This window comes from Roseiflexus sp., assembly GCF_057785375.1.
Window position 1 is genome coordinate 1 of record NZ_JBYNRX010000054.1, and the last position, 57,671, is coordinate 57,671.

Sequence of the window (57,671 nt, forward strand, 5' to 3'; positions counted from 1 at the left end):
GAGAGGTGAGAGGTGAGAGGTGAGAGGTGAGAGGTGAGAGGTGAGAGGTGAGAGGCGAGAGGTGTGAGGCGAGAGGCGAACGTTGAACGTGGGGAGGCGGAGAGGTTGTAGGGGAGCGCCCACGCGCACAGCAGGCAGCGACGTTGCGATGCAACGTCGCTGCCGGGATGCGCAGGGTGCAGGTTGACTGTGGGAAGGTTGAAGGGAGTTCAAAACGCGCGCCGTTTCAAAAAGCGCGCAATTTGAAGCAGGGTGCAGGTTGACCGTGGGAAGGTTGAAGGGAGGGGCGCGCTGGCGGTGCGCCCGTGGAAAGGTTGCAGGTTACGGCACGCGATCAAACCCTTATCCCCTGACCTCCAGTTCCCGGTTCTCAGTTCCCGGTTCCCGGTTCTTGAACCCGAGGCGACATATGTATCACGATCTCATTATTAGTGGATCAGGCGGTCAAGGCGCCCTGTTTGCCGGGCAGTTACTGGCGTATGCCGCAATGGACGCCGGGTTTCAGGTGACCTGGATGCCGTCGTATGGTCCTGAGATGCGGGGAGGAACGGCGCACTGCACGGTGATCGTGTCTGATGCGCCGATCGGCGCGCCGCTGGTGCGCAACCCGCAGACGGTGATTGCGCTGAATCGTCCTTCGCTCGATAAATACGAACCGTTGGTTGCAACCGGCGGTCTCCTGATCTACAACAGTTCACTCGCCGGGCGTGAACCGACGCGCCCCAACATCACGCTGGTCGGTGTGCCGGGCAATGATCTGGCGCGTGAGATCGGCGACGAGCGCGTCCTTAATATGGTGATGCTGGGGGCGTTCCTGCGCCTGCAACCGATCCTGCCGCTCGAAGAGATCTGCCGGGCGCTGGAACGCCATATGGCGAAGCGCCGCGAACTGTTGGCGTTGAACATTGCGGCGCTCCAGCGCGGGTTTGAGGTCTATCCAGAAAAGATAGCCGGGTAGGCGAAGGCGATGCCTTCGCCTATCCGGCTCACTTCACGTGGCGCTCGTTTGGATAGCCTCTTATAGAGCGATCAACCAGAACCTGGACAATTAAGGACGTGGAGCGGCAGGCGTTAGATTCGACGGCGAAACGCAGACGATTCATGTCCTATCCGCTGATCAATCAAGGACATGGAGCGGCGGACGTTGGCTGAACCTGTCGAAGCCAACGTCCGCCGCAGGAAGGTCAACACGGGCAGTTATGGTGCAACATTTGGTTAATCGCTCTATGAGCGGGTCAACCGTTCCCGCACTGCGCTGATGATCGTTTCGGGCGCCGGGAATCCGCCGTCGCGATACATCGAGTGGACGAGTTCGCCATCCACGGCGACATCGAAGGCGCCGTCCTGCCATGGAATGATTTCGATGCCGGCGATGTCGTAGTGGAAGGCGTGCATCAATGCCGAGACGAGCTGCAGCGTCTGCGGTTCATACCCGCACGATGCACAGTAGACGATTTTGATCTTGGGCGGATGTCGCCCGCTGTCGATGTCCATTCCTATGCCTCCTGGCGAGTTGCCAACCACTGGCTGAGCAGTGCACGCAGTTCGCGTACTACCTCACGGTCGGCGAGCAGGCGGGTTTCGGCGCGAAACGCGGCGAATGCCTGCATCAGCCGCGCACGCGCGGCATCGGGCAGCACCGCGATCGATGTTCCCGGCGCCACGCCAGCAAACGCCGGATCGGTCGCATAGAGGTTTGCCATCATCTTCTCCTGCATCTCGGTGATAACGGCGGGACGCTCGATCCAGTGACCGATCGGGCGGAACTGCTGATCAAAGAATGCAAACACCGGAATTGAACGGTGAATGCCCTGGTTCAGATACTGGTCCATCAGGTCAGGATTCTGGTCACGCAGAAAGATGCGCAGATTGAGTTTGTCGCTCTCGGCGGCGAGTCGCCCCTGGATCGGAACATTGGCGATGGCATCGCCGCACCAGTCCTCGGTGATCACCAGCACGTGCAGCGGTTCGGGGAGACCGGCGAAGAACTCAATATCATTGATCGACAACTCAACGGTGCGCTCGTTCTCTTCCAGGCGCTCACGGTTGCGGGTCATCTGCGCTTTGTACTCATCGTAGGTCATGCCCTGCTCGAAACGTTCGCGTGTGACGGTCATAGATTGCTGGTTCTCCTTTGCTTTTTGCCGATTTCATCCAGGACGCCAAATGTGAGACAACCCCTTTGCCAACCGACGTGCGCGCGGCGCCGGGCGCATATTGGTTCACAGGCATGCGGGAGGGTACAGCGTCATCTCCAGCGTCGCCACCCCCCACAGGCGGCATACCCGGAGTGGGTATATCTTACCTTGTCTTCAGTACGAACAGACTCAGCGAAGGGATGGCTGTGACGCCGGTCCATCCAGACGCACAGCGGCGCCCGCTTCGGCGCTGCGGTAGATCGCATCCACAATCTCGGTGACCTGCAACGCCTGGTATGCCTGCGAGACCGGTTGCCGTCCTTCGAGGATCGCGCCGACGAAATCGGCGGTCTGTACATCACCGGGATTGTCGCGCTCAGCCGGCATCCAGTCGGGTTTCCAGCTCACGAGCATATCGAGATGCGCCTTGTTGACTTTTAGCGGGAAGACTTCCATGCCGGCGGCGGTTCCCGAAAGCGAGACATTTTCGTAGTTCTCAGGGATGTTCAGCGCCCAGGAGCATTCGAGGAGCATGCTGGCGCCATTGGCGAAACGGATGAACGCGGCTGCCTGATCCTCGACCGTGAATTCGCGGTAGTTCCACTGCCCCCACGGGTTGACGTTCGGCGCTTTGCCGAGGTGCTGCGAGATGCTGGCACACACTTCGACCGGCTGCGGGTTGCCCATCAACCAGAGCGCGGTGTCGAGCAGGTGGACGCCAAAATCGATCATAGCGCCGCCGCCCTGGATATGCTTTTGCACGAATGTGCCCCAAGATGGGACGCCGCGACGGCGGAGGGCGTACACCCGCGCCATATACACGTTGCCCAGTTCGCCCGAATCGACAACGCGACGAGCGGCGCGCACCGGCGCCATATGGCGGTAGTGGAAGGCAATGCTGAGGATCTTTTCGTTCCGCTCGGCGGCGGCGACCATAGCGCGCGCTTCGAGCGGGTCGAGCGCCATTGGTTTCTCACAGAGCACGTGCAGTCCAGCATCGAGTGCAGCAATCGATGCCGGAGCGTGGAACTTGTTCGGCGTGCAGATCACCGCTGCGTCGAGCTGCTCTTTCTCGAACATCTCGCGGTAGTCGGTGTAGACGCCGGGGATCTCATACTCCTGTGCCGCGGATTCCGCCAGATCGACGACAACATCGGAGATGGCGGCGAGGCGGGCATTTGGATGCTTCTTGAAACAGGGAAGATGGCGCCCGCGCGCGATATTGCCGGCGCCGACGATACCGACGTTGATGATGGTTGAGGTGGTCATGACGAACTGGCACTCCGTAAACAACGTGGTCTGCGGATATCAGGATTGAAGTGAATCGAGGCGCACCTGCCGCCCGGTTGCTGCTGACAGGTTTGCCGCTTCCATGAGCATGGTCAGAGCGAGCGCCGCCTGGACGTTGGCAGTATGGCGTGCGCCACGCTGAATATGGTCCACCCACTGGGCAAATGGGAGCGGCGACGATTCCGGGATCTCCGGTTCGACCCAGCCATCGGCGCCACGCACGCGCAATACCGGCGGCGGCGCAGTGTAGACCAGACTGGTGCGTGTGCCATGCACCTCGATGGTGAATGGCGATGCGGGCGTGACAAACCCCGCCTCGACGACCGCGATCGCGCCGCTGGCGTAGCCGAGCGTCACGACGGCGTTGTCTTCCACCGCTCGCCCGGTGACGTACCCGTAGTGCGCATTGACCGTCTCCGGCATTCCGAGGAAATGGTGCGCCAGGTACATCGGGTGGCATCCCAGGTCGATCATCGCGCCGCCGCGGCACTGGTCGGGGTCGTAGAAATGAGGCGGCAGCCAGCCGTCGGGGTTCTGTTCGGTGCGCAGAGCGCCATTGTGCGCCAGGCGGGTGCGCACCAGCGTCGGTTCTCCAAGTGCGCCCTGAGCGATCAGGCTGGCAATCGCCGCCGTGTACCCTTCTGAAAGGCGTGGCAACGACACGGTCAGCGTCACGTGCGCCTGATCGGCGGCGGCGATGATCTGATTGGCTTCGGCGAGGGTCGGCGCGAGCACCTTTTCGGTAAAGATATGCTTGCCGGCGCGCGCTGCGGCCACCATTACATCGCAGTGCATGGAGGTCGGCGCATCCACGATCACCGCATCGATCTCCGGCGACGCCAGGAGGTCGTCGAGCGATTCGTAGAACGGCATGCCCAGTTTTTCAGCGGCGGCGACGCCGCGCGCGGGCAACTCGTCCCAGACGGCGCCAATCGTGACATCAGGGTGACTCTGCGCCTGGCGCGTGTAGTCCCAGGCATGGACATGCCAGTAACTCAGCATAGCGACACGGATCATGGTCGCGTGCGTCCTTTCTTGTAAGTCGCAGGGTCGTGCGGGGAAGAGGAGCAGACTCCCAGGGGCGATGCTGTATCTCCGCGCGAACCAGAACGAGTGCGTATCGCCCGCTGCGATTATACCACCGGTAGCGGCGCTGCCCTACCTCACCATGAACTCATCCCTGGGAAAGAGATCGCGGTTGATATCACTCGATGGCGTTGGAGGAACAGACGGATCAGAAACCCGCGGTTGCCGTTTGACGAAGTACTCATCGAGCCATTGCATGATGTCTACGCCGGATTGTTGATAGTACGCACGGGTAAACGGATCTTCAAGCCGCCGGTAGATCGTCTGAAGATCCAGTTGAATGGGTTGGTTGCTGCCGATCAGAATATCGCCAAAATCGACATAATGCGGAAAGACCTGCACGAACGTCGTGCGGACGCGCTCAGTCGGAACCCAGGTCACCGCCAGACCGCCGGGGTTCAGATGGTTGAGCACCAGGCGGAAGTATTCTTCCGAGTAGAGATTACCGGCGTAGGCGCTGGTTGGGCGCAACGCATCGGCCTCGATCATATCGTAGGTGCGTCCGCGCTGCATAATGTAGGAGCGCCCGTCCGTGATCTCGTAGGTGATGCGTGGATCGTTCAGAATGGATCGCAGCGCCGGGTAGTCGCGCCGTTGCGCCATGTCGCGCAGCATGTCCATCTGCGAACCGACGATTTCGATACAGATCAGTTCCTTTGTTTCGCCGCGTCCGCCGGCGTGGAACAGCGTATCTCCCGATCCCAGTCCGATAATCGCAATGGTTTGCGGGTTGGGATGGATCAGCACCGGCAGGAAACCGAGGACGCTACGCGTCCAGCCATAGGGAATGGCGCTCTGCCCGATGCCATTGGACATCACAAACGCACGCCGGGAAAAGTCGCTGGCGCTGCTCTTGATCAGGGCAAGCCCGGTATTGTCTTCTGCAACAATCGCGTTCTCCGGCGGGACGCCGTGCAGGGTCGCCCAGAAGGTCTGTGCGTCTGGAACGGTAAGCGCCAGACCGGATGCAAGCGCCACGCTGCCGGCATACGCGGCGCGGCGCACCCATACGCGCACCAGGCATCCCCACGCAAACAACGCCAGGAAGAGCCCCGACAACACCGCAATGACTCTCAGGCTGCCAGGTGTTCCCAGCCATGAGAGCGCAACCAGTCCGGTCAACAGTGTGCCGAGCATGCTGCCGATGATATTCGATGTTTGCAGCCAGCCGACGCGCCTGCCTAGCGTCTCCGGGTCACGCTGAACGATTTTCTGGAGCAACGGGAAACTCATTCCCATAAAAACCGTCGGCAATCCGATAAGGATCACTGGCAGGATCACGTAGAGCAGAAGGAAGAAACGGGCATGCTGCGACGCTTCTGGCGTCAGTGCGCCTGGATTGAACAGAAAATCAGGCAAGGCAGCCGTAGCGTCGCCCACATTCAGCGGTTCATAGCCGCCAAAATAGAGCCAGAACGGCGCCAGCAGCGACGCATGGTTCACCTGCCCAACAAACACGGTGATCGTGACCAGCGCGCAGACAATAACGCCAGTTTGCAGCAACAAGAAGGAGTTCATCGGACGACGATCATGGGGCGCGCGTCGAATGCCAAGGAATGTGCCGAGCGCCAGACCGCCGAGAAAAATGGTCAACAGCGTGCCAAACGTAAACGCCGTCGATTTGAGCATGACTCCCAGCATGCGGAACCACAGAATCTCCAGTGACAGCGCGATGAATCCGGAAACACCGTAGAGTGCAATCCAGACCGGCACAGGCAGCCGTTGGATGGATGTTCCCTCTGCATGCGCAGCCGTCGCCTGTGCGCGTTCAGGCGCCTGCGCGCCTGACTTCATCAGAAACCACGCCAGCGGAAATGCGGTGAATGCGACCAGCGCGTTGATCGCAGCGCCCATGTGCAAAATGGTCTCGAAACTGTTCTGCCGTAGCAACACCCAGGTCGTCACGCCGGCGCCGACGGCGGCGCCGAGGGTGTTGATACCGTAGAGCGAACCGATGGTGCCAGCCGCCATTTCAATCGATCGGGTGAGCGCTCGTGACAGTGTTGGCAGTGAGACGCCCATGCAAAAGGTCGGGATCAACAGGCTGACAAACAACACCACCGCCATCAGCAGCGGCGACGAGGCAAGATGCGCATTGTGCTGGTAGAGCCAGTCGTAGTAGAACCCTTTGCTGCCCAGCGCAAACAGGGCGATGCCCAGCTCCACCCCGGCGAACAACGCCAGGTTGCCCCAGCGCGACAGACGATCCGCCAGATACCCGCCCGTGAGACTGCCGACTCCCATGCCAGCCATATACGCTGCGACAATAATGGTGACTGAATAGACGTCAGCGCCTGAGAAGAAGCCAAGCACGCGCTGCCAGATGACCTGATAGAGCAGAGCTGAAAAGCCAGACGCGAAAAAGATGGCGAGTGCAATGAACGATACCAGTTGCCCGGTGCGCAGGAAAACGCGCAGTCTGGGGCGCGGGATCGCGCGATCTGACTCCAAATGATGCCTCCTCTCCAAAAAACCGTCGTTGACTCATATGATTCAGGGCGACTCAGCCAGATGCAGGCGGTCGCACCGCCTTCACGCGGCTGGTTTATGTTCAGAAACAAAGAACCCGCCAGTCGCCCAAAACGGGGGTTCGGGGGAGGTTCTCGAAATGCAGAAGCGGCGGCGCACGATCTGCAACCCGCGCCAGCGTATGGCGCTGCGCCGACCCACAGCATCCGTCGTGCGAGCGAGACGCTCGCACTCCCAGGACAACTATACCATATCCCGGTCAGAATCAAAATGTGATCGACAGCCCGCCATCCGCAACGAGTGTGTGCCCGGTGATGTAGGTGCAGCGCGGCGAGATGAGGAACGCCACGGCTTCGGCGATCTCTTCGGGCATTGCAGGGCGTGCCAGGGGAATGCGGCGTCTGCGCACGTAGAACTCCTGGAACTCCAGCGTTTCGTGTTCGTTGACGCCATTAACGATCGCCATCGGCGTTTCGACGAAGCCTGGCGCCACCCCGTTCACCAGGATGCCATGCGGCGCCAGTTCGACCGCCAGGCAGCGCGTGAGTTGGTCGATCGCGCCTTTTGCCGAGTTGTAGTGGCTGGATTGCGGCATGCCGAGGAATCCGTTGACTGAAGAAATATTGACGATGCGCCCGCCGTTTCCCTGGCGGACCATCTGCCGCGCCGCCGCCTGGCTGCACCGGAATGCGCCGAAGTACATCACATCGACGGCGCGCACCCATTCGTCGAAAGTCACGTCGAGCAGATCGGCGGTGTAGAAGATGCCTGCATTATTCACAAGAATATCGAGATGCCCGAACGCCTGCACTGCTGTATCGACCATGCGCTCTGCATCGCGCGTCACATCCGCCTGAACGAAGATCGCCCGTCCGCCAGCCGTGGTGATCGTATCAACCGTCGCTGCACCACCCGATGCGTCCAGGTCCGCCACCACAATTGCAGCGCCATCACGGGCTAACGTCAGCGCTGTCGCCCGCCCGATACCGCTGGCAGCGCCGGTGATCAGGGCGACTTTGCCTTCGAGCAAACCGCTCATCGTACTGCTCCATCACGATCAATGCGTTCAACGGCGCTCATGCCGCGGTAGAGCACGGCTGTCACTTCGGTATCGAGTTCCGCCCCTGGCGCCAGGCGACTTGCGGTCCCCTGCGCAATCGCCTCTTCGAGCCGGCACGGGTAACCGGTGCACGGTTCGAGAATGGCGGTGTACAGTCCACGCCAGCCGCCATAGGCGCCAAAGACCCATACGGAACTGAACACTGCCGGATCGAATGCCAGACCGAAGCCCGCAGCGCGCGCGGTGTCGGTGAGAGCGCACCAACCGGCGTCGAGTTCGATGGCGTAGAAGAAATCGCAGAGCGCCGCGCTCTGTGGCGGAATCTGGCGCATATCGACCGTGGCGCCAGCGGCGGAGTGCGCCAGGGGCCAGGTGAACTGCTCGATCGTCACGCCGAGCCGTTGGCGAAACCCTTCGTCAACCAGCACCGTGCGCGCCGGAAGATCGATCCGGCAGCCGGGATCAATTGCCAGCGCCGGGTGGAGTTTGAGCAGAAAATCGAGCGGCGTTACTCCATCGTTGCGAATCCGGATCACCGGCTCGTCGGCGCGCAGCGTGATTGACTTTTCAACGAAGGTCGGTGTGACCACGCCGCTGCGACTCAGGCGCAGCCGTATTTCGTGAGCATCGACATCCGCCTGCCAGTCATACGGCATCGACCACAACTCGCCGTGGTCGGGGTAGGCATCGCCGCCGATGACAGCAGGCGCGTCGTTGGGAAACAGTTCGTCCCACCCGCCGCAGAACCAGTCATCGTAGGCGGCGCCATAGATCGCCGGACGCGGCGGCACGCGCGGGTTGTGCCAGAGGGTTTCGCGGTCCGCCAGTTTATCGACCAGCGACCAGATTTTCGCGCCTAGTTCTGGCAGAATCACCGCGCGCAGATAGCGGTTTTCGAGCAGCAGCGCCCGAAAACCGCGATAGGTCCAGTGAGGATCGAAATGAACAGTGCTCATCGGTCAGTGAATACGCAAATGCGACAACGAATAAAAGAATGCACCCGCCCGGTGTCCAACGTGCAACGTCAACCTCCGTGTCCTCTGTGGCTCTGTGTTTCTGTTGGCGGGCACACAAAGGCAATTTGGCATAGTAACGTTCAAAATTCGTCGCCGGGCGCCCACGGGGACGCCCTGACGACCACCATCGTCACATTTGCAGGGGCAGGCTCCCGTGCCTGCCCACGCCGGGCGCCGACAAGGGGGCGCCCCTACTGCCACAACCGCCGTATTGGTAGGGGCAGGCCCCCCTGCCCGCCCACGCCGGGCGCCCCACCGCCACAACCGCCGTATTGGTAGGGGCAGGCCCCCGTGCCTGCCCACGCCGGGCGCCGACAGGGGGAGCGCCCCTACCTTCAACCTTCAACTTCGATCAGGACAATCTCCGACCCGAACTCTTCCAGCGCCACTGTGATCCCATCGCGTTCCAGGTCGGCGCCGGTGCGTTGCAGGGTGCGTTCGCCATCGACGAATCGTACGGTGTACGCCGCATCGGGCAGCAGACCGCGCGGCTTGAAGGTGCGTTCGGCGACATCACCCTGCGCGCGGTAGACCATCACCACGCTGCGCGACCGGTCGGACGAAACCGCCTGGATAGCGTCCCATCCCCAGCCCAGGCCGTCGATGTTGTGGAGCGGCGCTTTCAGGTGGATGATCTTCGCCGAACGGATGAGATGGCGCAACGCCTTGTACTCCTCGATGGCGCGCCGGGTGTCTGCCATCTGCGCGTCGTTCCATTCGGTGACGCGCTGCATCAGGATGAGCGGTCCGCCAAAGATGGAACTGCGCAGGGTATAGGGCGAAGGGTCGTCCTGCATGTAGCGCACGCTGTAGCGCGGCGAGAAGGGGTAGGACGCGCCGTACACCCCCTGCCGCGTCGCATACGATGATGTGTTGTCCACCGTGATGCTCGTGTGGTATAGCCACGCCATTTTGTAGGTCATCATACAGCCGCCGTCCTCACAGTTTTCGAGCGTCAAATGCGGGCGGGCGCGGCGCAACGATCCGATGACGATGTCCAGCCCGTACTGCGAGTTGGCGTAGTTGCTGTCACCCGGCGCATGCGTGTGATCGCTGCGCTCACACCGTTTCACCATGTCCTCGCCGTCCTGAATGATGTAATCGATCCCTTCTTCGTCCACCAGCCGGATCAACTGCTCGATCAGCCAGGCGCGGCATGGTTCGTGCCCCAGGCAGAGCGGACCTGCGCCATAGTAATCGTTGTCGGTGTGGATGAGCCAGTCGGGGTGCTCTCTGGCGATCGGCGCCTCCGGGTTGCACTGCGCCAGCGCGATGTGCACGCCGAAGCGCATCCCGTAGGAGTGCGCCCGTTCGACGAGCGGCTTCAGTCCGCGCGGAAACTTGACCGGATCGGGGCGCCAGTCGCCGATCATGCGCGCCCACCCCAGGTCCATTACCGCAAGTTCGACGCCAAGTTCCGCGCAGCGGTCAATGGCTGCCAGTTGCTGCTCTTCGTTGATGTTCTGCTCGTAGCGCCAGGAGTTGTACTGCACCCACGGGTAGCGGTCGTCGGGCAGCGGGGGATGGACGTGCGTCTCGGCGAAACGCTGCGTCACATACCCTGCCTCGTCCCAGTCGCCCTCGAAGCGCCCGACAAAAAACGCCGGGATCTCGAAGATCGCGCCTGGCGCCAGGCGGTGCGCCAGGTCATCGATCCGGCTCACGAGGTGCGCCCGTTCTGTCGTTGCCCATGCGTGCAGCCGGCTCTTGCCGTTGAACTCGATGCCGCACGCCACGCCACGCCCGCGCTTCGGCGGATCCTCATTCCAGTCGGGCAGACCGTCGCGCAGGGCGAACCAGGCGCAACTGGAGGGACCCCAGTGGTGGGCAGGATACGATCCCATGCGGATCTCGTGGGAAGTGTATCCCACCCGCAACCAGACCTCATGCTGGCTGAAGAAGTCGCGCCGGTAGTTCCAGCTGAATTGATCGACGTGGAACAGGTAGAGTGGCGGCGCAGCGTGCGGCGTCAGCGTCAGAATGTCGCACTGATCGATCAGCGCCGCCGTGCTGCCGCGATTCTCCAGTGTCGCCCAGGTGCGCACAAACGGATGATCGGCGAACAGGTGGAAGCAGCGGGTCAATCGCAGGTTGCCGTCCGCAGTATCGAGCGTCAGCGTCAGCAGGCGACCGCCATCATCAGTCGTCTGATCGTCTGCCTGGACGACCTGCGCCCACAGCGGCGTTCGTCCATCGACGCGCAGGGCGCTCCCTGTCGCTGACGACAGATCGAGTCCTTCAGTTGCGCCGCCGAGAGTCCAGGTCAGGCGCCCGTCTGTCAGTGACACGGTGATGGTCACGAGGTCAGTTGAGAGCGACCATGTCTCAGGCGTGGCGCCTGATCCAGAGCGGGTCATGCTGTTTATCCTTTCGCAAGAAGCGCATTGGCTTCTTCATCGATCTTCTTCGCCGCCTCTTCCGGCGTCATATTGCCAAGAAACAACTGATCGAACGTCGGCAGCAGCACCTCGCCGAAAATCTGCTGATTATTGCGTGAGTAGAAGTCGCCGAGCCGCGCGCCTTCGATCGTGCCGAGGACTTTGCGCAGCCCCGCTGGTTGCCCGACGTACATCTCCTCGGACTCGCGCGCCGAGCGCGCAATCGGTATCCAGTCGTGGTTGCTTGCCATCGTCTTCTGATAGGTTGTTGTTGACCAGCGCGAAAAAGCGAACGAAGCGTCGATGACCTTCGAGTCCTTGGGGATGACCTGCCCGCCGAGCCAGTAGGCGGAGACGCGTGTATCCTTCCACTTGGGCAGCGGCGCCATATCCCATTTGAACGGCACGTCCTGGAACCCGCTGATTGCCCAGCTGCCATCGAAGAACATCGCCACCTTGCCGGTCTGAAAGATGCCAATGTCCTGGGCCGTCGCCGAACGCTGGGTTTTGGTGGGAGCAACTTTATGCTCGAAGATCAGATCGCGGAGAAAGGTGAGCGCCTCCACATTGACGGGATCGCTCACCTGGAACTTCGTCGGCTCGACGATTTTATCGAAGAATCCGCCACCCATCGCCCACGCCAGCGTCTGCGCGCCCCACCAGATGTCCATCACGCCGACATCCATTCCCCACTGTGTGGTCTCATCGCCGCTGCGCTTCGTCAGTTTCGTGGCTGCATCGAGCACATCGTCCCACGTCCAGGTTTCATCGGGATACGCCAGACCCTCGGCATCGAAGAGGTCGCGGTTGTAGTAGAGCGCCAGCACCTGGATGTTTTCGGGCAATCCGTAGAGATTGCTGCCATCGAAGCGCCAGGCGTCGAAGAGTTTGACCGGATACTCCTCAGCGTTCATCAGTTCCGGCGCCAGATCGACATATGGCTGGAGGTTGGCGAGCAATCCTGCCCGGTAATGCCCATACGCCTGCACATCGAAGAAGTAGAGGTCATACGGGTTCTTCGAGCCATACGCCAGATCGATGCGGGGCCAGTACTGATCGTAGGGCAGGAGTTGCAGGTCGAGATCGTACTGGCCCTTGAACGCTTCGTTGAACATCTGCGCACGGACTTTGAAGTTTTCGTCGATCACCGGTCCGTTGCTCCACATCAGAGCGCGGATCTTCGTCGGTTCGCTGGAGACCTGGGCTGGCGCCGTTGTTGGCGCCTGACCGGTGGGCGTGGTCGGCGAGGCGCCACAGGCAGCCAGCATGCCGGAGGCAAACGCCGCTCCCCCCAACGCTGCGCTACGCAGGAACTGTCTTCTACTCAGACGAATGCGGTGTGTCATAATAGTGTCCTCCTCTGCATTGCTTACTGCCACAAACGTTCGATGGTCGATGGGTGTCTGGAAGCAGCGTGCGGCGCTTCTATCCCTTAATCCCCGTCATCACAATGCCGCGCACAAAATAGCGTTGCGCCAGAACGAACAGAATAAGCGGCGGTACAATCGAGATGGTCACCGCTGCCATCAACAGGTGCATCTGCGGCCCGATGCGCGGTGATCCCTGAAAATAGGAGAGCGCCACAGCAATCGTGCGTTTGCTCTCATCAGTGAGGTAGATCAGCGGCGTGAAAAAGTCGTTGTACGTTCCCACGAATGTAAAGACCACCACCGTCGCCAGCACGGGATAACTGAGCGGCATCATAATGCTCCACCAGATCTGGTAGACATTGGCGCCATCGATGGTGGCGGCCTCTTCGAGTTCGCGCGGGATTGTCAGGTAGAACTGTCGCATCAGGAAGATAAAAAACGCACTGCCGAAGTACGCAGGCACGATAAGCGGCAGAAACGACCCCACCCACCCCAGTGCATTGAACAGCAGGTACGTTGGCACGAGCGTCACTGCGCCGGGCAGCATCAGCGTCGAGAGCAACAGCATGAAGATCGTGTTCTTCCCCGGCGCCGACAGGCGCGCAAATCCGTAAGCGCTGAGCGAACAGGAGAGGAGCGTGCCAACCGTCACCAACCCGACGATAATGGTGGTGTTCCAGGCATACAGGTGAAACGGCACACGTGTCACTGCCTGCATGTAGTTCCCCCACTGCGGCGGGTTGGGAAACCAGATCGGCGGCGAGAGGTACACCTGGCTCGCTTGCTTCAGCGATGTCGAAATCATCCAGAAGAACGGGATCAGCACCAGCGTGGATCCCGCCAGCAGGATAATCACCACTGCCAGAGATGCCAGGCGCGCCTGTCCGCGGCGGGTGCGCCAGAAGACATGCGGCGCAGTATGCACACGCATCAGTTCCTCCCCGGCCGCTCACTCTCGTAGTAGACCCAGAGCGGCGACGATTTAAAGACCAGCAACGTCAGCGCCAGAACGATCAGGAACAGCACCCATGCCACTGCTGCGGCATAGCCGAAATTCAGGTACTGAAAGGCGTGGCGGTAGAGATAAACCGAAAGGAAAAGAGTGGCATTATTCGGACCGCCGCCGGTGATCACATAAGCCTCGGTAAAGACCTGCAACGCGCCAATGACCCCCAGCACCAGGTTGAAGAAGGTCACGTGCGAGATCATCGGCAGTGTGATGCTGGTAAACTGCCGCCACCGTCCGGCGCCGTCGATCTCGGCGGCTTCGTACAATTCCTGCGGAATGCCCTGCAAACCCGCCAGGAAAATCAACATTGTTCCGCCAACGCCCCACAGGCTGGCGATGATCAGCGCCACGAGCGCCCACGTTTCATCGAACAGCCAGTTGGGACCGCGAACGCCGACGCCGCGCAGCAGGATATTGATGATCCCGTAATCGCCATTGAAGAGCCAGCGCCAGAGCATCGCCACGCCAACGCCAGAAATGACCGTCGGCAGGTAGTAGACCGAGCGGAAGAACAGAATCCCGCGCATTTTGTGGTTCAGGAGCAACGCCAGCCCCAGTGCGACGACCAGCCCCAACGGGACACTGACGATTGAATAGGTGGCGCTGACTCTGAGCGACTGCCAGAAGAGTTTGTCGTTGAAGAGTCTGTCGTAGTTCGCCAGACCATTCCAGCGCGGATCGGTCAGAATATTGTAGTCGGTGAAACTGAGCAAAAACGAGGCGACCATCGGTCCCAGCGTGAAGAACAGCAACCCGAGGATTGCCGGCGCCATAAAGATGTAGGCATGGATTGCTTCGATGCGCCGTCGGCGACTCGCCCGTCGTGCACTTTGTCGCACTGCGATCTGTGGCTGAGGATGAGGTGTATCCACTGCGCTGCTCTCCAGTGAGACGAATGACAGCTTCGTCTGTTATCTATTCGTGGATCAACACGATTGCCGATCCTTCTTCTGGCAGAGTGTCGAACTGGAGACCGACACACATCAGGTCGGCGCCGCTGATCTGCGCCTGACGCCCGGTGTCGATCCACGAAAGGGTGTATGTCCGATCAGGGTTCAGGTGTTTCAACCGCAGCGCCCGCGACGGCTCTCCGCCCGGCAGGCGAAAAGCGGCAATCAGATGCTCGCGACCATCGGGCATGCGGTACTGAAATCCAGCCCAGCGATCGCCGCGCCCCTCGCCGAGCGGTTGCCCGGTCAGGCGGTACAGGTCTGCTTCACGCACAAAGCGCCGCATGACGGTTTTGTAGAACTGAATGTGTTCCGTGTACCGCTGTGCGACCCATTCCGGCAGATCGGGGAGACGCTGTGAAAAGCCGAAGCGTCGCAGCATCGAAATGCGGGTGTAAAAATCGACCTGATGCGGCTGAAGCGTCGGATCGCGCGGATTGAACCTCTGGCTCGGATGCTCTGCGAATGCCCACTCGCAATAGCCCCAGTGCAGGCAGGCGTCTGGCGCGAGCATACAGGTCGCGCCCCAGAACACCTGCAAACTATGTTCGGGCCAGTCCGGATCGCTCAAAAACGCCATGTGAGTGCGGCGCGCAATACCCGCATCGATGCGCAACCCGCCCGACGAGCAATTTTCCAGCACCACCTCGGGATGCGCGGCGCGCAACCGGTCGAGCAGCGCGTAATACCCGCGATAGTGAGCATATAACCCGTCTCCGGCGCCATGCCCGTGATCGGTGCGGTTGCACCCGGCGCCGGGATTGAGATTGAAATCCAGTTTGATCCAGTTGCATCCATACTCGCGCACAAGGCGGTCGAGCGTCTCGAATGCCCACTGCTGCGCCGCCGGATTTCCCAGGCAGACATACCCGAGGCGTTCGCCGTCGCGCATGGCGACAAACGCCGGGCGCCGCTCCGCCAGCCGCGCGTGGGCGCCGAGGCCCTCGATTTCGCACCAGATACCGAAACGCATGCCATGCGTATGAACATAATCCGCGAGTGTGCGAATACCAGACGGGAAGCGCACGCTATTGACCATATCCCAGTCGCCGCGCTGTTCGTACCAGTGCGTCCCAGCATCCGCAGCGCCGAACCATCCGGCGTCAAGGGTGCACACCTCGATGCCCAGGCGCGCCGCGACATCAACGTTGGCGCGGAACGTCGCCTCATCGAGCGCGCGGTCTTCGTATGCCCACCAGTGATTCCACTCGACCGGCAACGCATCCGCCAGTGCGTTGTGCGGATACCAGAACTTCCGTCCCAGACGCGCAAACTGAACAGCGGTCTCGTCGAGATCATCGCCCTTTGCGAACGCCAGAACCACCGGCGGCGCTTCGACCGCTGTTCCTGGCGCGAGATCGACGGCGAACTCCCAATTGTGCAGCCCGCCCGACAGGACAACAGCGCCATCCAGCCGCGGCGTCAGCCGCACGACCCAGTTGCCCGACCACGCAACCATGCCGGACGTCAATGAGCGACCGTTGCGTATCAGCGTGAACCAGGGATGATGGCCGTGCGATGATCGTCCAGAACGACTTTCGAGCAGTGTGGCGCTGCTGAGGGGGGCGCACTGCGGTCCGAACTCTGCGCCCCACGCACCGGTGAAGGTGCAGAGTTCATAGATGCCGGGCGGAAGATCGAGCGCCAGCGAGTCCAGTCGGGTCACGCGATGCGGCGCTTCGCTCTCATTCCGCACAACAATCCACGTCTCCAGCACTTGAGCGTCGGCATACATCGCCACGTGATACTCAACGACAATCCCGGAAGCGGCATACGCCAGTTCGAGACAGACATGCCGCATGCCAGACGGCGCCTCATACTCCGACACGCGCCGTACCTGTGCGCCTGGCGTCTGTGCATCGAGCAACTGTCCATCAACCACCGCCGCAAAAAGCGCCGACGAATCCAGCGCCCATGGTGTATCCGCCAGTCCAAGCCTGACCAGCGCGATGCGCGGAACGAGGCGCAGCAGGCAGGACATTCCGGCAGCGGAGAGATCGAGCGTGGCAGGAATGATCACGAGACGTTCCTTTGAGATCGCGCCGCCGTCCTCTCATGACGGGTGACACGAATGCGATCTTTCAAATACTCGATAGACTGATCATCGATGCGGAACTCGATCACCACGTCAGGTCGCCGACTGGTCAGTTCCGCCAGAGCAGGGACACAGTTGTGCGTCACCACCAGATGATCACAGATGCGCGCCACACGGCGGACATCATCGTGTGCGTCGATCCGCGCAGTTATGACCTGCGCTGTTGGTTGATAAATCAGAATGGTGTATTCCAGCGAACGAGCGGTATCTGGCAGCGTGCACACCAGCCCGATCCGCGGTTTTGTCAGCCGTGCAATACGGAGCAGGGACTCAGGCGAAGGGCGCGTATCGACGCCGATCACCCGATCCCGATAGGGCGCCAACGCTTGCAATACCTCCGCGAGATGGTGGAAGGTCGTCACAATCAGATCGTATTTTTGAGCGAATGCGTCAACGTCCTGGCGCAATTCATCGAGCAAGCCGGCGCCGATTGGCACACCGGTCAGGCACGACAGATCGTGGCTCAGCGTGGTGCTATCGTAGGAGTTGCATTCGAGGAAGCGGATCGTCAGATCGCTTTCGCCATACACCTCTTCGATCAGCGCCGTGATGTCGGCGAGCAGTTGCTGGCGCGTCATCCCTGCCGACATTGCCTGCCACACAACGTCGCGCGCCTGCTGCCGCACGTACTCCAGCGGCGCGGCAGTGGTTGCGATGCGGGTGACGATCGGTGATCGCCGGTCGGCGCGCATCTCGAGCATACCGAGTTTGCGCAATTCCTGGCAGGCTTTGTTCACCGTGTTGCGGTTTGCGCCGAATTCTTCAGCCAGTTTCCGCACCGGCGGCAACGTTTCGCCAGGGTGATACACGCCATGACTGATACGCCAGATCAGCGCGCGCTGAATGTCTTTGGTGGAGATGCGCTCCTTTGTCACTGTTCGACTACTCCGTCGGTTTGTCTTATGGCATAGGATATGAGACATATGCATAGTACGCGAGAATAGCAGTCGTGTCAAGACGTCGAGATGTCGAGGGGGCAGTCATGCATTGCCAGGAACCATCGCGTTCCTGGCAGACGGCGCCGCGCGGACGTGAACGCCCGCGCTGAGCGCACGAAGCCCGGCGTCAGCGGGGCTGGCTCAGGATCTGCGTCCCCGCCGGGGCGAGGGCGCGGCAGCGCCCTTCGTGCGCTCAGCCCGACGGTTTAGCGTCGGGCGGTACGGCGGGCTGCCGCCTGACACATCATGCCTGCATCCAGATGTCGAGCGCACCGGTTGACACGCGGCACATTTCGTTCTACTGTATTAGGAACGCCGCTCCCTATGTTATGAATCTTGCGAACGAGGCTATGACAGGCGCTTTGCTGAACCGGTTGGCATTCGTTGCCGCCAATGTCGTGGTGATGATCATCCTTCACGGCAATTCACGTCAGTGGTGGCCCAAAATCCCTTACCTCAGCCTGCGCGACGAGAGCGTTGGCGAGCATACCCGGCTGCTCTTCAACACCCTGGCGGTGGTCACTGTCGGGCAGGCGTTGATCGGGCGGCTGCCGCGCACCCGCTGGTTGCCGCGTGCTCTGACCCTCGGCGTGATACCGGCGCTGCTGCCGGGATTGATCTGGCTGGGGCAGCATGGATTGCGACTGAAGGGCGCGATCGCCGAGCGCTACAATCTCGCGCTTGTGCCGATTCTGCCTATTGCTGCCGTTGTGGTGGAAGATTGCCTTGCCGCTGTGTTGAACGATGCAGATGAGGCGGTGTCCGCAGCAGTGGATCGGTAGACCACGCGATGGATCCGGCAGGAAAAGTTGTGATTATCACGGGTGCGTCGAGTGGGATTGGCGCAGCAACCGCGCACGCCCTCGTCGCTGCGGGTGCGCACGTTGTGCTGACCGCGCGCGACACTGCGCGCCTTGATGACCTTGCCCGCCGGTTGAATGGGCGCGCGCGCGCCATTCCGGCAAACGTCGCCGATCCGATGGAAGTGCAGCGTCTCGTGGCAAAAGTCATCACCACCTATCAGCGCATCGATGTGGTGATCAACAATGCCGGCGTCGGTCTGGCAGCGCCGGTGGCGCGCCTGCAACCCGCCGATCTGCGCGCTGCGCTGGATGTCAACCTGTTCGGTCCGCTGTATCTGACACAGGCGGCGCTTCCGTATATGCGGCGCGCCCGGCGCGGGCAGATCATCTTCGTCTCCTCGGTTGTCGGCTTGCGGGCGCTGCCCTATGCCGGCGGCTATGCGGCAACCAAAGCGGCGCTCGACCGGTTGAGCGAGGCATTGCGGGTCGAACTGCGCGGCAGCGGCATTACTGTGACACTGGTGCGACCGGGAACGACGCGCACGGCATTCAACACGCGCCGCCTCGGCGTCCACGGCGACCTGCGACGCTTCAATCCGCCCGGCATTGCGCCGGAACGGGTGGCAGAAACGATGGTGCGCGCCATCCGCCATGAGCCGTGTGTTGCGTATGCCACGTGGAGCGACCGCCTGACGGTGGGGATGGCGTTGCTGCTTCCCCGGCTGGCGGACTGGCTGCTGGCGCATCTGTTTGTGTGGCGAGACTCTGAAGGGAAAGGCGTTTCGTATGCGAATCCTGAGCGCTGACGATGTGCGGCGTGCAGTGACGATGCCCGCTGCAATCGATGCGGTTGCTTCTGCGTTTGTCCAACTCTCAACCGGACGTGCTGTCGTGCCGCTACGCGCACATCTCCAGCAACGCGCCCACGAGTCGCACACGTTTGTGATGCCGGCGGTGCTGGAAGAAAGCAGCGGGTTGGGCTTGAAGGTGGTGTCGGTCTTTCCGCACAATGCAGCCCGTCACGGGTTGCCGCGCATTCACGCAATCGTAACCATGCTCGATGCCACAACCGGACGACCGGCGGCGGTGCTCGAAGGATCGTATCTGACGGCATTGCGCACCGGTGCAGCATCGGGCGCAGCCACTCGCGCGCTTGCCCGCGCAGACTCACGGGTGCTGGCGGTGATTGGCGCCGGGGCGCAGGCGCCCCATCAGGTCGAAGCGGTGTGCGCCGTGCGCCCGATCGAGCGGGTGATCATTGTGAACCGCAACCGTGAGCGTGCCGAACGTATGGTGGCATGGCTGCGCGAACGCTCGATCACGCCTGACATCGACATCGTTTCGTCCGCTTCGGCGGCTATCCCGCATGCGGATGTCATCTGTTGCGCAACCTCCTCGCCGACGCCGGTCTTCGACGATGCCGACCTGCGCCCTGGAACCCACATCAACGGCATTGGCTCCTTCACGCCGCGCATGGTCGAAGTGCCGCCGGAAACCGTTGGGCGGGCATACATCGTGGTGGATCAGCAGACTGCGGCGTGGGCTGAAGCGGGCGATCTCCAGCATGCGCGCAATCTGGGTTTGCTCGATGAGACGCAGACCGTCGAATTAGGCGCGGTGCTCGCCGGTCGGTCGCCGGCGCGCACGAGCGATGAGCAGATCACGTTCTTCAAATCGGTCGGCAATGCCGTACAGGATATTGCCGTTGCGCAACTGGCGCTGCGCGAGGCGGAACGACTCGGTCTGGGAGTCGAGGTGACGCTGTAAAGGCGGGAATGCTTTGCCTGTTGCGTTGCGGGGTTCGCTGCTCACTCGCGCGCGCGCTTGCCGAGTTCATCGCCGCGCCAGCGGATGTTGCCGCGCAACAGGAGGTTGGAAGCGTTGAGTTTGTACGCCAGATCGCGCGCCAGGTTGCGCATGACCACAAACCCGATCCGCGGGTTGTGTTCTGCCAGCGCATCGAAATCCAGCGCCCGCATCACGATGAGCACCGTCGGCTCATTGGCGGAGACGGCTGCCGTGCGCGCCGCACCGCCGAGCAATGCCTGCTCGCCGAAGCATTGACCAGGATAGAGGGTGTTGATCGTCGAGGGTGCAGTTGTTCCGTCCGACAGACGGGTGGTGATCATGACCCGCACCGTTCCTTCGTGAACGATATACAACTCATCTCCGGTATCGCCTTCATTGAAGATCGTTTGACCGGCAGGCGCACGCAGCGCCTTGCACAACCTGGCGACCTGCACCAACTCATCGTCACTCAACCCGGCAAAGATCTCGACTTTGCGCAGATTGTCGATCACGCGCGCACTCATCTGCATCTCCCGGTATCGATGCCGCCTGCATTCAAGTTTCGGGTACAATAAGTATAGCACGAAAGCAAGCGTCGTTACAGATCCGGGGAGACACTGCATCTATGGGCAGGCAATCACGTGCGAAACGCGCACGTCGCGAACATGCAACATACCTGGCAACCGTCAGCAATTGTGAAGGAACGTGGCTCGAACGTCCGCCGGATGCCGAGGAGCAGGCGAAGATCGACTCAGCCGGCAAAATTTTGCGCCGTTTTCGCATGCAGGCGCTGCAGCTCGGCGCCGATCAGGAAGCGTTCAACCAGTTCAGCCTCGAACTCTTCCGCGACGAGCGCTTCACGCCGCTGCATTTCAGTGATGACCTGATCGACATGATCCTCGATGAAATCGGCGAGCCGCCGGTTGTCGAAGACGAAAACGATCCGTCATTCACCAACTACCTGTTGCGCGCGTTGGGGGTTGTCGCCTCATCGCGGGTGCGTCGCGCCATGGCGGAACAGGCGCGTCGCTTCCTGCCGCAGTACGTGGCTGCCGGGCAGTATAAAGAGGCATTGACGATTGAGCACAATTGCTACATGACGGTTATGAGCGACGCGGCGACGCCGCTGCTGGTGCAGATGCTCGTTAGCGGCCTGGCGCGCTACTACGAGGAGCACGAAGGTGACAGTCATATGGGATGAGCCGGGATGGCGAGCGCTGCCAGTGTTTCTGGCGCTGCCAGCGCCGTTGGCACAGGTGACAGTCACACGGGATGAGCCGGGATGGCGAGCGCTGCCAGCGCCGTTGGCGTAGTAATGGACGTGACTGTCACCGGTGAGTCGCTGTTGGCGCTAATACGACGGCGGCTCATCGGTAATTGCAGTGATGCGCCACCCATCCGGCGTGTTGACCACGACCACATACAGCTGATTGGGACCGGATTTCCAGCGTGTGGGAAGATCGGGAACCGGCGACGCCTCGACGGTAATGCCGTAGATCAGGCGCTGGTCAGCGGCGATCACTGAGTCGATGTTCGTCACGTTGAGCGACTCCACTGCCAGCGTTGTGCTCTCGAACATCTCGAACGTTGTATTCGCCTGCATTGCCGGCGCGAGCAGCGCCCATGCGTCCGCCGCACGGCGTTCACCGAATGCTGCGAAGTAGGAACGAAGCGTCTGCTCGGCGGCAGTCACATTCGCTGCCGCCGGCGCCCCAGAGGAGACGCCAGCAACCGGCTCAGGAGTCACCGTCGCACCGGACAGTTGAGCGGCTGTTGCCGGTTCGACTTGCGCCTCACGGCCTTCTGCAACTGCTGTCAAAACGACGGCTGCCGTCGCATACGCTGGAGAGACCGGCGTGTTCGTCGGCGCAATGCTGAGCCGCGTCGCCTGCCCGCATCCAATCAGCGCGCCAACGAGCAACACTCCTGCAATCCAGTTGCATCGATACGGCATATGCGCCTCCATCACTGGATGGTGTTGTGATGATGGTAGTATACCACGCTCATCAAGGAATGACTCGTATCCGACGTTTACGCCCGAATCATTCATCACAGAAGCGCAGAGGGCGCAGCGTTCCCACTTCAATGTTCAACATTCTTAGGGGCGCCCACACGGGGCGCCCCTACTGGCAACGCTCAACACACCTTCCGGCGCGTCGTGCTGCTGCTGGCGTGACTGACGCCCCCACAAGGGGCGTCTCTACTGGCAACGCTCAACACGCAACGTTCAACGTTCGCACGGGTGTATGGACGTGCATCGATGCCTGTAACCTGCTAACCTTCAACCTTCCCGCCTGCAACCTTCAACGCCCATACCGCCACCAGTAGTAGTGCTGCCCGACATTCCCCATCTCAACGCGGAAGGCGGGCGGGTTCGCCGGGTTGTAGGTCAGCACGCGCCGCTCAAAGACCTGGAACAGGATCGGTCGCTCGACGCCGCCAACCTTCACCTTGACCCAGTACGCGCCCGTCACCGGCAGTCCGAAGACATAGAGCGGATCGTACACCTTCGCAACGACATAGCGCCCATTCTCGTAGACCAGACCGCTCTGGTTCATGAAGTCCAGGAATGCGCGGGCCACGCCATGGTTGTTGGGTCCGAGCAACAACATCGTCGCCGGGTCGTTGACATAGTCATTGAAACCGGTGATGCTGCCATCCGGGTTGATGAAGCCAGTCGCTGGGCGATTCAGATCGTTCGGGTTGACGGCGCCAGGGTTCTGATAGAAGCGGATCAGATCGGCGTAGGTCGGGAATTGATCTGGATCGCCAATTGCCGTAATCCGCGCGGGCAGACGCCATTCGAACAGGTTGTACCCCACTTGCATCCGTCCGGTCATCATCTCAATCGGCAATAACCCATTTGTGACATACCAGGGCGAGAAGGGGTTGGCCGTTGGATCGTTGATCTCCATGCGGCTCTTGTCGAAGTACTGCACCACGCGCATGCCCTCGAAACCTTCAACCAGCGGTTCACGCATTGCCGCAGTGTTTGGCGCGGGTCCCCATGTCCATGATCGCCCGCTGATCTGCTCGGCGACGGGTCGATCCTGGCGCTCCCAGACCCGGCGGAACGCATCATTGCCAAAGGGTGGCGCCGAGGCGGATGCGGGCATTGCCGCCGCCAGCATCGTGATGATCAGGAGGGGAACCAGAAAAACCATGCGTCGCATCGTAGCGTCCTTTCTGCGCATCATCGCGCCGGGCGCCGGTTGATACGATGGAGGGGAAAGCAGGAGAAATGCAGCTCAAACCGGCGCCGCTCTTTTCAGGCTGGCGCACTGAGGATCGCCAGCCATGCCAGGATGGGGCGAACCCCCCATCTAATTGCACAGTATAGCGCGTGTACGTGCAACAGGAAGAGAAGAAATCATCACACCAGGGGAACGGACAGACTCCAACACATTGTGTTCATACGCCGCTCCAGGCAGAGAACCCGCCGTCCACCGGCACAACAACGCCGTTGACGAAGGCGGCGCCTGGTCCGCAGAGCCAGATCAACGTCGCCGCCAGATCATCCGGAGCGCCAAAACGCCCGGCGGGCGTATGCGCAATGACGCTCGCGCCACGCGCCGTCAATGACCCATCGGGGTTGAGCAGCAACGAACGGTTCTGCTCGCCGATGAAGAACCCCGGTGCAATCGCATTGACCCGCAACCCTGAACCATACCGCCGTGCCAGTTCGACCGCCATCCAGCGTGTCAGGTTTTCAACGGCCGCCTTGGCGACGCCGTAGCCGGCGACGCGGGTCAGCGGGCGGTGCGCCGCCATCGAGGAGATGTTGATAATGATCCCCTGCCCGCCAGCCGCAATCATGGCTGCGCCAAAGATGAGCGATGGCAGCAGGGCGCCGATCAGGTTCAGATCAACGACGGCGCGAAAGGCTTCGGGATCGAGGTCAAGGAGCGCCGCATCGGGGGCAAGCGTTGCACCCGGCATGTTGCCGCCTGCGGCATTCACCAGAATATCGACCTGTCTCCAGCGTTCCAGAATGGTTGCGCAGGCATGTTCGACCTGCGCCCGGTCGCGCACATCGGCGCTGAGTGCCAGTGCATTGCCGCCGGCGGCTTCGAGAGCGGCGGCGACGGCGTGTGCCGGTTCAAGGCGACGGGCGAGAATGGCGACCCGCGCGCCAACGCGCGCCAACGCCTGCGCCATAGCAGCGCCCAAAGCGCCGCTGCCGCCGGTCACCACTGCCACCTTCCCCTCCAGACCAAACAGGGAGCGAAGAAATGGTTCGGACATCACGCACTCTCCAGAGAGTTGCCGGGCATGGTACCATAGGTGGGGGGCAAGAGGTGAGAGGCGAGAGGTGAGAGGTGAGAGGCGAGAGGCGAGAGGCGAGAGGTGAGAGGCGAGAGGCGAGAGGCGAGAGGTGAGAGGCGAGAGGTGAGAGGTGAGAGGTGAGAGGTGAGAGGTGAGAGGTGAGAGACGAGAGGTGAGAGGCGAGAGGTGAGAGGTGAGAGGTGAGAGGCGAGAGGCGAGAGGCGAGAGGTGAGAGGCAGGAGGTGAGAGGCAGGAGGTGAGAGGCAGGAGGTGAGAGGTTTACAGGCGGGAAGGTGGCAGGTGGAATTGCCCCTTGGTGCGCCTTCGTGTCCCTGGTGGATAACCGGGGCAGGCATAGGAAGCGGGAAGGTGGAAGGTGGAATTGCCCCTTGGTGCGCCTTCGTGTCCTTGGTGGATAACAGGAGCAGGCATAGGAAGCGGGAAGGTGGAAGGTGGGGCGGAGGAAACGTTAAGGGTCGCAGATGGCGGCACGAAGGAGCGTTGCATCGCCGCGTTCCTGGGCGCGTTGAACAGAGGGCGCGGGAGGTTTGCAGATGCGAAGGCGGGAACGTTGAGGGTAAAGACATACCCGACCCTTGAGGTCTTTGCCGTCGACCGCGCGTTGCGATGGACTATCGCAAGCCGAACATACCCCGCCTGTGGCAGGTGCGTCGCATGACCTCAAGGGTCTTGGCGGTGATTGTAATAATGAAGGACACGCCATGAACTTCATCCGTGACACCCTGAGCCGCCCACGCCCGCCGAGCGTCAGGCGCTCAATGCAACTGCCGCGTCGCGTGGCGTACTACCCCTCGCCAGTCGATTGGCGCGACGAGGTGATCTACTTTCTCCTCGTCGACCGGTTCAGCGATGGTCAGGAAGAGACCAGACCACTGCTCGACCGACGCTACCTGGCGGCGTCGCGACCAGCGTCGCCCAACGGCGAGCCGTGGCGCTGGGACCGCTGGGCAGAGTCAGGCGGCGAACGGTTTCAGGGCGGCACTCTGCGCGGCGTGATCTCGAAACTCGGCTACCTGCAACGGCTCGGCATCACTACCCTGTGGCTCAGCCCGGTCTGCAAGCAACGCGGTCACCTGAACACCTACCACGGCTATGCCATCCAGGATTTTCTCGATGTCGATCCGCGTTTTGGCACGCGCCAGGACCTGGTCGATCTCGTGAGCGCCGCGCACGAACGTGGGATGCGCGTGTTGCTCGACATTGTGTTCCAGCACTCCGGTCCCAACTGGCGTTATCCGCCGGATGTCCCTGGCGGCGCGGAGATGCCGCGCTACACGACCGGACGCTATCCGTTCGGCAGTTGGGTTGATGCCACGGGTGCGCCGCTCCTCGGCGTGCCCGATGTCGATGATGCCGCGTGGCCCGATGAGGTGCGCAATGTCGAGTATTACACGCGGGCCGGCGCTGGCGACCTGGGCGCCGGTGACCTCGATGATCCGGCGGCAGAGCACAAGCGCTCCGATTTCTTTACACTGCGCGACATCAATCTCGATGCGCCGGGCGCACTGACCGACCTGGCGCTCTGCTACAAATACTGGATTGCGCTCACCGATTGCGATGGTTTTCGTATCGATACGCTCAAACATGTCTCGTTCGAGCAGGCGCGCAACTTTTGCGGCACGATCAAGGAGTTCGCCGCCAACCTGGGCAAAACCAACTTCTTCCTGATCGGCGAGGTGGCAGGCGGCGATTTTGCGGCGACGCGCTACCTGGAGGCGCTGGAACGCAACCTGAACGCTGCGCTCGACATTGGCGACATGCGGCTGGCGCTGGGGAATGTGGCGAAGGGTCTGGCGCCGGCGCGCGCCTATTTCGACGGGTTTGTGCCCGGATTGGCTGTCATGGGGTCGCATCGCAACCTCGGCAGCCGACACGTCTCGATCATCGATGACCATGATCACGTCGTCGGCGCAAAACTTCGCTTCTCGACGGATGTGATGTCACAGCATCAGGCGGCGGCAGCAACCGCGCTGCAACTCTTCACGCTTGGCATTCCGTGCATCTACTACGGCACCGAACAGGCGTTTGGCGGTCCTGAGCCGTCGGAACGGCAGTGGCTGCCGGAGTGGGGCCGCGCCGACCGTTACCTGCGCGAGGCAATGTTTGGTCCATTGCACCCACGCGCCCCGGGCCGCGCCGGGCTTGACCCGCAGGCGCGCGATACGGCGCTGCCGGGGTTCGGACCTTTCGGCACCGCCGGACGCCACTGTTTCGACGAGCGGTTTCCGGTCTATGTGCGGATCGCGGCGCTGACCGCATTGCGCGCTGCCTATCCGGTGTTGCGCCACGGGCGACAATACCTGCGCCCGATCTCGAATTTCAACCAGCCGTTCGCTTTTCCGTCAGCCGGAGAGATTGTCGCCTGGTCGCGCATCCTCGACGACGAAGAGGCGTTGTGCGTCATCAATCCGCACGGCGTATTCGCGCGCGGCGGTGATGTCGTGGTCGATGCCGCGCTGAACCGTCCCGGCGACACGCTGACCGTCATCCTCAATACAGCGCAGGCTGCCGATCCGCTGGGATACGCCGGACCGCACCCGGTCGGCGAGCGCCTGCCGGTGCGGCAACGCAATGGTGCGTCGTATGTGGAAATCCGCAACCTGCCGCCAGCCGAAACGCTGGTGCTGACCAATCGACCATAACCCAGGAGAGGCGCCGCTGTGCAGTTCTACTGCCCGGTCTGTTTCGCGGAGATCACCGCGGATCAACAGGATGCGCCGTGCCCCGTGTGCGGCGCGACGCCTGCTGAATGGCGCCAGCGCGATTACACCGATCGCCTCATCCATGCGCTGCGGCATCCCAACCCCGAAGTGCGCATGGGCGCCATCATCTCGCTCGGCAACCGGCGCGAACCGCGGGCAGCCATTCCGCTTGCCGAATGCGCGCTGGCGCACCCGATTGACGTCGTTCAGGGGCTTGCAATTGTAGAAGCGCTCCGTACCATCAAGCCATCGCCGGAGCGCAACCGGGCGCTGGAGATGCTCGCCGGGCATCCCGCGCGCGCCGTGCGGCGGGCGGTGGCGCGGGAGAAGGTGGGAGGCACGAGGTGAGAGGCACGAGGTGAGAGGCGCGAGGTGAGAGGCACGAGGCGGCGCATTCCTGCGCACCCCGCGTCCAAGCACGATTTGTCAGGCGACAACTGGACGCTCAGCCCGGCGCTGAACCGTCGGGCTGAGCGTACGAAGGGCGCTGCCGCGCCCTCGCCCCGGTGTGGACGCATGCCCGGAGCCAGCCCCGCGTCAGCGGGGCTTCGTTCGCTCAGCGCGGACGTTCACGTCCGCGCGTATGCTGACAATGCATGCCTGCACCCGCGCACCCGGGTCCAGGCATGCATTGTCAGGCGGCAAGAAAACGCGTCCCTGCTGCGCTGCGCCTGGGCTGGCGACTGAAGTCGCGCCGGGCAGGCGTTCCGCCGGGCGTTCACCTGCGTGGACGCCGCCGTTCCCGTCCGCGGAGGCGGACGGTCGGCCGCAGGACCACCAGGTGCGATTTCAATCGCTGGCAGCCGCAGCGTCGTTTCCTGACACATCATGCCTGCACCCCGCGCACCCCCGCCGATTTGCCCGCCCCCTGCTTGTATGCTATACTACCAGACGGCGCGCTGCGGCGCGCTTCATTACACACATTGCTCTATCGCCGCCTCTCCTGCCGGCACAAGTCGGTTGTGCGGCGCATTCAGGAGTAATGGAGGCATTCGTCGGGCAGGTGAGCGCCTGTCTGTCTGAAGCACAAGGAGGAGTTCTGGCATGACGCAGGGAGCGCAGCGGCTCGTGTCGATGCGAGCGTTGCTCGAATCAGGAGCGCATTTCGGGCATCAGACCAAGCGCTGGAACCCGAAAATGCGGCCGTACATCTTTACAGCGCGCAACGGCATTCACATCATCGATCTGCAAAAGACGATCACCGGTCTGGCGGCAGCGTATCAGTTTATTGTGGACACCGTCGCGGCAGGTAACAAAGTGCTGTTCGTCGGCACCAAGAAACAGGCGCAGGAAACGATTGCCGAAGAGGCGACGCGCGCCGGGCAGTTCTACGTCACCCAGCGCTGGCTGGGGGGGACGCTGACCAACTTCGTGACCATTCGGAAGCGGTTGCGCTACCTGAATGACCTCGAAGAACAACGCGCGCGCGGCGAGTTCAACAAACTGACAAAGGCTGAAGCGCTCAAGCGCGACGCGGAGATCGAAAAACTCAACAAGATCTTCGGCGGCATCAAAACGATGGATCGACTGCCAGGCGCACTGTTCATTATCGACCCGCATAAAGAAGATCTTGCGGTCAAAGAAGCCAACAAGGTCGACATTCCAATTGTGGCGATGGTTGATACCAACTGTGATCCTGACTTGATCGATTATGTCATTCCATGCAACGATGATGCAATCCGCAGCATCCGTCTGATCGCCACGAAAATCGCCGATGCCGCCATCGAGGGGCAGAACCGGCGTGAGTCGCTCCAGGCTGATATGGCGCCCTCCGGGCCGTATGAGCAAGATGAAACGGAACACGTGATCGCCGGGGAATCCGAGGCGGTCGAGTAACACAGTGGTGAAAGAGACGCAAGGAAGACTGAAGGCAGCAACGCCGCCTTTGATCTTCCCTGTTTTTATGTCAGAGAGAAGGAGTCATCGTGGCTGAGATTACCGCTCAAATGGTGAAGGAACTGCGCGAGCGCACCGGTGCAGGCGTGAAGGAGTGCAAAGATATTCTCGAACAAACCAACGGCGACTTCGAGAAGGCGATCGAGGAGCTGCGCAAACGAGGTTTGCGTGTCAGCGACAAGGTCGCCGGGCGCGAGGCGAAGGAGGGGCGCATCGAGGTCTATATCCATCACGGCGCACGGGTGGCGGCGATGGTCGAACTGAACTGCGAAACCGATTTCGTGGCGCGCACCGATGATTTCATTCAATTGGCGCGCGACATTGCCATGCAGGTTGCTGCAATGAACCCGCGCTACGTCCGTGCCGAAGATGTACCGGAGAGTGAAATCGGCGCCAGCGGGCTGTTGCCCGAGCAGTTCTATCGAGAGCAAGTGTTGCTGAAACAGGTGTTCATCAAGGACTCTTCGCAGACGATTGAGGAAAAGATCCAGGCTGCGGTTGCGAAAATCCGTGAGAACATCGTTGTGCGGCGCTTCGTTCGGTACGAAATCGGTGGTTGAGGGCCTGTCTGCATACCCCTGCGCTACGGTCATTGCGAGGCGCGCCGCTTGTAGCAAGCGTAGTGCGGCTGAAGCAATCTCCCCGCACGACAGGAGATTACTTCGCTTCACTCGCGATGACATCCAGCTATCAGGTGTTCGGACAGGCTCTCAGCGCAATACCCTCAAACAAGGAAGACATGCCATCATCAATGGATCTCGAGCGCGGAGTCTTTGCGCCTTTGTGTGAGCTTATGTGAAAGGTAGCGGCTCGAAGCCGTGTACTCGTCGGAATAGCAGTCGCGCCTGGTATGTGGAGGCATCATGGCCGAACCTCGATATCGCCGCATTCTGCTCAAACTGAGCGGCGAGGCGCTCGCAGGCGGCGGCGCTCACTCAATCGATCCACAGATGCTCGAGTATTACGCGCAGGAGATTGAGCGGGTGCTGCGGCTTGGCGTACAGGTGGCAGTGGTACTGGGCGGAGGGAATATCTGGCGCGGCAATCAGGCGATTGCGCGCGGGATGGACGCGGCGCAGTCGCACTATATGGGCATGCTGGCGACGATCATCAATGCTCTGGCGCTCCAGGACGCACTGGAGCGTCGTGGCGTCTTTACACGAGCAATGACTGCGATTAAAATGGACGAAGTCGCCGAGCCGTACATCCGCCGACGCGCCACGCGCCATCTGGAGAAGGGGCGCGTCATCATCCTCGCCGCTGGCACAGGCAACCCATATTTCACGACCGATAGCGCAGCGGCGCTGCGCGCGGCGGAGATCCGCGCCGAGATTATTTTGATGGCAAAGAATGGCGTCGATGGCGTTTATAGCGCTGATCCGCGTCGGTACCCGGACGCAAAACGCTTCGAGTACATCAGTTATATGGAAGCGTTGAGCCGCGGGCTTACGGTGATGGATAGCACCGCGCTGACGTTCTGTATGGATAACAGTATTCCCATCATTGTGTTCGATCCGCTGACGCCGGGAAATATCGAGCGGATCGTCCTGGGAGAGCACGTTGGCACGCTGGTCAGCAGCCATCCGTCACAGTAGCGAAGGAAACGAGGAAACGTATGGTCAACGATGTCCTGCGTGAGGCTGAAAGTCGAATGAAAAAAGCGACAGAGGCGCTGCGCAACCATCTGGCGACGATCCGCACCGGACGGGCGTCGCCGGCGCTGGTCGAGCATCTGCACGTTGAAGCGTATGGCGCCATGCTGCCGCTGAACCAGCTCGCGACCATTACCGTCCCTGAGCCGCGCATGCTGGTGATCCAACCGTTCGACGCCAATACCGTCAAGGCGATTTCCAAAGCGATCATGAACTCCGAACTCGGGATTACCCCAACGGACGATGGCCGGCTGATCCGTCTGGCAATCCCGCAGTTGACGGAGGCGCGACGCAAGGATCTGACAAAACTGGTGCGCACGCGGGTCGAGGAGTCGAAAGTGGCGCTGCGCAACATCCGCCGTGAAGCGCTGGAAGATTTGCGCGATCTTGAGCACGAAAAGATGATCTCGGAGGACGAGCATCGCCGCGCTCAGGAAAAGTTGCAGGAATTGACCGATCGCTATGTGAGAGAACTCGATCACATTGGCGCCACAAAAGAAGCCGAAGTGATGGAAATCTGATCGGTGTGCCATCAGACGGTGCACGCCGTAGCACATCCACGTCCCCTGGTGCGCCGCCTGTGCGGTTTCTTCAGCGCCGATGCCCGGCTCGACAGTTCGATTTCGTGATAGGATACTGCTGACATGTCGCAGCGCGCACGCATTCCCCGGCATATTGCTATCATCATGGACGGGAATGGTCGCTGGGCGCGCCAGCGCCATTTGCCTCGTCTCGCCGGTCATCGCGCCGGTACGGAGAATATTCGCCGGATCGTGACCGAGTGCGCTGAGCAGGGGGTGCACTACCTGACGCTCTATGCGTTTTCGACCGAAAATTGGTCGCGGCCGTCGGCGGAAGTCGATGGCTTGATGCGCATTTTGAGCGATTTTATCGACCGCGAGACGATCAATCTGCATCGCGAAGGCGCGCGCCTGCGGCATCTCGGGCGCCTCGACAATATCTCCGCCGAATTGCGACAGAAGATCCTCGATGCAATCGAACTGACGCGCCACAATTCCCGGATTACCCTGGCGGTCGCGTTCAATTATGGCGGACGCGCCGATATCGTCGATGCAGTGCGCGAGTTGATTGCGCTTGGCGTTAAGGCCGATGAAGTGACAGAAGAGATGATCAACGATCATCTCTCGACCCGCGGTATGCCCGATCCCGACCTGATCATTCGCACCAGCGGCGAGTGGCGCCTCTCGAATTTCTTGATCTGGCAGGCGGCGTACAGCGAATACTGGACAACGCCGGTGTACTGGCCCGATTTCAGCCCTGAACATCTGCGTCAGGCGATTTACGACTATGGACAACGCGAACGCCGCTTCGGCGGACTCTCAGAGGAATCCTAGCGCGTTGCTCCAACGAGTGTTGAGTGCGGTCGTCCTGCTGCCGCTCGTGATCGTCTGCGTGTGGTGGGGTTTCTGGCCGTTCACGATGCTGGTGGTCGTTGCGGCTGCTGTCGGTTTGAGCGAATTGTATGCGGCGTTCAACCACGGCGGGTATCTCTCGAACTATCCGCTCGGCATCATCCTTATGGCGCTGCTGCTCGGGGCGATGATCGTTCGGGCAGTGACCGGCGTCGATCTGCTGGCGCCGGCTCTGGCGCTGACGGTGATGATCGGTCTGGCGGCTTGCGCTTCCCGCCACGCACAGCACGGCGCCGTGGCAGAATGGGCGTTGACGGTCGGCGGTGCGCTCTATGTCGGCAGTCTTATGGGGTTTCTGATCCTGCTCCGCGCTATGGAGACCCCGTTGTTCAACGGATTGCTCGCTCCACTCCAACCGCAACCCGGCGCCGCCTGGATTGCGCTGGTGTTGATGGCAACCTGGGGGCAGGACCTCTTCGCCTATTTCGTCGGGAAACGCTGGGGACAGCACAAAATGGCGCCATCGCTCAGCCCGCGTAAGACATGGGAAGGCGCCGCTGGAGGGGTACTGGGTGCGCTCGTGGGCGCTTTTCTGGCGCTGGCGCTGTTTGGTCTGCCGCTCTCGCTCTGGGTAACTGCGCTCATCGGTCTCGTCGCGGGTATCGTCGGACCGGTCGGCGATCTGTCCGAGTCGTTCATCAAACGTCAGGCGGGACTGAAAGATGCCGGCAGCCTCATCCCCGGACACGGCGGCATCCTGGATCGGATCGATAGCGTGCTGTTCAGTGCGCCTGCGATCTATATCACGCTCATGCTAACCATGGCACTGTAAACCATCAGAAAGCGCGCCGGTATGCCCACACCTCGTTTATCCGCGCGAAATAAGCGCTGGCTGGTCCACGAAACGCCGCGTGAGTTTATCGCCGCCTTGCGTCAGTTTCCGCCGCCGATCGCTGCGGCGCTCTATCAGCGCGGCTTGCGCAATGAGGACGCGATCCGGGAGTTCTTCGCTTCCGACTATCGCCTGCACGATCCCTTCAAACTGCGCGGCATGGAAGCGGCAGTCCAACGCATTGTGGCAGCCATCCAGAACCACGAGCCAATGGCGGTCTATGGCGATTACGATACCGATGGCGTGACGGCGGTGACGCTGCTGGTGCAGGTCATCCGCGCTATGGGCGGGATGATCCAACCCTACGTGCCGCACCGCATCCGTGAGGGGTACGGTCTGAACACGGCAGCGATCGATGCGCTGGCGCATGAAGGCGTTCGCCTGCTGATCACAGTCGATTGCGGCATCAGCAATGTGCGTGAAGCGGAGTACGCACGCACCGTCGGACTCGACCTGATCATTACCGATCACCACGAGCCGCCTCCCCGCCTCCCCGCTGCCCTGGCACTCATTAATCCCAAACAGCCGGGGTGTCCGTACCCGTTCAAACATCTAGTTGGCGTCGGCATTGCCTATCAGGTAGCGCGCGCGCTAGCGCGACGCGGCTTACGCTCGACGCTCCAGAAAGATGACCTGCTCGATGTCGTCGCGCTTGGCACCGTCACCGACATGGGACCGCTGCTCGGCGAAAATCGCGTGCTGGTGACCCACGGCTTGAAGGCGCTCAACGCCGCACCGCGACCAGGGGTGCGCGCGCTGATCGAAGCCGCCGGCCTGATGCCGGGCAGGGTGACATCGACCGATATCAGTTTTGGGCTGGGACCACGTCTGAACGCTTCTGGCCGGATTGACAGCGCCCGGTTGAGTTATGAACTGTTGCTCGCAGAGGAACTCGAAACGGCGCAACGCCTGGCGCACGAACTGAATATGCAGAACCGCCAACGCCAGGAGGTGTCGAAGAGTGTCCAGGAACAGGCCAGCGCACAGATCCGGGCGCTGGGCAAGGATCGTCAGCGGATTATCGTGCTCGACGACGCCGGGTATCCGGCAGGGGTGGTTGGTCTGGTCGCTGCGCGTCTGGTCGAAGAGTTTGGCCGCCCAACCGTGCTGATCGAACGCGGTGAGACGTGGTCGCGCGGTTCGGCGCGTTCTGTTGCAGGATTCAGCATGATTGAGGCATTGACGGCCTGCGCCGGTCTGTTCGAGCGCTTCGGCGGGCATACCGAGGCTGCCGGGTTTACCATCGCCACCAGTCGCCTGCCAGAACTCGAAGAATGTCTGGTCCAGTATGCCGAACAGCGCCTGCCCGACGATCTGCTGATCCCTAGTCTCTGCATCGATGCCGAGATTTCGCTTGGTGAACTGTCGCACGATCTGCTCCAGGAACTGAAGAAACTGGAGCCATTCGGTCAGGGGAACCCACAACCCGTGCTCATGAGCAGTCGGGTGCAGGTCATTGGGGCATGGCCACGGGGGAGCGAGGGGCAGCACCTGAAATTGCGCCTGACCGATGCCGGCGGCGCGGGTCCGTTCAATGCCATTGCGTTTCGCTTTGGGCATCTGGTGCGCTATTTCGAACAGCCGCGCTGGATCGATGTGGCATACACCCTCGAAGCCGATGAGTGGAACGGAGGCGATGCGCTGCAATTGAATGTCAGGGATTTTCGCAGCGCACGATGAGGTGACGATGCGATGGACGAAATTGTTCGTTTTCTGCTTGAGCATCCGCCGTTCAGCCAGTTGCCGCTGCTTCAGATTCAGCGCATTGCGAGCGCCGTCCAGATCGAGTATTTCGGGCAAGGCGTTCAGATTCTGACGCAGGGGGGCAAGCCGGCTGCATTTCTCTATCTCATCCGGCGCGGCAGCGTCGATCTGCTCCGCGAGCGCAACGGCGTGGTGGAACTGACCGACACGTTGAGCGAAGGCGAATGCTTTGGCTACGTTTCGCTCATTCAGGGCAAACCGCCGATCAGTACGGTGCGCGCGCACGAAGCGACCCTCTGCTATCTCATTCCGGCGGCATTGTTCCATCAGTTGCGGCGGGATTATCCTCCCTTCGCACAGTTCTTCGCCCGCTCGATCACCGACCGGCTCGAACAGGCGCTGCAACAACGCCAGGCGACCGCTGCTCCCGAACTGTTTCAAACCCGCCTGCGCGATCTGATTACCGAACCGCTGGTCACCGTCGCTCCTGACACAACCGTGCGCGAAGCGGCGCGCCGCATGCGCGAGGCGCAGGCATCGGCGTTGATCGTCGATCTGCCGCCCTACGGCATGCTCGACGCGGGCAGCGGCATCGTCACCGACCGCGACCTGCGCAACCGGGTTGTTGCTGAAGGACGTGACTACACGACGCCGATTGCCCAGGTGATGAGCGCCCCTGCGATTACCGTGCCCGCCGATAGCCTGGTGTTCGAGGGGTTGCTGAAGATGATCGAACATGGGGTGCACCATCTGCCGTTGAGCGATGGCGGGCAGATCATCGGCGTGGTCAGTTATCGTGATTTTCTGCGCCTGCAAAGCCACAACCCGCTGCTCATGCCACAGCGACTGGTGCGCGCGCATAGCGACGCCGACCTGCGCGCCTACACCGAGCAGGTCACTGCTACAGTCGGCGGGTTGCTCGATGCTGGCGCCAGAGTGAGCGACATCGGGCGCGCCGTGGCAGCAGCGCACGATGCGCTGCTGGTGCATATCATTCGGGATGCTGAGGCGGCGCTTGGACCGCCACCGTGCCCGTATGCCTGGCTGGTGCTGGGAAGCGAAGGGCGCTACGAGCAGACGCTGCGCACCGACCAGGACAATGCGCTGATCTACGCCGACAATGCGTCAGAGGGCGCCGAAGCCTACTTCGAGGCGTTGGCGGAACGGGTCGTCGAACAACTGGTGCGCTGCGGCTTCCCGCGTTGTCCGGGCAATGTGATGGCGACCAACCCACAGTGGCGTCAACCACGATCAGTCTGGCAGAACTATTTTCGCCAGTGGATCAGCGTGCCGAGCGAAGAAGCGTTGCTCCAGACTGCGATCTTTTTCGACCATCGCCCCGTCTACGGTACGCTGGACACAGAAGCCTCACTGCGCCCCATCATCCTGCGCGCCCGCGAGAACCGGATTTTTCTTGGTCGTCTGGCGCGCGCCGCATTGCGTCAGACGGCGCCGATCAACTTTTTTCGCCAGTTGGTGCTGGAACGTCGTGGCGATCAGCGCGGCCTGATCGACCTGAAATATCGCGGCACGGCAATGATTGTCGATCTGGCGCGTCTCTTTGCGCTGGAAGCCGGCGTGCCCGATACCAATACCATCACTCGCCTGCGCAAATCAGCCGGTCATAGCAGCCTGAACGAGACCAGCGCCGAAGAACTGATTGCGGCGTTCGAATTGATCGGATTGCTGCGCCTGCGCTGGCAGTATCAGCAATTGTGCCAGGGACTGGAACCGGGCAATCAGGTCGAAGTCGATAAACTCACTCCGCTCGAACGGCGTGAACTGAAAGAAGCGCTCCGCGCTGTCGCCGTGGCGCAGCACGCAGTGGCGGTCACGTTTCAAACCAGCCTGATCGCCTGACGAGAACTGCCATGTTTCTGTTTCGTCGTCGACCTTCCAACCTTCCTGACGCTGTAGTCGGGTATCTCGAAGCGCCGCGCCCCGATTCGGCGCTACCCTGGCGCGACGTGCGGTACAGCGTGATGGACGTTGAGACCACCGGACTGAACCCGCGCCGCGATGCGCTGCTGGCGATTGGACTGGTTGAGATTGACGAAGGCCGCATCCGCATGGATCGGCGCTGGTACACCCTCGTGCGCCCGCCGGATGATGCGCCGGTCAACGCAGAAGCCATTCGGGTGCACGGTCTGCTCCCGCAGGACGTCGAGCACGCACCGCCGCTCGGCGAGGTGATTCCTGACGTGCTTCGACGATTGACCGGTCGGGTGCTGGTGGTGCACGTCGCCGATATCGACATCGGCTTTTTGCGCCAGGCGATGCGGCGGCTGTACGGTGTCGAACCGCGCGGTCCCGCCATCGACACGGCGCGTCTGGCATGGCATTTTCAGCGCAATCAGCGCCTGATCGAAGGATCGGCATCAGAGCAGGAACCGGCATTGCAACTGCGCGCACTGGCGGAAAGTGTGGGATTGCCCGTTTACCCTGAGCATAACGCCCTCAACGATGCTCTGACGACTGCGCAACTCTTTCTGGCTCAGGTCAGCCTGGTCGCAGTACACGATACCCCCCGCCTGCGCGACCTGCTGCGCGCCGGGGGATGTCTGCGGTAGGCGCGAGGGGCGAGGCAAGAGGGGCGAGGCAAGAGGGGCGAGGGGCGAGGCGCGAGGCGCGAGGCAAGAGGCGCAAGGGGCGAGGCGCAAGGGGCGAGGCAAGAGGGGCGAGGGGTGAGGCGCGAGGGGCGAGGCAAGAGGCGCGAGGGGCGAGGGGTGAGGCGCGAGGCGCGAGGGGCGAGGCAAGAGGGGCGAGGCAAGAGGGGCGAGGCAAGAGGGGCGAGGCAAGAGGTACCAATGCAACGGCGGTTGTCTCGCAACGATAGTCGGCGCAAGGCGTGTTCGCCTTCCCTCGTTTTTACAGGATCTTTATCGTAGCCTTAAGATGACTTGACATCATCCGCATATAGTGTTTACAATCAGTATACACGTTCCCGCATCTGTCAGAAGCATGGTGTAAGCCCTGGTACAGCACGATGTCGTGCGCCCAAGGGCGCTCTCCGCGAGCCGCTCTGATCGCACAGCATTGACGCTAGGAGGTGAACAGATGACACTCACCCACGTGCTTGGTTCGACCAACAATGTCGAAACCGCCGACGTTGTGGTACGTCCGCCGGAGGAAGCTGCGCGCAACGCGAACCTGACCGACTATGAGTCGGTCTACCGCCGTTCGATTGAGGATCCGCACGGGTTTTGGGGCGAGGCGGCGCAGGCGCTGCACTGGTTCGAGCCGTTTCACACCGTGCTCGATGAAAGCAACGCCCCGTTCTACAAATGGTTTGTCGGCGGCAAGACAAACATGGCGTACAACGCACTTGATTGTCATGTGCAAACATGGCGCAAGAACAAGGTGGCGCTGATTTGGGAGAGCGAAGACGGCATCATTCGCACCTACACCTACTGGCAACTGTACCGTGATGTCAACAAGTTTGCCAATGTCCTCAAATCGCTTGGCGTGCGCAAAGGAGACCGGGTGGCCATCTACACCGGTCGTTGCCCGGAGCAGGCGATCGCTATGCTGGCATGCGCCCGCATTGGCGCCGTTCACACCGTCGTCTATGGCGGTCTGTCGACCGAGGCGCTGCGCAGCCGTATCGATGATGCCCACGCCAAAGTGCTGGTGGTGGCGGATGGCAGCCTGCTGAACGGCAAGATTGTCAAACTGAAAGAAATTGCAGATCAGGCGGTCGATCACGCGCCGTCGATTGAAACATGCGTCGTCATCAAACGCACCGGGCACGAGGTCGATATTCGCAGCGGGCGCGACTACTGGTGGCACGATTTGATGAGCCTGCCGATCGCCTCGGCGCGCTGCGAGAGCGAGCCGCTCGATGCCGAAGACCCGTTCTTCATCATCTATACCTCCGGCTCCACGGGCAAGCCCAAAGGGGTGGTCCACACCCTCGGCGGCTACATGGTGGATGTCTACACCACCCTGAAGTATGTGCTCGACTTCAAAGAAGAAGATACGCTCTTCTGCACCTCCGACGCAGGCTGGATCGTCGGGCACTCGATTGTGCTGTATGGACCATTGATGCACGGCATCACCACGCTGATGTACGAAGGTGCGCCCGCCTATCCCTACCCGGATCGCTGGTGGCACCTGATCGAGCGGCACGGCGTGACGCTGATGTTTACCGCGCCGACCGGCGTGCGCGGCTTGATGCGCTACGGCGACGCCTGGCCCCAACGCCGCAATCTGAGTACGCTCCGTCTGCTGGCGTGCGCCGGAGAACCGCTCAATCCCGAAGCATGGCGCTGGTTCTACGAAGTGATTGGACAGCAGCGTTGCCCGATCATTGACAACTGGTGGCAAACAGAAACATCACGCCCGATGATTTCCAACTATGCGTCACTGCCGATGAAGCCCGGTTCCTGCGGGTTTCCTGTGCCAGGAGTCGCGCTCGACATCGTCGATGAACAGGGGCAGAGCGTACCGCCTGGCGTCGAAGGCGCGCTGGTCATCACCCGGCCGTGGCCTTCGATGCTGCGCACCATCTACGGCGACGATCAACGCTATATCGATCAGTACTGGAGCCGCTATCCGGGCATGTATCTCACCGGCGACGCCGCCAAACGCGACGCTGATGGGTATATGTGGATCATCGGTCGCACCGACGATGTCATCAAGGTCTCCGGGTATCGCCTGGGCACCGCCGAAGTCGAAAGCGCGCTCGTCTCACACCCGGCGGTGGCGGAGGCGGCAGTGATCGGGTTGCCGCATCCGGTGCGCGGCAATGCCATTCATGCCTTTGTGCTGCTCCGCAACGGGCATTCGCCATCGGAAGAACTGGCCAACGAGTTGAAAGCCCATGTCGGCAAAGTGATGGGACCAATCGCCAAGCCCGAAACGATTTCATTCCCGCCGACGCTGCCAAAGACTCGCTCGGGCAAAATCATGCGCCGCGTCCTGCGCGCTCAGGCGCTCGGCGAACCGCTTGGCGACCTCAGTACGATGGAAGGGTAACGGGATTCGGTGGTCTGGACAGTGTCAGTATGCTTAGGGAGGAACCTGCATGTCGATCGATGTAGCCGAACCAAGAACGATCAGTCAGTTCGAGGACGAACAGGGTATCTACTCGCCGCCGTCACACATTGTCGAGCAAGCCAACATAACCGCGTACATGCGCTCGAAAGGCTTCGCGACCTGGGAAGAACTGTACCGGTGGTCAATTGAGCATCCACACCTCTTCTGGGCGGATATGGCAAACCGCCTCGAGTGGTACGAGCCATGGGAGAAGGTGCTCGACGACTCGAACAAGCCCTTCTACAAATGGTTCGTCGGCGGCAAGTTCAACATTGTGCACAATGCGATTGATCGCCACTTGAAGACTGCCCGCCGCAACAAACAGGCGCTCATTTGGGAAGGCGAAGATGGGACGTATCGCGCCTTTTCCTACTTCGGCATCAACCGCGAAGTGTCGAAATTCGCGAATGTGCTGAAGAGCATGGGCGTTCAGCCGGGTGACATCGTGTCGATCTATATGCCACGCATCCCCGAACTGGTCTTTGCGATGCTGGCATGCGCCAAGATCGGCGCTGCGCACTCGGTGATCTACGGCGGCTTCTCGGTGGAAGCCTTGCGCGAGCGCATCGCCGATGCACAGTCGAAGGTGCTGATCACCGCCGATGGCGGCTATATGCGCGGCAAAATCGTCGAACTCAAGAAGATCGCCGATGAGGCGATGGGGCACAGCCCCTCGATCCAGACCTGCATCGTCGTGCGGCGCACCGGTCACGAGGTCGAGATGCAGGCGGGCCGCGACTACTGGTGGCACGATCTGATGAGCCTGCCGATTGCCTCGGCGCGCTGCGAGACGGTTCCGGTCGATGCCGAGCATCCGCTCTATATTCTGTACACCTCCGGCAGCACCGGCAAGCCCAAGGGCGTGGTTCACGTCCACGGCGGCTACGCCGTCTATATTTCGTCCACCCTGCACTTTACCTTCGACATCAAAGAGGAGGATCGCTACTGGTGCGCCGCCGATCCCGGCTGGGTCACCGGTCATTCGTACATTGTGTATAGTCCGTTGATCGAAGGCGCAACGTCGTTCATGTATGAAGGCGCACCCAATTACCCTTACCCGAACCGCTGGTGGAGCCTGGTGGAGAAGTACGGCATCAACGTTCTCTACACCGCACCAACGGCCATTCGCGGCCTCATGCGCTTCGGTGACGCCTGGCCCAATCGCCACGACCTGTCGAGCCTGCGCCTCCTGGGTTCGGTCGGCGAGCCGATCAATCCCGAAGCGTGGCGCTGGTTCTACAATGTCATCGGCAAGGGGCGCTGCCCGATTATGGATACCTGGTGGCAGACCGAAACCGGCGGTTTTATGATCACCCCTAACCCCACGACGCCGCTGAAGCCCGGCTCGGCAACCCGCCCGTTCCTCGGCATCGAGGCGGATGTGGTCGATGAGCAGGGACGCAGCAAGGGCGCCAACGAAGACGGGTTGCTGGTGATCAAGACGCCATGGCCCGGCATGATGCGCACTATTCTGCGCGACCCGGATCGGTATGTCAATCAGTACTGGAACAGCGATCCGCCTGGCATGTATACTGCCGGCGACTCGGCGCGCAGGGACGAGGATGGGTACTTCTGGATCATTGGGCGTATCGACGACGTGATCAAGGTGTCGGGGTACCGCCTGGGCACCGCCGAGATCGAGAGCGCATTGGTGTCGCACCCGGCGGTTTCGGAAGCCGCAGCCATCGGTCTGCCGCATGAGGTGAAGGGCACCGCGATCCACTGCTTCGTCATTCTGCGGGCTGGCATCGACGGCACACCGGCGCTGGAAGATGAACTCAAGGCGCACGTGGCGCGCGAGATGGGGCCGATTGCGCGCCCGGAGAGCATCAAGTTCGTCTCGATCCTGCCGAAGACTCGCTCGGGCAAGATTATGCGGCGCGTGCTCAAAGCGCAGGCGTTAGGACAGGATCCCGGCGATCTCTCAACGCTGGAGGGGTAAGTCGGGTAGGCGGGTAGGCGAAGGCAATGCCTTCGCCTACCCGATGAGTGTCACGTGGCGATTGTGCGGATAGCCTCTCAAGAGGAGCGTCAAACGTTACGACGCTGAACGTTCATTCAACGTGATACGCCAGAACGACCAGATTGTGCGGCTTACCCTGGCGATCGCGGATGTGATTGACGAGGCGCCCTTCGAGTTTGAAGCCCAGGCGCGTAAAAATGGCCTGGCCGGCGGTTTGTTCCTCGACCATATCGACGAACACTTTTGTCGCCCCCAGTTTGCGCGCGTGGGCCACAATCTCACCCGCCATGACGGTGCCAAGCCCACAGCGTCGCCAGGCTTCGTCAACAATCAATTGAATATCAGCCACATGGCTCGAACGACCCGGCAACTGGCGCGCCGACGCGTAGGCCGCAATGGCGCCATCGGGCGCCACGGCGACGATCTGTCGCCAGTGCTCGGCGTCGCGCGCACTGACCAGGCGCGCGACCACTTCCGGACTGCGCAGGTCGTTCTCAACATGCAGCCAGTCGTTTTCGGGCAGCGCAGCGCCAAATGCAATCAGCCGCTCATTGTCTCCCGCTTCTATCAGACGGATGTGGACAGTGCGCTCATTGCGCAGCGCGGCATCGAATGGAACTCTGGGCGGGGCGGTCGTCATTGGCAGCTCCTGTCATAGTGACCAAACCGTGAAATCTTGCACAACATCGATTATACCTTTGTCGGTACACAGGAGTTCATATGGTTCGGAATGATGGACGAGCGCCTTCTGATCTGCGTCCGGTTCGGATCAGCATCGACACCTATGGGTATGCTGAAGGATCGGCGCTGATTGCAATGGGGAATACATGCGTGCTCTGCACCGCCAGCGTGGAAGAGGGCGTCCCGCAGTGGCTGCGCGGTCAACAGCGCGGTTGGGTGACCGCCGAATATGCGTTGCTGCCGCGTTCGACGGCGCAGCGCACCCGCCGCGAACGCAGCGGACTCTCAGGACGCACGCAGGAAATCCAGCGCCTGATCGGGCGTGCCCTGCGCGCTGCGGTCTCCCTGGAGGCGCTCGACGGATTTACGGTCACCATTGACTGCGATGTGCTCCAGGCGGACGGCGGCACCCGCACTGCGTCGATTACCGGCGGGTATGTGGCGCTGGCGCTGGCGATGCACCGCCTGTCCGCCGCCGGGCGGCTGGCTGCCAACCCGCACCAGCACGCCGTCGCTGCCGTCAGCGCCGGGTACGTTGGCGGCCAGGCATTGCTCGACCTCGACTATAGTGAAGATAGCGTCGCCGACATCGATTGCAACCTGGTGTTGATAGATGACGGCGCCATTGTTGAAGTGCAATCCACCGCAGAAGCGCGCGCCGTCAGTCGCGCGGAGTTCGACGCCTTGCTCGATCTCGCAACCGATGGCATTCATCGCCTGTTCGCCATTCAGCACGAAGCGCTGGCGCCGGTTGTTGAAGCATTGCACGGTGATCGGGGGAACATTGCCCACTGAGCGTTTTTATTTCCTCAGCGCCTGCGGCAGCGCGGCGTTCCCGATCAAGGCGGTGCGGTGCGGCGGCAAAGCCCGCACCGCCAAAGAAGACCAGTGCCGCTCTGCCAAAGGCAACAAGAGCCCGTTACGCAGCTCGTCCGTGAGGTGACCGCGTAACTCCTGTTGTGTGAATTCTAAGGTCTCTTGCCTCACCTGCGATGAACGACATACACCGGCGCCGGACCCAGGTCGATCACCAGGCGGCCCCCGCCGGCGACAATGGTCGACGTGGCGCCATCGCGCGTGACGAGCGTGGCGGTTGATGCGCTGGTGCGAATGCTCGCGCGCACCGGCATCGGCGACCATAAAACGTCGATCGTGACGTCGCCACGCTGAAATTGCGCATCATACGCTTCTGGACCGCTGATTGCAAACAGATCGTCGAGGTGGATGATCCCTTCGCCCGTAAAGGCATCTGGAGAGTCGTCGAGCACAATGGCATCCAGCCGTGCAGGAAAGTCGACCCGCCCGTTGCCATTACCGCTGATCCGGTCCCATTCCGGCGCAACGCCCACGATTGGCGCTTCCAGGATGCGCCATCCCGGCGGTCCAATTGTGCCTAGGGCGAACTGCAACACTTCCCCTTCGGCATCGCGCACCCAGACCTTGAGCGTATTTCCGGAGCCATCGCCATACACCCATAGACCCAGGGCGTAGGAACCAGCGGGAATGGGCGCCGGGCGCTCGCGCCGGAAGACGACGAACTCATTGGCGCGCGAGGGGAACGTGTAGCGCAACTGAGCCGCACCGCGCCCGCTGCGCACTCGCTCGCCGGATGGCGTCAAATCGCCATACGCCTGATCGCCGCGCCGCCATGAACCAAACTGCTCGAAGTCCAGCACGGTGGTTCGGTTGAACAGATCGCGCACCACCACCAGGTCGGCGCCTGCCAGGTATTCCGCCATCACCCGGTATGCCGTAAACGACGGCTTCAGGCGACTGTAGTCGAAATAGCCGACACCGAGCCCGACCAGACCATAGGGGTTGCCGGGGTCGTCCTTGAGCGTATACCAGAATATCTTCTCGACGCCCGCGCGCCAGAGCAACAACGTCGCGCGCACCAGAAAATTGGCCTGATCCTGCTCATTCACCACTCCCACGGCGTCGCGGTCGCCGCGCCCGCTCGACCACCCAATCTCGGTGACCCAGATCGGGCGTGCGCCGTACTGTTCCGCAACTGCGCGCGCCGCTTCGACGCCTGCGATCAGGTTGCCAATCTCAGGCGCGCTTGGACTGACATACGGATGGATGGCGAGAATATCGAAACTTGCCCACGCGCCAGCCTCCGCCACCTGGCGTAAAAACGACGGCTCGAACGAATAGACCCCGCCGATCAGAATGGTCGCCTGCGGGTTGACTGACCGGATGGCAGCGGCGGAGAGGCGCAGGAGCGTGGCATACGCGACGGGATCGGGGGCAGGCTTCCAGAACAACGGATTGTCCGGCTCATTCCAGATTTCCCAGTGAGAAATGTAATTGCGGTAGCGTTGCGCAACAGCGGCGGCAAACGCAGCAAATCGTTGCGGGTCGGGAGCGTAGAACGACACTCCGTGCAGCACATCACTGGGGAACGGTGTTGCCCATCCCGGAGGGTGCCCGATGACGCCCAGAATATTCACCCCCCGCCGACTGAGCGCCCGCACCGCTTCATCGGTAAATGTCCAGTCGTAAGGGGCGTCGGGCGTCGGCTGAATGCGGAACCAGTGAAAGTCTTCGCGCGCCCAGCCAACACCCAGGTTCGCAACGATGTCTGCCGGCACATGCATCGAGGCAGGGTCCCAATACCTGGTTGCCAGATGGCTGTTGACGCCGAAAGGCGAGTCGTGCAACGTCGTGCGGGGCGTTTCCATCACCACAGGTGCAGCTTCGGGAGGTGCAACGGCCGGCAGCATCGCCAGCAGCAGGGTCATCACCACAATGATTGACAGGACGCGATCAACGCGCGGCAGCGATGGTAAGCGCATAGTGCCGCAATTATACCAGAGGCGCAGGCGACGGTTATCATCAGGGCGCTTCGATCTGCACCATGGGCGTCGTCGCTGCGCCTGCAAGCATACGACCGCCAGGGAGGACCAGTTCAGGCGGCGGTGCGGCATATGCGCCTGGCAAGGAAGCGCGCACCAGATAGGTGTGCTGGTAGATGCCGGGCATCAGTACTGCGGCTGTGAGTTCAACCCGGTCATTGAAGACGCTGATCTGATCGAATGTCGACATGACACCGGTATCGACCGGTGCAAATCCGGCAGGAAACGGGTCGCGCACGGTCACGAAGCGTCGTTCGTGAAATACTGCGAGCGTCAATCGCACCTGCACCAGTTGTCCGGAGCGCAGCCCCGTCGGATCGATCAGCGTGCCGGTGTGTGGGTCCAGATACTCACGAAGCAGTCCGGCGCCTTCCGATGGCAGCGGTGCGCCGGCAGCATGCGTCACCTGCCAGGAGACCAGAGCCGGAGCGCCGCTGCTGGTCACAACCAGCGCATTGGTTGGGCGCAGGTCGGCGATAGGGATGGGAACCAGACGCAGCATCACATCGGGCGCATCGGGCAGGAGTACGGGTGCGCCGTTGAAGGTGAGCGCGATGGTTGCCGGGGTGTCTTCCGGCATGACAGCGCGTAGCGCCTGCACAACGCGCGCAGTTGTCAAGGCATCACCCCATCCGGACGGCATCATATGCGCGACCAGCCAGCGGGTAGCGTCGGTTGCCAGCGGATGGCGCGGTGAGGCATGATGGATCGCCTGCACCGCCAGCGCTGTGGTGGCAACATCATCGTATGCGAACACACCGTCCGACGGCGTTCTCCACCATGCGGTCGTGTCTGCGCGCTGCGCGAGGCTTATGAGGCGTGGCAGCGCCGGACTGACGCGCGCCTGATTGGAGGGCAGCATCAGCAGATAACATGCCAGTCCATGGACGTTTAGTTCACTATCGTCCCATTCGCGCGGAAGGGCGGGTTCGGCGCTATCGAGCCGCGCCAGGGCGGAATTCAGGCAGACGCGCGCTTCGAGCGGAACATTGGGATCGCGTGCCAAGCGGGTTGCCAGGATCGTTGCGCGTTCGAGCGACTCGTCGGGCAGAGCAAATCCGGCTTCCTGCGCATGGGCGAGCGCTTCGAGCACGACTGCGGTCACAGCCGGATTCGATGGTCCTCTCGATTGCCAGATCCATCCCCCATCATTTGTCTGCAATGCTGCGAGATGATCGATTGACCGGCGAATTTCAGGATGCGCCTCTGCCAGCGATGCCGCCATCAAGACGATAGCCGCGTCATCGAATGCGCGGCGATCAGGCATCGCTGCAAGGACGCGCACCCGTTCCAGCGCCAGCGCTTTCAACGAGGGCGCCACAGCAATATCGAGCCAACCCCATCCTGCCAGACTATCGTCGGGTACCGCTATGTTCGCCTCGAACCGGTCGGTCACGAGTGCGCCATCTGCGCTGATAACCGTTTGAGCAGGGGGCAGCACCAGCAGCGCTGTGCGCAGCGTCTCACTGAACGCCGCACCGGTTGCAACGGTCGCCTGCATCTCCAGTGTGGCGACAGACGGCGCACGAAACATGAACGGTATGGATGTGACGCCTGCTTCTGGAATGGTCGCAACCTGAACTGTCGATGTCCCATCAGGGAAGCGCAGCGTGATATTCGTTTCCCGCGTTATCCCAGCAGATGCCTCGAGACGGATGCTGGCGCCGATCTGATCACCGGCGCGCGCGAACGGCGGGGTGACCACCTGCACCACGATGGCTCGATCCGCAATCAATCGCAACTTCGTCTTCCCGAAGCCGCGTTCGCCAGCAACCCACACATCCGCCAGCAAGGCGCCGGGGGTCTGCGGCAGCAGAGCGTTGATGCGCAGCACACCATCGTCGTCCGTTCGATCAATACGCCACGCGATGACCTCTTGCCCCTCATCGGCATCGGTCACAATCCGCACAAGCACATCGGCAGGCGCCGGATCGCCGTTTGCGTCGGTTACTGTGAGCGTCAGCGCGGCAGTTGCGCCGGGAGCGTACCCCTGTGCATCGGTCGTCAACGTGAGTGAAAGTGATGGAGACACAGCCCCAACCGGCAGATCGACCTGCAAACGTCGTTGGGCGGGCAGGCGCACTGCTGGCGTCAGCGTCACCTGAACACCCGGCGCATCGTCGGATGTCAGGGTCAGGGTCAACGGCTCACCGGCGCGCACCGTGTGCAGTTCTTCCCGCACTTCCCCCGACGCCTGTTGCACCGTCAACAGCACTGGCGCTTCGGGAAGCGGTTCAAGCGGCAGGATGAACGCCGTATCGCCCGGCTGATAGCGGGAGCGATCGGTAAGAAGCCCGGCGCCGCTTTGCTGCGCGGTCCAATCGGTAAATCCAGGCTGATAGGCGCGCAGGATAATGTCGGTCGGCAGATTCGCCGGATCGACGCCTGCACGCAATGCGCGCACCCGGTAGGCGCCAGGCGTCAGCAACGGCACAGTCAGCGTCGCCCGTCCGTTGCTGTCGGTAACCACCACACGGCTCAGAAGTGGCCGATCCACAGATGATACCGCGGAATGATCGGGCGCATCGCCGTTGAGCAGCGTCACCTCGACCTGCACGCGCTGTGCGGCGAGCGGTTGGCCGTCGAACACCGTTACGACCTCGATATTCGCTGATGTTCCTGCGCGCACCATCAGCGACGATGTGCGAAGTCTGACGAGCGGCGCAGGCGGCGCCTCAATCAGGCGTTCAATCGTGAGTGCAGGCCCGTATGGCTCGGTAATGCGGGCGCGGAAGCGATACCGATGCCAGGGATCGAAAGGAACACCAATTGCAAGCATGCCGTTGTTGTCGGTAACGTCCGCACCCGAAAGCGACGGCGGAGGATCGGGTTTGCCAAAGACGGTATCATCGTCTATCGGGAGGGGCAGAGGTTCATGATCGATCGTCCAGTCGACGCTGGCGCCTGCAACCGGCAGACCTTCTGGTGTGCGCACCGTTACCAGCAGCGCAGCGTTTTGCCCTTGCACCGTGCTGTCAACCGTCACCCGCAGCGGCGATGCCGACGCCTCGACGCGAAATGTGGCAATGCCACGTTCGTCTTGCGGCGTTACAATGCGGTAAACGCCGGGTTGCGCATCGATAGGGAGCGGAAGCGCGATCTCGAACACGCCAGTTCCATCGAGGGTAATCTGCTTGCGCATCGAGTGTCCTGCCGGATTGCGCACTTCCAGATCGAGCGTCTGTCCTGGCGCCGGCGCGTCGAAGGATTGCCCGCTGTTCTGACGGACGAAACCACGGACCGACACCTGCTCACCCGGCGCATAGACAGTCCGGTCGGTCGCAACAACGACACGCAGACGCGGTGCAGGGGCGCCTTGCGGCAGGGCGTCCGGAGTGGCAAGTGCTGGCAGATCGCCACTGAACGCCAGAAGATCGCGCGGCAGAACTCCTGTTAGATCAACAGTCCACACCCCGCGCTCATCACTACGCCCGGCGGCGATCAATGATCCCTGGCGATACAGAGCAAGCGGCGCATCAGGAATGACCGTCGTGCTGACCGTGTCCGTTGCCCATACAATTGCGCGCTGCCCGATAACCTGAAGCGAGAGCGCCGCGCGCGACACAACGAGGAGCACACCGGTTCCGACACGCTCCGGTGTGCGGAAGCGCAGAAAATAGATGCCCGGCGGCGGCGGCGAACCATCATCAAGCGCCACCGTCACCCGCGACTCGACCGTCGTGTTGAGCGGATCGGCAAGCGGTTCTGACCAGGAACGCAGTAATGAAAGACCGTAGCGCGACGGCTCAAAGTTCGTCCATTCAGCATCGCTGAAACTCAGAGCGCGCAGCGACGTCGTCTCATCGAGTTGATAGAGCGCCAGGCGCAACTCTGACAGATTCGCGCGCCGTGTCAACAGAGCAATCGCCTGATCGGGAAGCGCCCGGATCACGCGACCATTCGCTTCCGGCAGAGTCAACGCTGGCGCAGCCGGCGACGTAAAAAAACGAATCTGATAGTCGCGTTCGAGCGGAACACCGGCGCGATCCGTGAGCGACGACGGAATCGTGATGGTGTAGATCGTTGCTGCCTGGAGTGATGCGTCGATCCGTGCTTCACCGTCATTCGCAATGACCCGGAGGTCGTCTACCGGCGGCTCAATACGCATCTGCGCGCGCAGCGCCTCGGCATCAATCGGCGTGCTGAAGATCAGGCGCACATTGCCCCCTGGCGAAAGCAACTGCCCCTCGCCGGGGAACCGTCCGATCAACGCCGGTTTTGGCGCAGCGGTGAAGCTCCATCGATATGGCTGAGCCAGGAACGTCGCTCCATTCGCCAACGTTGTTGAGATTGCAACGGTGTAGGACGTTCCAGCCTGCCACGCAACAGCAGGGGTGTAGGTCACGACCTGTGCACCATCGGGCAACAGCGCATCCTGAAGCGAACCAGACGCCGGCGGCGTAATCGAAAGTGCAGCTTCGAGCGCCCGAAGATCGACGGGGTGTGAAAACACGATGCGGAGCGGTTCATACGGTCCCACCTGGCGCGCATGTGGCGGCGGCGACACGTCGCGCACAGAAGGCGCCAGCGTTGTGAACGACCAGGTATAGGTGCGTCCAAGCGGCACGCCGCTTTGGTCGGTCAGGTTTGAGTCGAGGGAGAAGGTATAGCGAACGCCAGGGCGCAGCGGTTCGGATGGACGGAACAGCAACGTAATAGGATCGAGCCAGGTCACACTGCCCGAAAGCGGCGGGTCGCTGCGGAGCGCGGGGAATAGTCGGGGATGGGTAAGCGCATCAGCCGATGCGATAGGGCGGCTGAACCGCACACCGACCAGCGTGTCGAGCGAAACGGCAACGCTGCCGTCGCGTGGCCACAGGGCAGTGACGGCAGCCGGCGGCGCCGTTTCGAACGTCCATGTGAACGGTTGCGCGATAGGGCGAAAATATCGGCTCAGCGCCGCCTCAGTGATCGTGACACGGTAGCGCGTACCGGCCTGAAGTGCGTGTGTTGGCGTGAGCGTCAGCGTGGTACGATCGGCGTCCCATCCATGCGCCACATCTATCACAGGTTCGAGGCGCACAGCGCGCTCGACGGCAGGGGGATTCATCGGAACACTGAACTGAATGACGATTGAGGTGCGGGGTGAGACCTCGCGCGCGCCGTCCGGCGGTGACACCCCGACGACCGCAGGCGGCGCGGAGAACGATGGGAGAAGAACGAAGCGCGCTCCCGGCAGCGCCAGGGACGCCAGCACAATAACCAGCAAAACACCGGTCCAGATCACACTGATCTGTCGCAGAAAACGCACGCGTACTCCTCGACGGCGAGCGGCGGCGCACACCAGCGAATGTCCGAGAAAAGCGCTGTCTCTATCGCAGTATAGCACACGTTGCTGAGATTACGCACCAATCTGGTAGAGCGTCTGCCAGACGCACGCGAGCCGGTCCCAGTTGTAGGCGTCCGCTCGCCGGCACGCCCCCTGTGCCAGACGCGCCCGCTTTGCGGGATCGGCAAGCAGGGTCGCCATACCGTCCGCCAGGGCGAATGCATCGCCGGGCAGAACGATCAGCCCGGCAGAGTCGCCAATCATCTCACGCCGATCACCGACATCGCCGGTCACCACCGGCACGCCTGCCGCCAGGCTCTCGACGATCTTGAGCGGCGACCGCGCGGCTGCCGCAGGCGTATCATCGACCGGATCGACCGAGCAGTCGCCGACTGCCAGCCACGTGAGCGCGGCTTCAGGCGACACGCGCCCTGCCCAGATGATCGACCGCTCCAGTCCGCGCGCCCGGGCATACGCCATCAATGCCCGGCGATCATCGCCATCGCCAACCACAATCAAGCGCGCCGCAGGGAGACGTTTGCTCAGGAACGCAAACGCATCGACGAGCAGACGCACTCCATGCGCCACAGCGCTGATAGCGCCGAGATAGACGACCGTTGGGTTATGGGTCAGACCGAGCGCAGCGCGCAGCGCGGCAACCCGGCGCGCATCCGGCAGCGTCTGACGGTCGAGATCGACGCCATTCGACACATAGCGCAAACGTGATTCGGGCACACCCAGGCGTTGCAGGCGATCATGGAGGAAGCGGGTATTGACGCTCACTCCGTGCGCCATGCGTGGCAGGCGATCCTCCCACCATGCCACAACCCGCCGCTGCCAGGCGCCGCCGAAGCGGTTCGCTGCCGCCTCGTAATCGTCGCAGTCGACGTACAGCGCCGCGCCGCTGCGCGCTGCCAGGATGCCGGCAAGCCCATTGATTGGCTGCGGCTTCGCCACGTGGATGGCAGCGGGGCGCAGGCGGATAGCCGCCAGCGCCAGCGCCAGGGCGCCTTGCAGCGAAACCGACGCCAGTTCCAGCGCGCCGAAGTGCCGTCGCTCGCCGGGTAGACCATAGACGTGCATCTGCCCGACATACGCGCAGTGGACGCCGTCGTGAATAAATCGCCGCACGCGCAAGCGGTCGAAGGTCGGGTGGAGCATCAGCAGATGCGCTTCGTGCCCCTCGCGCGCCAGGCGGCGCGCCAGCGGCAGCCAGCGACCGCGTGGCGACGGATAATCGAGACTGGACGTGCAGAGGAAGGCGATGCGCATACTATTTTGTCGCTGCGACTATCAATGAAACGCCGAATCGACGGAGAGGCGTTTTATCAAGGATGCCCGCGGCTGCGCGAAACAGCGGTTGCAATTCGTATGGGCGCAGCATATCGAAAGGTGGCAGCATCCAATCGATTCGAATATCGCGCCAGCCAGTCTCTTCGAGCAAGCGTCGCATACTCTGTTCGGTATAGATGCGGGCGTTGGCGTACCGACGATGAAGCGGCTCAGGCAGCCACGAGGCAAAGGGGATGAAATAGCTGTGCGGTATGCCACGCAATCCGTGGGTCTCAAATGGAAACCATTTGTTAGGCGCGGTTAGCAGCAGTGTTCCGTCGTTGCGCAGAATGCGCCGCATTTCGCTCAATGCAGCACGCTCATGTGCAATGTGCTCGAGCGTTTCAATGCAAAAAACAACATCGAAGACGGCATCACGGAACGGCAAACGCTCGCCATCAGCCTGCCCCACGCCAATGTTCGGCGTGATCTGAGGATGATGAATGAACTCGCACAACCAGCGCCGGTCAATATCAACGCCCCATACCAGCGCCGCTTCACGTCCAATTGCCAGGGTATAGGCGCCATTGCCGCAACCCACGTCGAGCGCCCGCGCCCCCTGCCAGCCATGCATTGCCCGCAGCGCGGCAAGGCGCTTCTCGATGCCGGTATACCCATACCGGATTGGCTGACCGCGATAGGTTGTATTCTCCATAGCAGGTAAAGCGCTACAGCACCCTCGGCGACGCTGTCTGCGGCGCCGGTTGTTCAGCGTGCGTCGTCGAGGGTTCCGCCAACTCCTCGATCAGGCGCACCAGCGGCATCCACGAGTCGTGCTCACGCGCTACACGAATGCTCTGAGCGAATGGCTCCGCCAGCCCCTCGCGGAAGAAGCGCACAATGGCATCCGCCAGCGCAACACTATCGCCCGGCGGCACGATCAGCCCGGTTTCACCGTGGTGGATCGTCTCCGGCATCCCGCCAACCGACGTTGCAATCATCGGCTTCTCGAACCCGATCGCCAGTTGCGCCACGCCGCTCTGCGTCGCTTCGAGATACGGCAGCACAACGGCATCGCATGCCGAGAAGTAAACGGGAATCTGCTCGTTGGGAACATACTCGCTGTGGAAATGCACCACATCATCGAGACCAAGTTCACGCACCAGCGAGCGATACGGACGGTCATCCTCCCAGAACTCGCCGACGATCAACAATCGCGCAGGAATGTGCTGACGAACCAGCGGCAGCGCCCGTATCAGATGACGCAGCCCTTTGTAGCGCCGGATAAACCCGAAGAAGAGCAGCACCGGATCATCGGCGTTCAACCCAAGGCGGGCGCGCGCTTCGGCGCGCGGCAGCGGCGTGCGGCTGAATACGTCGTAGGGTGGATGGGTGACCCCTTTAATGCGCGCCCACGGCAATGCGCGCCGCAGTAACGCAAAATCTTCTTCGCTCATGACAATGAACGCATGTCCGCGCCACAGAATGCGTCGCGCCAGATACCAGTCGAACATGCCGCCGTCGGGAGCGATCACATGATGGCATAAAAACAGGATGCGCACATTCGTGTAACGACGGACCAGGCGTGTCAGCACAAACAGCATCGGCGACCAGAACGGCGTCCACCACTGAAGCAGCAACAGATCAGGGTTATCGCGCTGGATCATGCGGAAGGCGCGCCACCAGGTCAGCGGATTCACCGGTGTGAGCACCCGGTCGCACTCGACGCGCAGCGCACTCTCGTCCGGGCTGGGGTCCATGGCAGTATTGCCGGGGTAGAGCCACTTGGGATACTGTTTGATGTACGAGATCAACCGCACGTCGTGATGCTGACGGAGATGATGAGTCAGGAGCGTCGTGTAGTGCGCAATGCCGCCACGGAACGGATAGGTCGGACCGATCAGGGTGATTTTCATTGCGTCACCAACTCAAAGATTTCAACACCGCCTGCTTCATAGACAAGACGGAAATGCGGACTTTCGCGCAGTCTGCTGGTATCGATGCGGTCTGGTGCGGGGATTCCGCCAGGACCGGCAATCGGCTGCGCGCCACTGTAGACATAGGTGTAGCCCGCGTTGCGTAGCCGATCAATCGTCTCGGGCAGAGTCAGGTCAATCCGCACGGCTCGCCCATCGGTTAATGGTCGTTGTCGCAGATCGCGCGCCAGGGTGTGAATCTCTGCGGCATACCGCGGATCGGCGCTCAACTCGCTCCCATACGACATCGGCGGCACATTCGTCTGCCGTCCGGCAAAGAACGGCAACCACCATCCGGCGTCCGTCCCAACGATCATATCGCCGCCGTAGATTGGGTGACTGTTGATGATGAAGCGTGCACCAGACGGGGTATGTGTGCGGACCCATTCCATCGCCTGTACATCGGCAGGGGTGACCATCCGCATGTAGAAAGGAACCAGGTCGCGCTGCCAGCCCACACCCCATGTGCTGACAAGGATGATGGCGATTGCAAGCGAAACAGATGTCAGGCGGGGTGCAGCACGCTCCAGCATCTCGCAGATTGATGCCAGCGTAACGCCTGCCAGCGGCGCCGCCATCAAGTAGAGAATCATGGCGACAACATCCCCCTGAATCACACCCGTGCCGGGTAATCCGAGCAGATGCGGCATAGCAGTCGCCAGTATCGCCAGTATCCAGCCAACAGGTAAGAGTGCGCGCCAGAAGCGTCGCCGCGCTGCCAGCCATGCGCCGATGATTGCAGCCGCAAGCGTCGGACCTTTGAGATAGAGCGGAACAATAGCCGGTACCGCTGCTGCCAGAATCTGCCCGGCTGCGGCTTCAGGGTGCATTGTATGCGCTACATTCCGGTCCAGGTGCCCACCGGCGACATTCAGCAGCCAGGGAAGCGTCAGCAGAAGCGCAATGACGCCAATGATCACAGCGCGTCCCAGCGTTGCCAGGATGACGCCGGATGAAGCGTGCAGACGCAGCGCCAGCAGCAAGATCAGGATCACAGGCGCTGCCAGCATGGTTGTCTGATAATGGCTCAGCGTAAGCCCGGCGCTCACGATTCCCGCCAGCGTCAGCAAGCGCCAATCGCGGCGGGGCGCCTCGATGGCCGCCATCCAGGTGATCAGCACAGCAACGAGAACAATATGGCTGGTGACGAATGGATTGCGCCCCCAAAACGCCAGAAAGGCTGGCAGCGTATTGTAGAACCCGACAATAAGCGCCGCCCACACGCCGGCAATCGTGCTGCCGGTCAATCTAAGGGTCAATGCAAACACAGCCAGAAGCGTCGCCGCGTTCATCATCTGTCCGACCTTAACGACAGCGTGTGTCGTCGGAATGCCGGTCAGCCAGTGAACGAACGCCGCATTGGCATGGAAGCCATAATGATACGTAAGGGTTGTCAACGGCGCATATGGTTGCCACGACGCAAACAGTCCCTGCTGCTCGACCAGTAGCTGGACGATCAGCGTATGATGGTAACTGTCCACATTCGACCCGACCAGCATATCGCGCGTGGTGTAGAGACGGGCAATCAACGCCAGCGCCACGAGACCGATCATCAGGGAGGCGGCATAGCCTTGAGCAATCCGTCCGTTCGCCGGATCATGCTGCGGCGCACGTTCTGGCGCCTTCGCGTGGCGCCACACTGCAAACAGCCAGACACTCACGGCAAAAACCACATACGCGATCGTTGTGATACGATTCCATGGCAGATCGAGGAGATCCGCCAGAAGCAACAGGATCGGAGGCAGCGCCGCGCCAACGCCCCATGCCACACCAACGCGCTCGATAGCGCTCAAGGTGTGGTCGCGCCAGAGCAGGCTGATCAGCGCCATCCCCGGAACGATCCACAGCGCCAGCGCAGCGCCTGCCAGCAACGCCAGTGTCCCAGCGCTCGAAAGCGCCCAGACGAGAACGTCAGATGAACCAAGAACCGCGATTGCCGCAATCCATCCGGATGTCAGCAATACCGGAACGATGGCGTATCGCGTCGCCTTTCCGTCTAAGCGAAGCGAACCGGTTCTGAGTGTGATATTGAAAGGCTTCATCAGGGCGGCAATTATAGCAGATCAACTGCGCACTACCTGTTCCCACTCGATCAGCCGCTGCATCTGTCGCTCGTTCAGCCCGATGATCGGGCGCGCACGCCGCACCCGCTCCAGTGCGTCGGCGCCTGTCAGCCCCTGCGCCACTAGATATGCCGCTACGGTCAATGGCGCGCGTCCCACCCCGGCGTGACAGTGGATCAGGGTGGGCAGCCCATCAGCGTGTGCAGCACTCACGAATGCGACTGCCTGATGCAATTGATCGATGGTCGGCGGATGAAAATCGGCGACTTCCAGTCGCAACACCCGATCCGGCTGAGGTCCCTCAAAGGCATCCACGCGCTCCGCCTGAAGGCTCAGGACCGCGCGAATACCCAGCGCATGCAAATGAGGCCATTGACTGGCATGAAACTCGCCGCCAACATACAGCAAATCGTCGAGACGGCTGATATTCAAGCCAAAGAGCCGGTTCCACTGTGTTGCCGTGTAACGCCACAGCCAGGAGATGCCGCCGCTCGGATCGTCAAGGGTATACTGCGCGCGTCTCTCATCCGTCATTGTTCTATCCTGTCCCGCTTGCACCGGCTATGCTGTGTCCCGCATTGGTTAAGTCTATCGACGTCAATGCCCACTGTCAGGGGATGACTTTTTGCCATAGTCAAGCGTTGTTGGGTAGGCGAAGGCAATGCCTTCGCCTACCCGGTCGCACCTCCGTAGAAGGAGGCGTTATGGCAGACCCGCCAACTTGGCGAAGGCAATGCCTTCGCCTACCCGGTCGCACCTCCGTAGAAGGAGGCGTTATGGCAGACCCGCCAACTTGGCGAAGGCATTGCCTTCGCCTACCCGGTCGCACCTCAGTCAGCGATTTTTCGGATAGGCTCTACATCACGGTCAGTCAGACAAGATGTTCGAGCGTTCGTTGTGCAAGGCGCAACGGTCAACGCGCACCGGCAGGCATGTCGTGGACGCATGACTGTGCATTGGCATCAGCAGCCAACGGGGCTTTCACTTGCGGTGAGCGCCGTCGAACTGCGTCCTTAGCGAGGGCGTTCGCCCGCAGCGCCCCAGCAGTAGTGTACAAATGACCGCGCATTAGCATGAGAAACACGGAAAACTCTGCTATCATGGCAGATGTGTCGCACTGCTCCGAACCCACACAACAACGGCGCCAATTATACACGAGAATGGAAAGGAACCCCGATGCTCACCGCTTTCGTGCTCATTCAGGCGGAGCCAGCGAAAATTGCACAGATCGCGCAGACGATCGCCAACCTGCCGAATGTCGCAGAAGTCTACAGCGTCACCGGCGAGTTCGACATCATTGCGGTGCTGCGGCTGGCGGAGTACGAACAGTTGGCTGAAGTCGTGCCCGCGAGCCTGGCGCAGATCGACGGCATCAGGCGCACCAACACCATTCTGGCGTTTCGCCGGTATTCGGCGCAGGACCTGAAGGCGACGTGGGACATTGGTGTGGCGTAGCGAGGTGCTGTGATGCAGTGGCGACGTTGGGCGGCAATCGGCATCGGAGTGCTGGCAGCGGCGGCGCTGATCGCCGGTGCGCGCCCCGCGCGGCTGCGTTTGGTGCGGGTGACGCATGTCAGCCCGGCGCCGCCGATGGCGAGCATTTCGCTCCTGTACGCGCGGGGCGCGCGCCCGCAGTTTGTGGTTCTCGACATCGCC

General features: G+C 61.6%; 47 protein-coding genes (1 of these 47 running past the window's edge). 22 read left to right on the forward strand and 25 right to left on the reverse strand.

The genetic code is table 11. From position 1 onward, the window contains the following. The first annotated feature begins 409 nt into the window (after window positions 1–409). Complete coding sequence (locus AC3EA7_RS09290; protein WP_488613766.1) at window positions 410–958, forward strand: 2-oxoacid:ferredoxin oxidoreductase family protein; 549 nt, start codon at window positions 410–412, stop codon at window positions 956–958. A gap of 266 nt (window positions 959–1,224) precedes the next feature. On the opposite strand, the gene AC3EA7_RS09295 is transcribed toward AC3EA7_RS09290, so the two are convergent. The 13 genes from AC3EA7_RS09295 to AC3EA7_RS09355 form a co-directional block, all read right to left on the reverse strand. After that, on the reverse strand, window positions 1,225–1,494 hold the full coding sequence (locus AC3EA7_RS09295) for an Rdx family protein (RefSeq protein WP_488613767.1): 270 nt from the start codon (window positions 1,492–1,494) through the stop codon (window positions 1,225–1,227). A 2-nt stretch (window positions 1,495–1,496) separates the two neighbouring features. Next, on the reverse strand, window positions 1,497–2,117 hold the full coding sequence (locus tag AC3EA7_RS09300; RefSeq protein WP_488613768.1) for a thioredoxin family protein: 621 nt from the start codon (window positions 2,115–2,117) through the stop codon (window positions 1,497–1,499). A 210-nt stretch (window positions 2,118–2,327) separates the two neighbouring features. Further along, window positions 2,328–3,407 carry a Gfo/Idh/MocA family protein gene (locus tag AC3EA7_RS09305; RefSeq protein WP_488613769.1) on the reverse strand — a complete coding sequence of 360 codons (1,080 nt, stop codon included), beginning with the start codon at window positions 3,405–3,407 and terminating at the stop codon, window positions 2,328–2,330. A 39-nt stretch (window positions 3,408–3,446) separates the two neighbouring features. Next, window positions 3,447–4,445 (reverse strand): Gfo/Idh/MocA family protein, encoded by a 999-nt coding sequence (locus AC3EA7_RS09310; RefSeq protein ID WP_488613770.1) that lies wholly within the window; start codon window positions 4,443–4,445, stop codon window positions 3,447–3,449. 141 nt (window positions 4,446–4,586) lie between these two features. Beyond that, on the reverse strand, window positions 4,587–6,965 hold the full coding sequence (locus tag AC3EA7_RS09315) for a spermine/spermidine synthase domain-containing protein (protein WP_488613771.1): 2,379 nt from the start codon (window positions 6,963–6,965) through the stop codon (window positions 4,587–4,589). Between the two features lie 283 nt (window positions 6,966–7,248). Beyond that, a complete protein-coding gene (locus AC3EA7_RS09320) occupies window positions 7,249–8,022 on the reverse strand; it encodes an SDR family NAD(P)-dependent oxidoreductase (protein ID WP_488613772.1) in 774 nt (257 codons plus the stop codon). Next, entirely contained in the window at window positions 8,019–8,999 is a 981-nt protein-coding gene (locus AC3EA7_RS09325; RefSeq protein WP_488613773.1) for an aldose epimerase family protein, read from the reverse strand. Before AC3EA7_RS09325 ends, AC3EA7_RS09320 begins: the two co-directional genes overlap by 4 nt. A gap of 395 nt (window positions 9,000–9,394) precedes the next feature. Then, on the reverse strand, window positions 9,395–11,416 hold the full coding sequence (locus tag AC3EA7_RS09330) for an alpha-galactosidase (protein ID WP_488613774.1): 2,022 nt from the start codon (window positions 11,414–11,416) through the stop codon (window positions 9,395–9,397). A 5-nt stretch (window positions 11,417–11,421) separates the two neighbouring features. Then, window positions 11,422–12,783 (reverse strand): ABC transporter substrate-binding protein, encoded by a 1,362-nt coding sequence (locus tag AC3EA7_RS09335; protein ID WP_488613775.1) that lies wholly within the window; start codon window positions 12,781–12,783, stop codon window positions 11,422–11,424. Window positions 12,784–12,862: 79 nt separating this feature from the next. Continuing rightward, complete coding sequence (locus tag AC3EA7_RS09340; protein ID WP_488613776.1) at window positions 12,863–13,738, reverse strand: carbohydrate ABC transporter permease; 876 nt, start codon at window positions 13,736–13,738, stop codon at window positions 12,863–12,865. Beyond that, window positions 13,738–14,688, reverse strand: a complete 951-nt coding sequence (locus AC3EA7_RS09345; protein ID WP_488613777.1) for a carbohydrate ABC transporter permease — start codon at window positions 14,686–14,688, stop codon at window positions 13,738–13,740. Before AC3EA7_RS09345 ends, AC3EA7_RS09340 begins: the two co-directional genes overlap by 1 nt. Before the next feature lie 43 nt (window positions 14,689–14,731). After that, window positions 14,732–16,786 carry an alpha-galactosidase gene (locus tag AC3EA7_RS09350; protein WP_488613778.1) on the reverse strand — a complete coding sequence of 685 codons (2,055 nt, stop codon included), beginning with the start codon at window positions 16,784–16,786 and terminating at the stop codon, window positions 14,732–14,734. Next, window positions 16,783–17,736: a GntR family transcriptional regulator gene (locus tag AC3EA7_RS09355; RefSeq protein ID WP_488613779.1), complete on the reverse strand. Its 954-nt coding sequence runs from the start codon at window positions 17,734–17,736 to the stop codon at window positions 16,783–16,785. Before AC3EA7_RS09355 ends, AC3EA7_RS09350 begins: the two co-directional genes overlap by 4 nt. A gap of 413 nt (window positions 17,737–18,149) precedes the next feature. Here AC3EA7_RS09355 and AC3EA7_RS09360 point away from each other — a divergent pair, with 413 nt between their 5' ends. From AC3EA7_RS09360 to AC3EA7_RS09370, 3 genes are read left to right on the forward strand one after another with little or no spacing between them, the layout of a single operon-like run. Further along, entirely contained in the window at window positions 18,150–18,581 is a 432-nt protein-coding gene (locus AC3EA7_RS09360) for a hypothetical protein (RefSeq protein WP_488613780.1), read from the forward strand. A gap of 29 nt (window positions 18,582–18,610) precedes the next feature. Beyond that, the gene (locus AC3EA7_RS09365; RefSeq protein ID WP_488613781.1) at window positions 18,611–19,408 is read left to right on the forward strand and encodes an SDR family NAD(P)-dependent oxidoreductase; all 798 of its coding nucleotides are present in this window, start codon (window positions 18,611–18,613) and stop codon (window positions 19,406–19,408) included. Then, window positions 19,389–20,369, forward strand: a complete 981-nt coding sequence (locus AC3EA7_RS09370; RefSeq protein WP_488613782.1) for an ornithine cyclodeaminase family protein — start codon at window positions 19,389–19,391, stop codon at window positions 20,367–20,369. The genes AC3EA7_RS09365 and AC3EA7_RS09370 overlap by 20 nt, the downstream gene beginning before the upstream one ends. Window positions 20,370–20,410: 41 nt before the next feature. Here AC3EA7_RS09370 and AC3EA7_RS09375 read toward each other — a convergent pair whose 3' ends face one another. Beyond that, the gene (locus tag AC3EA7_RS09375) at window positions 20,411–20,914 is read right to left on the reverse strand and encodes a Crp/Fnr family transcriptional regulator (protein ID WP_488613783.1); all 504 of its coding nucleotides are present in this window, start codon (window positions 20,912–20,914) and stop codon (window positions 20,411–20,413) included. 101 nt (window positions 20,915–21,015) lie between these two features. On the opposite strand from AC3EA7_RS09375, the gene AC3EA7_RS09380 reads away from it, so the two are divergent. After that, window positions 21,016–21,591, forward strand: a complete 576-nt coding sequence (locus tag AC3EA7_RS09380; protein ID WP_488613784.1) for a hypothetical protein — start codon at window positions 21,016–21,018, stop codon at window positions 21,589–21,591. Next, window positions 21,572–21,703, forward strand: coding sequence for a hypothetical protein (locus AC3EA7_RS09385; protein WP_488613785.1), 132 nt, complete (start codon window positions 21,572–21,574; stop codon window positions 21,701–21,703). Before AC3EA7_RS09380 ends, AC3EA7_RS09385 begins: the two co-directional genes overlap by 20 nt. 38 nt (window positions 21,704–21,741) lie before the next feature. Here the strand turns inward: AC3EA7_RS09385 and AC3EA7_RS09390 are convergent, their stop codons facing one another. From AC3EA7_RS09390 to AC3EA7_RS09400, 3 genes are all read right to left on the reverse strand, one after another. After that, window positions 21,742–22,344 (reverse strand): hypothetical protein, encoded by a 603-nt coding sequence (locus tag AC3EA7_RS09390; RefSeq protein WP_488613786.1) that lies wholly within the window; start codon window positions 22,342–22,344, stop codon window positions 21,742–21,744. Window positions 22,345–22,693: 349 nt separating this feature from the next. Further along, complete coding sequence (locus AC3EA7_RS09395) at window positions 22,694–23,563, reverse strand: hypothetical protein (RefSeq protein WP_488613787.1); 870 nt, start codon at window positions 23,561–23,563, stop codon at window positions 22,694–22,696. Between the two features lie 238 nt (window positions 23,564–23,801). Next, window positions 23,802–24,635: an SDR family oxidoreductase gene (locus AC3EA7_RS09400; RefSeq protein WP_488613788.1), complete on the reverse strand. Its 834-nt coding sequence runs from the start codon at window positions 24,633–24,635 to the stop codon at window positions 23,802–23,804. Window positions 24,636–25,378: 743 nt separating this feature from the next. Between AC3EA7_RS09400 and AC3EA7_RS09405 the strand changes: the two genes are divergently transcribed. The 13 genes from AC3EA7_RS09405 to acs (AC3EA7_RS09465) all read left to right on the forward strand — a co-directional run bounded on the left by AC3EA7_RS09405 (window position 25,379) and on the right by acs (AC3EA7_RS09465) (window position 41,875). Further along, a complete protein-coding gene (locus AC3EA7_RS09405) occupies window positions 25,379–27,319 on the forward strand; it encodes an alpha-amylase family glycosyl hydrolase (protein ID WP_488613789.1) in 1,941 nt (646 codons plus the stop codon). An 18-nt stretch (window positions 27,320–27,337) separates the two neighbouring features. Then, window positions 27,338–27,727, forward strand: a complete 390-nt coding sequence (locus tag AC3EA7_RS09410) for a HEAT repeat domain-containing protein (RefSeq protein WP_488613790.1) — start codon at window positions 27,338–27,340, stop codon at window positions 27,725–27,727. 696 nt (window positions 27,728–28,423) lie between these two features. Continuing rightward, a complete protein-coding gene (gene rpsB / locus AC3EA7_RS09415) occupies window positions 28,424–29,215 on the forward strand; it encodes a 30S ribosomal protein S2 (protein ID WP_488613791.1) in 792 nt (263 codons plus the stop codon). Between the two features lie 89 nt (window positions 29,216–29,304). Continuing rightward, window positions 29,305–29,835 carry a translation elongation factor Ts gene (gene tsf, locus AC3EA7_RS09420; RefSeq protein WP_488613792.1) on the forward strand — a complete coding sequence of 177 codons (531 nt, stop codon included), beginning with the start codon at window positions 29,305–29,307 and terminating at the stop codon, window positions 29,833–29,835. Window positions 29,836–30,138: 303 nt separating this feature from the next. After that, window positions 30,139–30,870: a UMP kinase gene (pyrH, locus tag AC3EA7_RS09425; RefSeq protein WP_488613793.1), complete on the forward strand. Its 732-nt coding sequence runs from the start codon at window positions 30,139–30,141 to the stop codon at window positions 30,868–30,870. 20 nt (window positions 30,871–30,890) lie between these two features. Next, a complete protein-coding gene (frr, locus tag AC3EA7_RS09430; protein ID WP_488613794.1) occupies window positions 30,891–31,448 on the forward strand; it encodes a ribosome recycling factor in 558 nt (185 codons plus the stop codon). A 123-nt stretch (window positions 31,449–31,571) separates the two neighbouring features. After that, window positions 31,572–32,282 carry an undecaprenyl pyrophosphate synthase gene (gene uppS, locus AC3EA7_RS09435; RefSeq protein ID WP_488613795.1) on the forward strand — a complete coding sequence of 237 codons (711 nt, stop codon included), beginning with the start codon at window positions 31,572–31,574 and terminating at the stop codon, window positions 32,280–32,282. Between the two features lie 4 nt (window positions 32,283–32,286). Beyond that, window positions 32,287–33,132: a phosphatidate cytidylyltransferase gene (locus tag AC3EA7_RS09440; RefSeq protein WP_488613796.1), complete on the forward strand. Its 846-nt coding sequence runs from the start codon at window positions 32,287–32,289 to the stop codon at window positions 33,130–33,132. A gap of 21 nt (window positions 33,133–33,153) precedes the next feature. Beyond that, window positions 33,154–34,872, forward strand: coding sequence for a single-stranded-DNA-specific exonuclease RecJ (gene recJ / locus AC3EA7_RS09445; protein ID WP_488613797.1), 1,719 nt, complete (start codon window positions 33,154–33,156; stop codon window positions 34,870–34,872). A gap of 12 nt (window positions 34,873–34,884) precedes the next feature. Then, complete coding sequence (locus tag AC3EA7_RS09450; RefSeq protein ID WP_488613798.1) at window positions 34,885–36,756, forward strand: DUF294 nucleotidyltransferase-like domain-containing protein; 1,872 nt, start codon at window positions 34,885–34,887, stop codon at window positions 36,754–36,756. A gap of 11 nt (window positions 36,757–36,767) precedes the next feature. Further along, complete coding sequence (locus AC3EA7_RS09455; protein ID WP_488613799.1) at window positions 36,768–37,466, forward strand: 3'-5' exonuclease; 699 nt, start codon at window positions 36,768–36,770, stop codon at window positions 37,464–37,466. Window positions 37,467–37,953: 487 nt separating this feature from the next. Further along, window positions 37,954–39,873, forward strand: a complete 1,920-nt coding sequence (acs, locus tag AC3EA7_RS09460) for an acetate--CoA ligase (RefSeq protein WP_488613800.1) — start codon at window positions 37,954–37,956, stop codon at window positions 39,871–39,873. A 49-nt stretch (window positions 39,874–39,922) separates the two neighbouring features. Next, window positions 39,923–41,875: an acetate--CoA ligase gene (gene acs, locus AC3EA7_RS09465; RefSeq protein WP_488613801.1), complete on the forward strand. Its 1,953-nt coding sequence runs from the start codon at window positions 39,923–39,925 to the stop codon at window positions 41,873–41,875. Between the two features lie 112 nt (window positions 41,876–41,987). Here the strand turns inward: acs (AC3EA7_RS09465) and AC3EA7_RS09470 are convergent, their stop codons facing one another. Continuing rightward, on the reverse strand, window positions 41,988–42,536 hold the full coding sequence (locus AC3EA7_RS09470; protein WP_488613802.1) for a GNAT family N-acetyltransferase: 549 nt from the start codon (window positions 42,534–42,536) through the stop codon (window positions 41,988–41,990). Between the two features lie 80 nt (window positions 42,537–42,616). Between AC3EA7_RS09470 and rph the strand changes: the two genes are divergently transcribed. Further along, window positions 42,617–43,372, forward strand: a complete 756-nt coding sequence (gene rph, locus AC3EA7_RS09475) for a ribonuclease PH (RefSeq protein ID WP_488613803.1) — start codon at window positions 42,617–42,619, stop codon at window positions 43,370–43,372. A 188-nt stretch (window positions 43,373–43,560) separates the two neighbouring features. Here rph and AC3EA7_RS09480 read toward each other — a convergent pair whose 3' ends face one another. From AC3EA7_RS09480 to AC3EA7_RS09510, 7 genes are all read right to left on the reverse strand, one after another. Next, window positions 43,561–45,375, reverse strand: coding sequence for a glycosyl hydrolase (locus tag AC3EA7_RS09480; protein WP_488613804.1), 1,815 nt, complete (start codon window positions 45,373–45,375; stop codon window positions 43,561–43,563). Between the two features lie 40 nt (window positions 45,376–45,415). Beyond that, window positions 45,416–50,686 carry an Ig-like domain-containing alpha-2-macroglobulin family protein gene (locus tag AC3EA7_RS09485; RefSeq protein ID WP_488613805.1) on the reverse strand — a complete coding sequence of 1,757 codons (5,271 nt, stop codon included), beginning with the start codon at window positions 50,684–50,686 and terminating at the stop codon, window positions 45,416–45,418. 90 nt (window positions 50,687–50,776) lie between these two features. Beyond that, a complete protein-coding gene (locus AC3EA7_RS09490; protein WP_488613806.1) occupies window positions 50,777–51,976 on the reverse strand; it encodes a glycosyltransferase family 4 protein in 1,200 nt (399 codons plus the stop codon). A gap of 1 nt (window position 51,977) precedes the next feature. Beyond that, window positions 51,978–52,691 (reverse strand): class I SAM-dependent methyltransferase, encoded by a 714-nt coding sequence (locus tag AC3EA7_RS09495; RefSeq protein WP_488613807.1) that lies wholly within the window; start codon window positions 52,689–52,691, stop codon window positions 51,978–51,980. A gap of 13 nt (window positions 52,692–52,704) precedes the next feature. After that, the gene (locus AC3EA7_RS09500; RefSeq protein ID WP_488613808.1) at window positions 52,705–53,892 is read right to left on the reverse strand and encodes a glycosyltransferase; all 1,188 of its coding nucleotides are present in this window, start codon (window positions 53,890–53,892) and stop codon (window positions 52,705–52,707) included. Continuing rightward, window positions 53,889–55,994 carry a DUF6541 family protein gene (locus tag AC3EA7_RS09505; protein WP_488613809.1) on the reverse strand — a complete coding sequence of 702 codons (2,106 nt, stop codon included), beginning with the start codon at window positions 55,992–55,994 and terminating at the stop codon, window positions 53,889–53,891. Before AC3EA7_RS09505 ends, AC3EA7_RS09500 begins: the two co-directional genes overlap by 4 nt. Before the next feature lie 21 nt (window positions 55,995–56,015). Beyond that, window positions 56,016–56,549: a dual specificity protein phosphatase family protein gene (locus AC3EA7_RS09510; protein ID WP_488613810.1), complete on the reverse strand. Its 534-nt coding sequence runs from the start codon at window positions 56,547–56,549 to the stop codon at window positions 56,016–56,018. 642 nt (window positions 56,550–57,191) lie between these two features. Between AC3EA7_RS09510 and AC3EA7_RS09515 the strand changes: the two genes are divergently transcribed. Continuing rightward, window positions 57,192–57,470, forward strand: a complete 279-nt coding sequence (locus AC3EA7_RS09515) for an Lrp/AsnC family transcriptional regulator (protein ID WP_488613811.1) — start codon at window positions 57,192–57,194, stop codon at window positions 57,468–57,470. Between the two features lie 12 nt (window positions 57,471–57,482). Further along, window positions 57,483–57,671, forward strand: partial view of a hypothetical protein gene (locus tag AC3EA7_RS09520; RefSeq protein WP_488613812.1) — the 5' portion only. Its footprint extends 162 nt past the window's final position; only the first 189 of its 351 coding nucleotides appear in the window; its start codon is at window positions 57,483–57,485; its stop codon lies off the right edge, out of view.

Excerpts from the sequence above, each read along its gene's own strand:
- AC3EA7_RS09335 (WP_488613775.1), bottom strand. The coding sequence starts at position 12,783 with ATGACACACCGCATTCGTCTGAGTAGAAGACAGTTCCTGCGTAGCGCA.
- AC3EA7_RS09470 (WP_488613802.1), bottom strand. The coding sequence starts at position 42,536 with ATGACGACCGCCCCGCCCAGAGTTCCATTCGATGCCGCGCTGCGCAAT.
- acs (WP_488613800.1), top strand. The coding sequence starts at position 37,954 with ATGACACTCACCCACGTGCTTGGTTCGACCAACAATGTCGAAACCGCC.
- acs (WP_488613801.1), top strand. The coding sequence starts at position 39,923 with ATGTCGATCGATGTAGCCGAACCAAGAACGATCAGTCAGTTCGAGGAC.
- AC3EA7_RS09480 (WP_488613804.1), bottom strand. The coding sequence starts at position 45,375 with ATGCGCTTACCATCGCTGCCGCGCGTTGATCGCGTCCTGTCAATCATT.
- AC3EA7_RS09500 (WP_488613808.1), bottom strand. The coding sequence starts at position 53,892 with ATGAAAATCACCCTGATCGGTCCGACCTATCCGTTCCGTGGCGGCATT.
- AC3EA7_RS09510 (WP_488613810.1), bottom strand. The coding sequence starts at position 56,549 with ATGACGGATGAGAGACGCGCGCAGTATACCCTTGACGATCCGAGCGGC.
- AC3EA7_RS09455 (WP_488613799.1), top strand. The coding sequence starts at position 36,768 with ATGTTTCTGTTTCGTCGTCGACCTTCCAACCTTCCTGACGCTGTAGTC.
- AC3EA7_RS09490 (WP_488613806.1), bottom strand. The coding sequence starts at position 51,976 with ATGCGCATCGCCTTCCTCTGCACGTCCAGTCTCGATTATCCGTCGCCA.
- AC3EA7_RS09295 (WP_488613767.1), bottom strand. The coding sequence starts at position 1,494 with ATGGACATCGACAGCGGGCGACATCCGCCCAAGATCAAAATCGTCTAC.
- AC3EA7_RS09360 (WP_488613780.1), top strand. The coding sequence starts at position 18,150 with ATGACAGGCGCTTTGCTGAACCGGTTGGCATTCGTTGCCGCCAATGTC.
- AC3EA7_RS09290 (WP_488613766.1), top strand. The coding sequence starts at position 410 with ATGTATCACGATCTCATTATTAGTGGATCAGGCGGTCAAGGCGCCCTG.
- rph (WP_488613803.1), top strand. The coding sequence starts at position 42,617 with ATGGTTCGGAATGATGGACGAGCGCCTTCTGATCTGCGTCCGGTTCGG.
- AC3EA7_RS09395 (WP_488613787.1), bottom strand. The coding sequence starts at position 23,563 with ATGCGACGCATGGTTTTTCTGGTTCCCCTCCTGATCATCACGATGCTG.
- pyrH (WP_488613793.1), top strand. The coding sequence starts at position 30,139 with ATGGCCGAACCTCGATATCGCCGCATTCTGCTCAAACTGAGCGGCGAG.
- AC3EA7_RS09515 (WP_488613811.1), top strand. The coding sequence starts at position 57,192 with ATGCTCACCGCTTTCGTGCTCATTCAGGCGGAGCCAGCGAAAATTGCA.
- AC3EA7_RS09320 (WP_488613772.1), bottom strand. The coding sequence starts at position 8,022 with ATGAGCGGTTTGCTCGAAGGCAAAGTCGCCCTGATCACCGGCGCTGCC.
- AC3EA7_RS09370 (WP_488613782.1), top strand. The coding sequence starts at position 19,389 with ATGCGAATCCTGAGCGCTGACGATGTGCGGCGTGCAGTGACGATGCCC.
- AC3EA7_RS09505 (WP_488613809.1), bottom strand. The coding sequence starts at position 55,994 with ATGAAGCCTTTCAATATCACACTCAGAACCGGTTCGCTTCGCTTAGAC.
- AC3EA7_RS09340 (WP_488613776.1), bottom strand. The coding sequence starts at position 13,738 with ATGCGTGTGCATACTGCGCCGCATGTCTTCTGGCGCACCCGCCGCGGA.
- AC3EA7_RS09330 (WP_488613774.1), bottom strand. The coding sequence starts at position 11,416 with ATGACCCGCTCTGGATCAGGCGCCACGCCTGAGACATGGTCGCTCTCA.
- AC3EA7_RS09310 (WP_488613770.1), bottom strand. The coding sequence starts at position 4,445 with ATGATCCGTGTCGCTATGCTGAGTTACTGGCATGTCCATGCCTGGGAC.
- AC3EA7_RS09390 (WP_488613786.1), bottom strand. The coding sequence starts at position 22,344 with ATGCCGTATCGATGCAACTGGATTGCAGGAGTGTTGCTCGTTGGCGCG.
- AC3EA7_RS09325 (WP_488613773.1), bottom strand. The coding sequence starts at position 8,999 with ATGAGCACTGTTCATTTCGATCCTCACTGGACCTATCGCGGTTTTCGG.
- recJ (WP_488613797.1), top strand. The coding sequence starts at position 33,154 with ATGCCCACACCTCGTTTATCCGCGCGAAATAAGCGCTGGCTGGTCCAC.
- AC3EA7_RS09400 (WP_488613788.1), bottom strand. The coding sequence starts at position 24,635 with ATGTCCGAACCATTTCTTCGCTCCCTGTTTGGTCTGGAGGGGAAGGTG.
- AC3EA7_RS09375 (WP_488613783.1), bottom strand. The coding sequence starts at position 20,914 with ATGAGTGCGCGCGTGATCGACAATCTGCGCAAAGTCGAGATCTTTGCC.
- AC3EA7_RS09495 (WP_488613807.1), bottom strand. The coding sequence starts at position 52,691 with ATGGAGAATACAACCTATCGCGGTCAGCCAATCCGGTATGGGTATACC.
- AC3EA7_RS09405 (WP_488613789.1), top strand. The coding sequence starts at position 25,379 with ATGAACTTCATCCGTGACACCCTGAGCCGCCCACGCCCGCCGAGCGTC.
- AC3EA7_RS09380 (WP_488613784.1), top strand. The coding sequence starts at position 21,016 with ATGGGCAGGCAATCACGTGCGAAACGCGCACGTCGCGAACATGCAACA.
- uppS (WP_488613795.1), top strand. The coding sequence starts at position 31,572 with ATGTCGCAGCGCGCACGCATTCCCCGGCATATTGCTATCATCATGGAC.
- AC3EA7_RS09305 (WP_488613769.1), bottom strand. The coding sequence starts at position 3,407 with ATGACCACCTCAACCATCATCAACGTCGGTATCGTCGGCGCCGGCAAT.
- AC3EA7_RS09300 (WP_488613768.1), bottom strand. The coding sequence starts at position 2,117 with ATGACCGTCACACGCGAACGTTTCGAGCAGGGCATGACCTACGATGAG.
- AC3EA7_RS09450 (WP_488613798.1), top strand. The coding sequence starts at position 34,885 with ATGGACGAAATTGTTCGTTTTCTGCTTGAGCATCCGCCGTTCAGCCAG.
- frr (WP_488613794.1), top strand. The coding sequence starts at position 30,891 with ATGGTCAACGATGTCCTGCGTGAGGCTGAAAGTCGAATGAAAAAAGCG.
- rpsB (WP_488613791.1), top strand. The coding sequence starts at position 28,424 with ATGACGCAGGGAGCGCAGCGGCTCGTGTCGATGCGAGCGTTGCTCGAA.